Origin of the sequence: Klebsiella sp. CB_Kp196 (genome assembly GCF_040061575.1) — a bacterium.
Taxonomy (GTDB): Bacteria; Pseudomonadota; Gammaproteobacteria; order Enterobacterales; family Enterobacteriaceae; genus Klebsiella; species Klebsiella michiganensis.
Window position 1 is genome coordinate 1 of the sequence record NZ_JBEAFH010000054.1, and the last position, 56119, is coordinate 56119.

Annotated in this window: 59 protein-coding genes, 1 tRNA gene and 2 pseudogenes (1 of these 62 cut by a window edge); 14 read left to right on the forward strand and 48 right to left on the reverse strand. The window is 52.1% G+C overall.

The features are described from left to right. From ABLU87_RS18655 to ABLU87_RS18765, 23 genes and pseudogenes are all read right to left on the reverse strand, one after another. A partial coding sequence (locus tag ABLU87_RS18655; RefSeq protein WP_348866000.1) for an EAL domain-containing protein occupies positions 1-670 on the reverse strand: 670 nt, incomplete at its 3' end. A 141-nt stretch (positions 671-811) separates the two neighbouring features. Then, positions 812-1396, reverse strand: a complete 585-nt coding sequence (locus tag ABLU87_RS18660; protein WP_000799244.1) for a helix-turn-helix transcriptional regulator — start codon at positions 1394-1396, stop codon at positions 812-814. 117 nt (positions 1397-1513) lie between these two features. Further along, positions 1514-2224, reverse strand: coding sequence for a PilZ domain-containing protein (locus ABLU87_RS18665; RefSeq protein ID WP_075207213.1), 711 nt, complete (start codon positions 2222-2224; stop codon positions 1514-1516). 205 nt (positions 2225-2429) lie between these two features. After that, positions 2430-3631, reverse strand: a protein-coding gene (locus tag ABLU87_RS18670; protein WP_348866001.1) for an IS3 family transposase whose coding sequence is annotated in 2 segments (ribosomal slippage) — positions 2430-3316 and positions 3316-3631 — 1203 coding nt in all. Because the reading frame shifts where the segments join, the coding sequence is not laid out codon by codon here. Positions 3632-3721: 90 nt separating this feature from the next. Next, a pseudogene (locus ABLU87_RS18675) lies at positions 3722-3892 on the reverse strand (restriction endonuclease subunit M); the annotation flags it as partial. A gap of 128 nt (positions 3893-4020) precedes the next feature. Further along, positions 4021-4512, reverse strand: coding sequence for a DUF5983 family protein (locus ABLU87_RS18680; RefSeq protein WP_004856810.1), 492 nt, complete (start codon positions 4510-4512; stop codon positions 4021-4023). Next, entirely contained in the window at positions 4509-4886 is a 378-nt protein-coding gene (locus tag ABLU87_RS18685) for a TA system toxin CbtA family protein (RefSeq protein ID WP_004856815.1), read from the reverse strand. The genes ABLU87_RS18680 and ABLU87_RS18685 overlap by 4 nt, the downstream gene beginning before the upstream one ends. Positions 4887-4980: 94 nt before the next feature. Further along, positions 4981-5211: a hypothetical protein gene (locus tag ABLU87_RS18690; RefSeq protein ID WP_004856818.1), complete on the reverse strand. Its 231-nt coding sequence runs from the start codon at positions 5209-5211 to the stop codon at positions 4981-4983. A gap of 2 nt (positions 5212-5213) precedes the next feature. Beyond that, on the reverse strand, positions 5214-5585 hold the full coding sequence (locus tag ABLU87_RS18695) for a type IV toxin-antitoxin system YeeU family antitoxin (protein WP_004856821.1): 372 nt from the start codon (positions 5583-5585) through the stop codon (positions 5214-5216). Positions 5586-5607: 22 nt separating this feature from the next. Further along, positions 5608-5829 (reverse strand): DUF987 domain-containing protein, encoded by a 222-nt coding sequence (locus ABLU87_RS18700; protein WP_004856822.1) that lies wholly within the window; start codon positions 5827-5829, stop codon positions 5608-5610. An 11-nt stretch (positions 5830-5840) separates the two neighbouring features. Continuing rightward, positions 5841-6320, reverse strand: a complete 480-nt coding sequence (gene radC / locus ABLU87_RS18705; RefSeq protein ID WP_021314683.1) for a DNA repair protein RadC — start codon at positions 6318-6320, stop codon at positions 5841-5843. A 10-nt stretch (positions 6321-6330) separates the two neighbouring features. Beyond that, positions 6331-6795, reverse strand: coding sequence for an antirestriction protein (locus ABLU87_RS18710; RefSeq protein WP_004856826.1), 465 nt, complete (start codon positions 6793-6795; stop codon positions 6331-6333). 96 nt (positions 6796-6891) lie between these two features. After that, complete coding sequence (locus ABLU87_RS18715; protein WP_049287279.1) at positions 6892-7152, reverse strand: hypothetical protein; 261 nt, start codon at positions 7150-7152, stop codon at positions 6892-6894. After that, on the reverse strand, positions 7152-7970 hold the full coding sequence (locus ABLU87_RS18720; protein WP_004856830.1) for a DUF932 domain-containing protein: 819 nt from the start codon (positions 7968-7970) through the stop codon (positions 7152-7154). The genes ABLU87_RS18715 and ABLU87_RS18720 overlap by 1 nt, the downstream gene beginning before the upstream one ends. Before the next feature lie 89 nt (positions 7971-8059). Continuing rightward, positions 8060-8602, reverse strand: a complete 543-nt coding sequence (locus ABLU87_RS18725) for a DUF4234 domain-containing protein (protein ID WP_004856832.1) — start codon at positions 8600-8602, stop codon at positions 8060-8062. 46 nt (positions 8603-8648) lie between these two features. Further along, a complete protein-coding gene (locus ABLU87_RS18730; RefSeq protein ID WP_004856835.1) occupies positions 8649-9116 on the reverse strand; it encodes a hypothetical protein in 468 nt (155 codons plus the stop codon). A 58-nt stretch (positions 9117-9174) separates the two neighbouring features. After that, entirely contained in the window at positions 9175-9486 is a 312-nt protein-coding gene (locus tag ABLU87_RS18735) for a hypothetical protein (protein WP_004856838.1), read from the reverse strand. A 12-nt stretch (positions 9487-9498) separates the two neighbouring features. After that, complete coding sequence (locus ABLU87_RS18740) at positions 9499-9765, reverse strand: hypothetical protein (RefSeq protein ID WP_021314684.1); 267 nt, start codon at positions 9763-9765, stop codon at positions 9499-9501. Between the two features lie 54 nt (positions 9766-9819). Beyond that, entirely contained in the window at positions 9820-10323 is a 504-nt protein-coding gene (locus tag ABLU87_RS18745; protein WP_004856844.1) for a hypothetical protein, read from the reverse strand. Then, a complete protein-coding gene (locus tag ABLU87_RS18750) occupies positions 10320-11048 on the reverse strand; it encodes a WYL domain-containing protein (protein ID WP_032738397.1) in 729 nt (242 codons plus the stop codon). The genes ABLU87_RS18745 and ABLU87_RS18750 overlap by 4 nt, the downstream gene beginning before the upstream one ends. A 448-nt stretch (positions 11049-11496) precedes the next feature. After that, positions 11497-12381 carry a GTPase gene (locus ABLU87_RS18755; protein ID WP_021314685.1) on the reverse strand — a complete coding sequence of 295 codons (885 nt, stop codon included), beginning with the start codon at positions 12379-12381 and terminating at the stop codon, positions 11497-11499. A 142-nt stretch (positions 12382-12523) separates the two neighbouring features. Beyond that, positions 12524-13492: a hypothetical protein gene (locus tag ABLU87_RS18760; RefSeq protein WP_154978731.1), complete on the reverse strand. Its 969-nt coding sequence runs from the start codon at positions 13490-13492 to the stop codon at positions 12524-12526. A gap of 1607 nt (positions 13493-15099) precedes the next feature. Further along, positions 15100-15384 (reverse strand): hypothetical protein, encoded by a 285-nt coding sequence (locus ABLU87_RS18765; protein WP_224267737.1) that lies wholly within the window; start codon positions 15382-15384, stop codon positions 15100-15102. An 85-nt stretch (positions 15385-15469) separates the two neighbouring features. Here ABLU87_RS18765 and ABLU87_RS18770 point away from each other — a divergent pair, with 85 nt between their 5' ends. Next, positions 15470-16438, forward strand: a complete 969-nt coding sequence (locus ABLU87_RS18770) for an IS5 family transposase (protein WP_348866002.1) — start codon at positions 15470-15472, stop codon at positions 16436-16438. Positions 16439-16482: 44 nt separating this feature from the next. Here the strand turns inward: ABLU87_RS18770 and ABLU87_RS18775 are convergent, their stop codons facing one another. Next, entirely contained in the window at positions 16483-16836 is a 354-nt protein-coding gene (locus ABLU87_RS18775; protein ID WP_021312540.1) for a hypothetical protein, read from the reverse strand. Between the two features lie 449 nt (positions 16837-17285). On the opposite strand from ABLU87_RS18775, the gene ABLU87_RS18780 reads away from it, so the two are divergent. The 8 genes and pseudogenes from ABLU87_RS18780 to tssB form a co-directional block, all read left to right on the forward strand. After that, on the forward strand, positions 17286-17855 hold the full coding sequence (locus tag ABLU87_RS18780; protein WP_028016383.1) for an inovirus Gp2 family protein: 570 nt from the start codon (positions 17286-17288) through the stop codon (positions 17853-17855). 152 nt (positions 17856-18007) lie between these two features. Next, positions 18008-18247, forward strand: coding sequence for an AlpA family transcriptional regulator (locus ABLU87_RS18785; protein ID WP_028016384.1), 240 nt, complete (start codon positions 18008-18010; stop codon positions 18245-18247). A gap of 288 nt (positions 18248-18535) precedes the next feature. Continuing rightward, positions 18536-18958 carry a putative zinc ribbon protein gene (locus tag ABLU87_RS18790; RefSeq protein WP_049287231.1) on the forward strand — a complete coding sequence of 141 codons (423 nt, stop codon included), beginning with the start codon at positions 18536-18538 and terminating at the stop codon, positions 18956-18958. Further along, positions 18946-19362 carry a putative zinc ribbon protein gene (locus ABLU87_RS18795; protein ID WP_032747550.1) on the forward strand — a complete coding sequence of 139 codons (417 nt, stop codon included), beginning with the start codon at positions 18946-18948 and terminating at the stop codon, positions 19360-19362. The genes ABLU87_RS18790 and ABLU87_RS18795 overlap by 13 nt, the downstream gene beginning before the upstream one ends. Positions 19363-19440: 78 nt before the next feature. After that, positions 19441-19989: an inovirus-type Gp2 protein gene (locus tag ABLU87_RS18800; protein ID WP_032747553.1), complete on the forward strand. Its 549-nt coding sequence runs from the start codon at positions 19441-19443 to the stop codon at positions 19987-19989. Between the two features lie 225 nt (positions 19990-20214). Beyond that, complete coding sequence (locus ABLU87_RS18805) at positions 20215-20688, forward strand: DUF2913 family protein (RefSeq protein ID WP_239661200.1); 474 nt, start codon at positions 20215-20217, stop codon at positions 20686-20688. A 758-nt stretch (positions 20689-21446) separates the two neighbouring features. Further along, positions 21447-22427, forward strand: coding sequence for an IS5-like element ISKpn26 family transposase (locus tag ABLU87_RS18810; RefSeq protein ID WP_032216024.1), 981 nt, complete (start codon positions 21447-21449; stop codon positions 22425-22427). Positions 22428-22561: 134 nt separating this feature from the next. After that, a pseudogene (tssB, locus tag ABLU87_RS18815) lies at positions 22562-22954 on the forward strand (type VI secretion system contractile sheath small subunit); the annotation flags it as partial. A gap of 68 nt (positions 22955-23022) precedes the next feature. Here tssB and istB read toward each other — a convergent pair. From istB to ABLU87_RS18830, 3 genes are all read right to left on the reverse strand, one after another. After that, the gene (gene istB / locus ABLU87_RS18820) at positions 23023-23805 is read right to left on the reverse strand and encodes an IS21-like element ISSen3 family helper ATPase IstB (RefSeq protein WP_032747561.1); all 783 of its coding nucleotides are present in this window, start codon (positions 23803-23805) and stop codon (positions 23023-23025) included. Then, positions 23802-24824: an IS21 family transposase gene (gene istA, locus ABLU87_RS18825; protein WP_032747563.1), complete on the reverse strand. Its 1023-nt coding sequence runs from the start codon at positions 24822-24824 to the stop codon at positions 23802-23804. The genes istB and istA overlap by 4 nt, the downstream gene beginning before the upstream one ends. A 149-nt stretch (positions 24825-24973) precedes the next feature. Next, positions 24974-25330, reverse strand: coding sequence for a hypothetical protein (locus ABLU87_RS18830; protein ID WP_031521479.1), 357 nt, complete (start codon positions 25328-25330; stop codon positions 24974-24976). A 552-nt stretch (positions 25331-25882) separates the two neighbouring features. On the opposite strand from ABLU87_RS18830, the gene ABLU87_RS18835 reads away from it, so the two are divergent. Beyond that, positions 25883-26338: an IrmA family protein gene (locus ABLU87_RS18835; RefSeq protein ID WP_032747566.1), complete on the forward strand. Its 456-nt coding sequence runs from the start codon at positions 25883-25885 to the stop codon at positions 26336-26338. A gap of 59 nt (positions 26339-26397) precedes the next feature. On the opposite strand, the gene ABLU87_RS18840 is transcribed toward ABLU87_RS18835, so the two are convergent. From ABLU87_RS18840 to ABLU87_RS18915, 16 genes are all read right to left on the reverse strand, one after another. Beyond that, positions 26398-26901 carry a hypothetical protein gene (locus ABLU87_RS18840; protein ID WP_017901263.1) on the reverse strand — a complete coding sequence of 168 codons (504 nt, stop codon included), beginning with the start codon at positions 26899-26901 and terminating at the stop codon, positions 26398-26400. 35 nt (positions 26902-26936) lie between these two features. Next, entirely contained in the window at positions 26937-28505 is a 1569-nt protein-coding gene (locus ABLU87_RS18845; RefSeq protein ID WP_032747569.1) for an SUMF1/EgtB/PvdO family nonheme iron enzyme, read from the reverse strand. Positions 28506-28555: 50 nt separating this feature from the next. After that, the gene (locus ABLU87_RS18850) at positions 28556-29770 is read right to left on the reverse strand and encodes an ABC transporter permease (protein WP_025999345.1); all 1215 of its coding nucleotides are present in this window, start codon (positions 29768-29770) and stop codon (positions 28556-28558) included. Beyond that, entirely contained in the window at positions 29760-30485 is a 726-nt protein-coding gene (locus ABLU87_RS18855) for an ABC transporter ATP-binding protein (protein WP_023288357.1), read from the reverse strand. Before ABLU87_RS18855 ends, ABLU87_RS18850 begins: the two co-directional genes overlap by 11 nt. Further along, positions 30485-32452: a vWA domain-containing protein gene (locus tag ABLU87_RS18860; RefSeq protein ID WP_017901259.1), complete on the reverse strand. Its 1968-nt coding sequence runs from the start codon at positions 32450-32452 to the stop codon at positions 30485-30487. The genes ABLU87_RS18855 and ABLU87_RS18860 overlap by 1 nt, the downstream gene beginning before the upstream one ends. Continuing rightward, positions 32449-33468, reverse strand: coding sequence for a hypothetical protein (locus ABLU87_RS18865; RefSeq protein WP_017901258.1), 1020 nt, complete (start codon positions 33466-33468; stop codon positions 32449-32451). Before ABLU87_RS18865 ends, ABLU87_RS18860 begins: the two co-directional genes overlap by 4 nt. Next, positions 33462-36176: a virulence factor SrfC family protein gene (locus ABLU87_RS18870; RefSeq protein ID WP_017901257.1), complete on the reverse strand. Its 2715-nt coding sequence runs from the start codon at positions 36174-36176 to the stop codon at positions 33462-33464. Before ABLU87_RS18870 ends, ABLU87_RS18865 begins: the two co-directional genes overlap by 7 nt. Continuing rightward, entirely contained in the window at positions 36176-39244 is a 3069-nt protein-coding gene (locus ABLU87_RS18875) for a virulence factor SrfB (protein ID WP_154978734.1), read from the reverse strand. The genes ABLU87_RS18870 and ABLU87_RS18875 overlap by 1 nt, the downstream gene beginning before the upstream one ends. A gap of 17 nt (positions 39245-39261) precedes the next feature. Then, positions 39262-40710: an SrfA family protein gene (locus ABLU87_RS18880; protein WP_023288354.1), complete on the reverse strand. Its 1449-nt coding sequence runs from the start codon at positions 40708-40710 to the stop codon at positions 39262-39264. Between the two features lie 49 nt (positions 40711-40759). Then, positions 40760-41872: a tellurite resistance domain protein gene (locus ABLU87_RS18885; RefSeq protein WP_072096726.1), complete on the reverse strand. Its 1113-nt coding sequence runs from the start codon at positions 41870-41872 to the stop codon at positions 40760-40762. 81 nt (positions 41873-41953) lie between these two features. Continuing rightward, on the reverse strand, positions 41954-42436 hold the full coding sequence (locus ABLU87_RS18890; protein WP_023288353.1) for a hypothetical protein: 483 nt from the start codon (positions 42434-42436) through the stop codon (positions 41954-41956). A 79-nt stretch (positions 42437-42515) separates the two neighbouring features. Further along, positions 42516-43253 (reverse strand): glycine zipper domain-containing protein, encoded by a 738-nt coding sequence (locus ABLU87_RS18895; protein ID WP_032747578.1) that lies wholly within the window; start codon positions 43251-43253, stop codon positions 42516-42518. A 420-nt stretch (positions 43254-43673) separates the two neighbouring features. Next, positions 43674-44371 (reverse strand): IS1 family transposase gene (locus tag ABLU87_RS18900; protein ID WP_224267724.1). Its coding sequence is split into 2 segments (ribosomal slippage): positions 43674-44122 and positions 44122-44371, totalling 699 coding nucleotides; the frame shifts between segments, so codons are not numbered across the junction. 183 nt (positions 44372-44554) lie between these two features. Further along, on the reverse strand, positions 44555-45808 hold the full coding sequence (locus ABLU87_RS18905; RefSeq protein ID WP_032747583.1) for an integrase arm-type DNA-binding domain-containing protein: 1254 nt from the start codon (positions 45806-45808) through the stop codon (positions 44555-44557). A 195-nt stretch (positions 45809-46003) separates the two neighbouring features. Beyond that, positions 46004-46079: transfer RNA gene (locus ABLU87_RS18910), tRNA-Phe, on the reverse strand. Between the two features lie 105 nt (positions 46080-46184). Next, positions 46185-46901, reverse strand: coding sequence for a DUF554 domain-containing protein (locus tag ABLU87_RS18915; protein WP_004135818.1), 717 nt, complete (start codon positions 46899-46901; stop codon positions 46185-46187). Positions 46902-47327: 426 nt separating this feature from the next. On the opposite strand from ABLU87_RS18915, the gene ABLU87_RS18920 reads away from it, so the two are divergent. Further along, a complete protein-coding gene (locus ABLU87_RS18920) occupies positions 47328-49466 on the forward strand; it encodes an ornithine decarboxylase (protein ID WP_122117605.1) in 2139 nt (712 codons plus the stop codon). Between the two features lie 67 nt (positions 49467-49533). Here ABLU87_RS18920 and ABLU87_RS18925 read toward each other — a convergent pair whose 3' ends face one another. From ABLU87_RS18925 to mutY, 4 genes are all read right to left on the reverse strand, one after another. Then, on the reverse strand, positions 49534-50790 hold the full coding sequence (locus ABLU87_RS18925) for a nucleoside permease (RefSeq protein ID WP_009651814.1): 1257 nt from the start codon (positions 50788-50790) through the stop codon (positions 49534-49536). Between the two features lie 193 nt (positions 50791-50983). After that, entirely contained in the window at positions 50984-52066 is a 1083-nt protein-coding gene (gene mltC / locus ABLU87_RS18930) for a membrane-bound lytic murein transglycosylase MltC (RefSeq protein WP_014226844.1), read from the reverse strand. 50 nt (positions 52067-52116) lie between these two features. Further along, positions 52117-52392, reverse strand: a complete 276-nt coding sequence (locus ABLU87_RS18935) for an oxidative damage protection protein (protein ID WP_004854175.1) — start codon at positions 52390-52392, stop codon at positions 52117-52119. Positions 52393-52419: 27 nt separating this feature from the next. Next, positions 52420-53478 carry an A/G-specific adenine glycosylase gene (gene mutY / locus ABLU87_RS18940; RefSeq protein ID WP_009651815.1) on the reverse strand — a complete coding sequence of 353 codons (1059 nt, stop codon included), beginning with the start codon at positions 53476-53478 and terminating at the stop codon, positions 52420-52422. A gap of 136 nt (positions 53479-53614) precedes the next feature. Here mutY and trmB point away from each other — a divergent pair, with 136 nt between their 5' ends. The 3 genes from trmB to ABLU87_RS18955 are packed head-to-tail and all read left to right on the forward strand — an operon-like array spanning position 53615 to position 55430. Continuing rightward, positions 53615-54334 carry a tRNA (guanosine(46)-N7)-methyltransferase TrmB gene (gene trmB / locus ABLU87_RS18945; protein ID WP_004854170.1) on the forward strand — a complete coding sequence of 240 codons (720 nt, stop codon included), beginning with the start codon at positions 53615-53617 and terminating at the stop codon, positions 54332-54334. Beyond that, positions 54334-54660 carry a YggL family protein gene (locus tag ABLU87_RS18950; protein ID WP_004854168.1) on the forward strand — a complete coding sequence of 109 codons (327 nt, stop codon included), beginning with the start codon at positions 54334-54336 and terminating at the stop codon, positions 54658-54660. The genes trmB and ABLU87_RS18950 overlap by 1 nt, the downstream gene beginning before the upstream one ends. Before the next feature lie 50 nt (positions 54661-54710). Beyond that, positions 54711-55430: a DUF2884 domain-containing protein gene (locus tag ABLU87_RS18955; protein ID WP_009651812.1), complete on the forward strand. Its 720-nt coding sequence runs from the start codon at positions 54711-54713 to the stop codon at positions 55428-55430. 48 nt (positions 55431-55478) lie between these two features. Here the strand turns inward: ABLU87_RS18955 and ABLU87_RS18960 are convergent, their stop codons facing one another. Next, positions 55479-56119: the 3' portion of a TRAP transporter large permease subunit gene (locus ABLU87_RS18960; protein WP_004105725.1), read on the reverse strand. It continues 661 nt past the right edge of the window; only the last 641 of its 1302 coding nucleotides appear in the window; its start codon lies beyond the right edge, outside the window; it ends in the stop codon at positions 55479-55481.

Genomic DNA, 56119 nt, shown 5'->3' on the forward strand with positions numbered 1-56119 from the left:
TCCAGTAGTGTCCCTGAATAGCAAACCATTCCATGCCCTGCAACCAGGCCTTATGGGCTTCGCTTTCTACACCTTCAATAATCACATTATGGTGGTTGCGGGAAAGGAAAGTGACGAGGGCATCCATTAACGGACGACCGGAATCTTTTTGCATTAAAAGCCAGAAGAAGTCTTTATCGATTTTGACATAATCGAAATGATAGTCGCGAATAGCGTGAATGCCGGCGTTGCCAGAGCCAAAATCATCGAGCCAGAGCGTAGTGCTTTGCGGGTTATTCCAGGTTGCGAGAGCATTATTCAAAAGATTATGGGAATTCTCGGTCACTTCAAAATGGACGCAGCCGATTTGGTCGACGAGCGCTTTAATCTCCGGGCGTTGCAATACGTTAAGTATATGGTCATCAACATTAATCGTCGCCGAGATAGCATTTTGCCTAAACCACTGTTTATGTTTTTCAATAAGTGCCAGCTGTTCCATAAAAATGCTTTCGCGTAGTCCCGTATTGGCGTAGCGAAAGAAATTTTCCGGCGATATAGACAGGCGGTCAAAGCGGCTCAGGCACTCCACGGCGACGAGCGTACCTTTTGGGGAAAACATCTTTTGAAAGACATAACGAACGGATATATCGCTACGTGATAAATTATGCCTGGAAAAAAGAGTTGCGTTCATTATCTCTCGTCAAAAATCAGGTCGGAGGTAAAGAGAAGATAACTTTATTATAGGTCAGGTTTATGTCTATGGGAATGATTATTAAAGGCAGATTACCAATGAATTATCGGTTTTTGATTGGTCACCCACATATTTTTGGCTTTAGCACCGATACATATTGACTATCCTTTTATTCATTATCCGTGAGTTATTCATCCCCAGTTTCTTCATAATATGTACCTTATGACTGTGTACCGTTTTGTGATCAATATCGAGGAGTAATGCGATTCTTTTATTGTTGTTACAGGCAATGATTAGCTCCAGAACCTGAAGCTCCCTGGCGGTTAGCTTACGCCGGGTACATAACCGCTGGCAGCCATCGGCGGTCAAAGGTCTGTTGATGATGGCTGAGAAATCTGATAAAGAAGATTTTTCATTCAAAATCAATATATTATCAATATAAAGCAGCTCCCGGAACAGTCTGGAGAGGTCACTTTTTACAATTAAAACCAGCAAAGCGCAGTGCGTAAGACGCTTGCGCAGGGTATTAAGCAATGCGACCGTTGTGGCTGCAGAGATATCCTTATGGATAGTGTTGACAATAATGGTAGTGGTTGATGGCGCGCTGGTCCCCTTAACAATATCCTGGAAGTTAAGAGTGGTGATGTTTTTTTTGTTATCAATCATATAATCATGGATTGAGTGCCCGATGATATTGTCGTCAGTATAAAGTAATGTGTTTTTCAATGTGTTAAATTTTCCTGTTGACTATCGTTATCAAAAAATGTCTTGTGTGCTATTGAATTAATAGTGTTTTAGATTAAAGTGGTTGTGTTTTATTGAAATTATATTTCATCAAATGAATTAAACTAGGCTTCGCCTGTTTTTTATTTTTCTATCAATTATCAATTTGACAATTATTTTTTCTATCTTCTCTTTTTTTTCTTCACTTTCGTAATAAAACATGCAAGATACTCTGAAGCTTGTTGCATCACATTGTTTGCGATTATTTTTCTCGGATATATGTTTTATCTTTAAATTAACAAGGATTTGTCCGTACTCCCCAAGATTTAACACTGAATTTTCAAGTTTATTTCCATTTCTAATAAAACTATGCAAAGGTTCCAGGGATATAAACGAGCAACCACCTTCAGATATATCATTCAAGTGATATTTATAAATAGTGCCACTTCTGTATCTTCCAGAGCAATAAAACTGGCTTTCGTACCTAACGTTAATTCTTGGTGATGTCCTTCGTTGTAGTATTGATAATGATTCAGGGATAATGAAGCATAGAAGATTGTTTGAATTGCTTTTGTCAGTGATTCGATTGTTGGTTGTGAATTCTATTTTTCCTAATGGGCTGTGGATGATAAAATAAAAAATGCTCTCTTTAGGAAGGCCTGGATGAGAGGTAGATGGTTTTATATAGAAAAAATTTCCTTCTATTTTTTTTAGGGTTGACTGGTGTTTTATATCATTACAATAGAAGTACAATTTAGATTGAATCCTGAGTTCATCTCTCAGAATTGCAATGATTTCATATCTGGAATTTTTAGAAACTCCTTCAGACATATTGACTCCCTAATCCAAAAATAGACAGAATTTTAATTTATTATCCCATGTTTGAATCGTATTTTTCTTAAAAAAATGCCATTACAGCCTATTGTTTGATGTAAAAAAATAGGCTAATCCTATTGATCGATAGTTGACACTGTCGAATTTTCTTTATAGGTATTTGGTGGATTGGCCCCTATATTTCCAGACACTTTTTATCGCTTTACCCATTACTGGTTCGCCGCCGCAGATATTCCCGTGGCGAACGATATCCCAGTGCACTGTGCGGATGCCATTCGTTGTAATGTTCGAAGGCCTCCGCAAGGTTCTTTGCCGCTGTTAACCCGTCAGGTTTTGGCATGATGCTGATGTAGTCGCGCTTCATCGTTTTCACGAAGCTCTCCGCCATTCCGTTGCTTTCTGGACTACGTACCGCCGTATGTTTTGGCTCCAGTCCTACCATTCTGGCGAACTGACGCGTCTGATGAGAACGGTAGGCTGAACCGTTGTCTGTCAGCCACTCAACGGGGGATGTCGGCAGCCTGTTACCGAAGCGACGCTCTACTGCACCCAGCATGACGTCCTGCACGGTTTCACTGTCATATCCACCGGTAATTGCCGCCCAGTGAAGTGCCTCGCGATCGCAACAGTCCAGTGCGAACGTGACCCGCAGTTTTTCACCGTTATCACAGCTGAACTCGAAGCCGTCGGAGCACCACCGCTGGTTACTTTCTCCAACGGCCACTTTCCCTCTATGCGCCCGCTTCGAGGGCGGTATTGCCGGTTTACGCTCAAGCAGCAGCGCATTCTGACGCATGATGCGGTATACGCGTTTGGCATTGATCACCGCCATGTCGTCAGTTTCTGATTGTCTGCGCAGCAGTGCCCATGCACGACGATAACCATAGGTGGGCAGATCGTCGATAACGGTATGGATACGAGCCAGCGCTTCAGTATCATCAGGCTTGCGCTTGCACCGACGATCCTGCCAGCCCTTCGACCGACGGGCCATGGCATGCAGATGCGCACGTGAGACCCGGAGGCAACGACTGACAAGGCTTATTCGCCATCCTCCGGCAACAAGGGCACGTGCGCTATCCACTTTTTTTGTCGGCCATATTCAACGGCTTCTTTCAGCAGCTCGTTTTCCATGGTTTTTTTGCCCAGCAGGCGCTGTAACTCTTTAATTTGCTTCATTGCAGATGCCAGCTCCGACGCGGGTACAACCTGTTCACCCGCGGCAACCGCAGTGAGACTGCCTTCCTGATATTGCTTACGCCACAGGAACAGCTGACTGGCAGCAACGCCATGCTGACGGGCGACCAGCGACACGGTCATTCCGGGCTCAAAGCTCTGCTGAACAATGGCGATTTTTTCCTGAACGCTGCGCCGTCTGCGCTTCTCTGGACCTAGAACATCAATCATTCGGACTCCAACGACTAGTCTAAAACTAGTATTAAGACTATCACTAATTTAAGTGATACCAACTGTCTGGAGATTCATGGGGCCAGTCTAACCGCCGATGTTGCTAGTCAGTGTCGAGATATCGTCGAGTTGCTGTATCAGCGTTTCAATTTGAGCCAGCGCCGCGTTGCGTCCGGTGACGATACGTTCAATGCTGGTCGAGCAAATTACATCGGTATTGTCGGTTAACACTTCGGATTCGGTGAGAGTAAGTTCTGACATAGTTTATGTCCTTTATATAAAGCAAAACGCCAGTCGGTGAGGGCTGGCGTTTATGCGTGTGGTGAATACAGGGCTGTGATTATTCTGAGCGGATGTGTTGCAGAGACTGAGCATGTCGGAAGGAGAGACTACCAGTTGAAGGTGCTAAAACCCGGCAACAGGTCACCCGCTGCATCCAGATGTAGCATATCGATCCCGTAACGTCGTATCAGTGTGGTCACTAACCGACGGCAGCCCTTTGAAAGCCCCAATCTCTTTAGTTCCAGCACTGGGTATAAGCGAGCATTAAGTCTGAGCAGGTAACCGTAGCCGGTGCACAGTATCCAGTCACTGTTGCCGCCGTCGTGGCGTTGAAGAGTGACCTGGTCGAGAATAGCGTTATCCTCACACGTGATATGAGCGGTACTGCACTGGATCCCATTCAGACGGGCGGTACGTGGTAGCTGATCTTCAACAACCAACCTCCCTGGGGTATCAGCAACACGAAGCGAATACCCGTTATCACTGACCACATCAATCAGCGCAGCCAGCTCAATACCATCGATATCGACGGCGATCCGGCCCCCATTAAGGGCCAGTACATTAACGGTATCGGCTTCCACCGTCAGGGACAGCTTCATTGCTGCCCCCTGGATGACTGCCCACTGATGGCGCAAGTCACCGCCTTATAGCCGGTACGTTGCATCAGGCCGGTGGCCTTTCTGGCCCGGAGTATGTCAATAGCGCTGATGAACGGAGACTGATGCTGAATGGAGAAACCGGGGCGATCAATTCGTACCAGTTCAGATTTTTCAACGAGAAAATTGAGTGCATCTGCCAGTGAAATCCCGGCGTCAATATGCTGCTGGATCACATTGCCATCACCAAACTGTGTGTCGTTAAGCGAAAGGCCGTAATGCCTTTCCAGCAGATAAGTAAGAAGTTGCTGCCAGATTTCTACCGGCGACGGGTGTGACGATACCTTCCTCGTCGGGATGGTGGGTAAGGTTTGCATAAAGTTGATCTCTGTTAAATAAATAAGATGTTGATGGTCGGGGGGATTACGGTGAAGGGGGATGGTGAATTACGGTGTTTTTCAGGTAATCCACTTACTGTCTGATGGCGTCAAGTGCGGCCTCCAGTGTGAACCAGTTAATGCCCTGTTCTGCGTCGTGATGGCTGGCTGCATGGCATAATGCCGCTCTGGCCTCTTCTGTCGTAACAGACTCATCCACATTGTGTACATCGTCTTCGTACCAGAGTGAACACAATACGAAGTCGTCATTTTGATGTTGTTTCAGCAGTTCAATGACCTCGCTGATTTTACAGGCGTGTTGCATGGCTATTCTCCTCCGGGTTGTGCCGCAGGTGGCGTCGCATAAATCGCAAGATAAACGTACCCGCAGGAGCCGAGGGTGTCTGCCTCGCAGGTCAGTCCTTTTGCGTAGAGCGTGACGCCGTGCTGATGTCGGGGAGTGAGTTCACCGCTGGTGAGCATTAACTCAAGTTGTTTCAACAGCAGTGGAAATACCAGATTCAGATGGCGCAGGTCTGATTCGCTGAAGGTGCCGGTGATGCTGGCGCGATCAGCCAGGTAATGCAGCCGGTTGCCCTCCTGTACCAGTCGTGCGCCAAAACACGGGATAGCTGCAGGCTTAAGTCCCCACCAGGAGGCGGCAATATCGTGGTTTGCTACATTTGTTGAGCTTTGCATTTAAGTAATCCTTAACTATGTGTTAATTCAGGGTAACGCTGCGCAGGACAACATACGGGCCGTTGCGGTCCTGGCGGCGTTCAGCGAATACGGCGAGCACACCGCTGATATCCTGCACCTCCCGTCCGGCATAGTGGCAGATGCTGCCGGACCACTGGTATTTCCCTGTGCAGAAGCGGAACAGCCGGGACTGCGGATGCTGGCGGTATATCGCCATCGCCTGGCGTTTGCTGATAATCTTCATCACCGGTCTCCTTAAAGCCAGCCTCGTTCGGCAAAAGACACTATATCCATCCCGCCAACCACCAGGTGGTCCAGCAGGCGAATATCGACCAGCTCCAGCGTCTGCTTAAGACGTTCTGTGATCCGTCTGTCTGAATCGCTGGGCTCTGCGTGCCCTGAAGGATGGCAGTGCGCCACGAGCATGGCAGCAGCGTTATATTTCAGTGCAGCCTTTACCACCTCCCGTGGATAGACCTGCGTATGGTTGATGGTGCCGGTGAAGAGAGTTTCGTGCGCAATCAGCCGGTGCTGGTTATCGAGGAAGAGCGCGGTAAACTCTTCGCGCTCCAGTGTGGCAAGCTGCAGGCGCAGCCAGTCACGTACTGAGCTACTGGAGGTAAATGACGCACCGGGTTCGCGTAACTGACGCTCCAGCAGGGTTAGTGCCTCACGGATGGTGTGTTGTGCGGATGCCGGTAATTCGGCGGCAAACAGTGGTAACTGTGTTTCCATAGCGGGATCCTCAGTCAATGATGTGCATGATGGCGCTGCATTCCGCGTGGTTGAGCGCGTAGTCCCGCAGACGGTAATAGTGCTCCGTCATGGCGTCGCATTCGGTGCGCATGGCGTGGTGGCTGTAAGCCATCAGGCAGGCTGCTATGCCCGCGGCCTCTGCGCTCATTTCCACATCGTTGCCATTCATCGGGTTGAACAGCGTCCATTTTTCAACGTCATCACCATCGGGCTCCGGGGCTATAAAAGCACCGCCGTTGCTCAGCGTGTAAAACTGCCAGATACCCCCGCAATAGTCTGCACAGAAGAGGTCCATCCAGGCGAAGATATGCGGCTCAAGGGTCATCCACTGCGGGATGGAACCAAAGTGCTGTGGCCAGAAGCCGATACGCTGTTCATCGGGCAACAACGTGACGATGAGAGTGTTGGTATTTTCGAGGTCTGAAAGGGTTTGCAGATTTGTAGCGTTATTCATTGGTTATTCCTTTTGAAAGGTCATAAGTGCGACTCCGGTAAACGGGAGCCTGATGTGTGGAAAAGGTGATTTGAGGCGTGATGGTGAAGGAATGCGTTACTGGCAGGTAAGTTCAGCAGGTGATGTGGTCAGGAGTAGCTGTGGGCAGGACTGTGCATAGCCATCTGCATCGCATCGTGAGGGCCAGTGGCCCTCCGGGAGGATTAAGCGGCACAGGCTGAGTTCACCGGGACGATAAAGAAGGTGTGAGCACCAGGCGCACAGGTCGTCATCGGAGATGGAGCGGCTGCAGGGAGTGTTTTCCAGGGCGGTCGGATAAAGGGTTGCCTGGTGGGCGTTATCAGGTAGCGGTGGCATCAGCTCAGTGCCTGCTGTAGTTCTTCCGCCATTACCCAGAGGGCGCGGTTGAGCTTAACGTCTCCGTCTATGCTTTTAACCGCGCGGGTATGGCTGCGCTTGCCTTTGGCAGTACGTCCCGGCAGACCCCCTTTCAGCAGGTTCTCCTGACAACGATTGAAAACTGACCACAGATCGTCCTGACGGTCTTCATAGCGGCGGGGCGTCAGTATCTGGGATGCCGTCACCGGCTGGTGATCTTCACCAAAGCGGTACGTCAGCGCGGCTTTTGCAAAAGCCTGCTGTGCCGGTGGCGTGAGTAACAGTGACTGCATCGCATCCCGATTTTCTTCGACCCGGTCAAATATCCCCAGTACCTCATAAGCCCCTTCAATGACTTTCTCCACCACATTACCCTTATGCGGCACGCGCACCTCCCCAAAGGTTTCGCCACAGACAAGTCCGTTCTGGCAGACTGCACGAAACAACCCCGGCAGCATCTGGTATGAGCTGGAGCCGTCGTGACTGTTAAGCAGAATGATTTCGGGGACCTGTTTACCGGTAATCTGGCCTTCACGCCTGAGGCGCAGCATGTGCTTTGTGTGGTCGCGTTTATTCAGGTCACGCACGCGTGTCTGGCAGGCAAAGAACGGCTGGAAGCCTTCCCGCTGCAGGTTATCCAGCAGGGTGATGGTCGGGATGTACGTGTAACGTTCGCTGCGGGATTCATGTTTTTCTTCGCTGAAGACGCTGGGCACGTAGTGCGCCAGTTCATCGCGGGTTAATGGGCGGTCGCGGCGCACGAGGCTGGCAGCGCCAAAACGGCTGGCTAAGCGCATGGAAATTTCCTTTCTGAGAAATAAAAGAAAACGCCCCGCTCGGATGAGCAGGGCGTTGGTGGTGTGTAATACCTGTGTTGTGGCAGTTGTCAGGGCTGGTTCGTCTGTTCTGCCGCCTGGGCCGGAGCATGTTCACCCGGTGTTGTGGTGTTCCTGTGAATAATCTGGTGTTTCGCCAGCGCCTGCTGCATGTCATTGATGCAGTACGTGATGTAGAAGACGTTAAACAGCACGGTATAAAAGACGTTCATCTTCAGGTCAAAGCGAAACGTGTTCAGCGCAAAGTGACGCAGTGCGGTTCTGGCCTTGAAAGCCCAGACCACATACATCACACCACTGGCTATTGAGAGCAGCCCGCTGATGGCCAGCAGGATATCGCCGGTTGAGTCGTAACCGTACGGGTCAGGTGCTGCCATGGCACCCAACTGACGACTGAGCCCGAAACAGACGGTGAGCCAGATAATAAACAGATTGCCGTAAAGCGGGTAGCCCGTGGTCTCGCTGATGATATCCTGCTTTTTGTAGAGCCAGAGCAGGGGCCAGACGCCGCAGGTGACCATGCTGAGCAGGACAAAATGCAGCGTACGGGTATTCAGCCGCTGGCTGAGGGTATTAATCGTGATATCTGTCATGAACTAAATTCCTGTATTAAACGAGTGGGGGGAGTGTTTCCGTGAATTAACCGGCCGTATTTTCACAGTCGCTGATATTTTTCAGCTCCTGCTGTGTATTCCTGATCCCCGGGTTAAAACTGCCGGCTTTCCTGTCATTCACATACACATCAAAATGTGCAGCCTGTCCCAGAGCCGTAATAAACTGCGACCAGGCATTGTCCGCATTACGCCATCCCAGAGACGAAGGGAGCGGGAATTGTCGATCGTTTATTACCAGCGTGATGGCGGTATGGTCGTCATGTGAGTCTGCCCCGGAACCATCGGGAAAGGTGAGCATGACGTGATGCTGCAGGATGTTCTGCTCATCGGGGTTGCCTGTGCAATTGAGGTTAAACATCACATTTTCGGGGCTGGTGATGATGTATTCGGTCACTCCCATGCCGAAGCCGCTGGTCCACATATTGGGGATAGCGTGAGCGACGCCAGTGAATGCCAGTGTTGTTACCAGCAGAACGGCAGATAGTTTACGCATGAACGTTTCCTTAAATTATCTAAGAGGCGGGCAACTGTTGATGAATCCGCCGTGGGTGTTACATAAGCTGTTTGCCAACCGTTATCAGACCGGCCAGCCAGCCGATGCACTGAGGCCCCACAAGCCAGAACAAGCGGGCTTTGAGCAGCCCGGTCATACCTTCGCTGGTGTATACCGCATCCGGCATCAGCCACTGGCGCAGGAACGCGCCGATAGTCATACCGGCACCGGGGCCGAGCGTCATCCAGAACAGATACCCCATCCCCTGCCCGAAACTGCGGATTTCGCCCGTATTTCCGAACACGTTAAACAGGACAACCACAAGCGCGATGCCAAAGGCAATTGCGAAATACTTAATAACAAGCCCCATTCTGGTAAGTCCTTATTTTCTGCACTGCTGAGCGGCACTCAGCATGTTGTCCATAAAACGCGGGGGGACATAGCCGTACTGCTGGTTCATTTTCTCCAGTTCCCCGTGGGTATATTTCGTCTTCAGCTCATCCCAGATACAGCCGCAGACCGCGGTGGTTCCGCCACCGGACTTACAGCCCCGGATAAACTCTTGTTCGTTTTTGTCACCACAGCCGCTCACGGCCAGAGCTGACAGCAGAGTGACGGCCAGTAACGCGCCCCGGGAAGCCGTCGTCATTTTTAATTGCCTGTGAATCATTGTGTTAATATCCATTCGTTAAAACGCCTCTGCTCAGAGGCTGTCCGATTGCACCACGCCTTCCTGTGCAAGGGCATGGCTGATGTTGTTCACCACCGTGTTCGGGTCGAGCCGGATTTCCGCCAGATGCTGGCCCGACTCAGGTGTTCCCTTGTAAACGTCCAGGGACGCGAACGGTCTGCCTTCATCGTTTGTCCCGGCAGATACCTGGTATGAGGTGTCTCCGTTTCTGACTGTGAATTCCTGCAGACTGATTACCTGATTGCTCTGGTAAGCGTACGTGGTGGTGTTTGCCGGTACGGTGAGGTCCATTTCCTTATGTTCTGCGCCGGTCCTGCCGAATGAGTACGATACCGACGGGGTGATGATGCAAATCTCGACTTCCTTTTTGTGGTTAACGGTCTGCGCATAGAAGACGGGCTTTCCGCAACGCTGGTGGTATGCCTGTATAAGGGCATCGGGCGTAGCGGCATTTACGGCTGACAGCGATGCCAGCATCATTCCTGCGCTCAGCAGCAGGGCTGTACCGTGTTTCATGTTTTAACTCCTTTTGGTCTGGTGTGAGGTTCGGGAGAAAGCTCCCGGAAGGTATGAATGACGTTGCTGATAAAGTGAAAATGCGGAAGGGCATTGATGAAATCCGCGTCTACAATGAGTGCGCTGGTTTCACTGCGCCGGTGAAAAGAGCGTTCAGACAAGGAGACCGACGTTACCTCCTCAACCCTGAATACCCGTATCGCACCATACTGGCTGGCCACCAGATACCAGTCTGCATGTGAGAAAATTAGCCGGTAGGGCTCAAGGTGGTCGTGACGAATCCCCTTAACCAACAGGCTGACCAGACGGTGGTGGTAAATGCCTTCAGCAAGTCGCTCAAAGCAGTCCGGGAGGATCCCCGCGGGCTGCTGTGCATGGCCTATCAGGCATGGAGATGTGCCGTTTTCATCCATCAACAGCTGCATCAGATGGCGGCTCTGTGAGGGAATGAGACGGGCTATTCCGGTGTTGCGGGCAAACGCCAGCGCACCAGGAGTATGGTCGCGCATCGGGTTTGTTCGTAACCGCCAGCAGCCGTTATCGCCAGTCAGATCCAGATGCAGCAGACGCTGAGAGAAATCCCGGCGCAGGGTGCGTTCAGATACGCCAAATTCACCGGACAGCGCTTTTAGTGAAAGGGATTCACCAGCAAAAAGCCGGCTAATAATAACTGACAGCCTGAGTGCCAGCCTGTCGTGTCGGGGCGCAGGGTTCGTGGCGCGCATATGCCCTCCGTGAATGAAAAATACCGAGATAACTCATGCGGTTATTATGCAGGACGGTGTGGACAGGATATGACCAGCGATAAGACAGCGCGGCAGAAAAGATGCAATATTTTTCCCACGATAACTGTCTGAATTTACGATGATAATTTCACATCGCTTAGCTGGTGAGCGTTACGCGGTCATACTCTGTCATAAAGCCGGTCAGCAGGAGGCGTTGTCAGGGCTGAAGGTGGCTGTAGTATTGCGTTTTATTAATCTCGCCCTCAGTAAACGCAGTAAGAGGCGAAACAGAAGGATGAGAGCCCAACGGACGCTGTGGATCTCTTTCTCCGGCCAGCCTGCGCGCCGGCAGTAATCCAGGATCCTGTTAACCACCCGTCTTCGGATATAGCGCAGCAGCATGCGTAACAGGGACCATGTCAGTGTCCTGAGTATCATTTCCACCACCTCAAAAAAGTAAGTGCCACAGCGCAGAAGCGGCATTCACAATGCCGTCGCGGATCGTTCCCAGCGCTTCACGGACCGCCTTTGGCAGCGGAATGGCGTCCACTATCCGGCTGAATAACTCACCCAGCAGATCGCCGAAATCCTGTCGGGCGGTACTCTCTGCCTCCGTAGTCCGGTGCTCTTCCCTGACCTGACGAAAAACGCCGCTGCTGGCCTCCGGGGGCAGGGCAAATATCATGGTTTCGACCAGACGGGCCAGGTTGTAGCCTGTTTTGGCTGACACCGCATGAACCGGATAAGGACAGGAGAACTGCCGTGAGATGGCTGCGCTTCGGGTGGTCAGCGTCAGCAACTGGCCAGTGGAGGGCAGACACGCTTCCCTGTCCCATTCCAGCGAGGGTTCCGCCTTGTCGGCCTGGTTAATGACGAAGACAATGCTGCCCGGTGAGACGCCACAATTGAGCAGGAACCGGTGAAACGCTTCGTCGGTCGCACAGGCCCGGTCATCCGCTTTCATCACCCAGAGGATAAGATCCAGCGTCGGTAACTGATCTTTATATAGCTGCCGGTATTCACGGTCATAGTCCAGAGATTCACCGGCACCGGGTAAATCGACCAGCGTCATGCGACGCCCGCCAATATCGAGCGTGAAGCGAAGCGGTTCACGGGTACAGCCCTGCACATCGCTGACCGGGCTTAGGGGCTGCTGAAAGAGCGCATTACATAGAGAACTTTTCCCACTCCCTGTTTTACCCATAATGCCAACGACCGGCTCGTAATGGATGTGCTGGCGGATGCGATTTAGTATCGTACGGGAGAGTGTTTCGGGCAGGAGAGACAGCTGTTGCTTCAGGCCATCAAGACCCTGTTCAGTTTTATCTGACACATTAACCTCCGTGAGTGAAATAACAAAATGGCAGCATTTCTGCTGCCCTTCTCACACAGGTAATATAGGTCTGAAATTTTTTTGAATGTCATGTATGGGCTGTATTACTGCCTCCGCTCACCTTGTTTTTAGCTCAAAGTCCTCACTCACCACCACAGGTTTTTCGGTAATGGTCATTAATCAGAGTTTCCAGCATATCGCTGATGCGAACTCCGCTGCGTTCAGCCATAAAGTCGAGTCGCATTTTAGTTTCGTTCTTAAGGTACGTATTGAGTGCTTTTTTATCTGTGCGGGACTGACGTAGCTTCTGCTGATTCCAGGCTTTATTCAGATTAAGCAGGAATAGCCGTTTGGTATCCGGTGCGTCATCCCATAAATCAAGTGCGGCACGTAGCGCTAAATTTCGTTCAGCATGGCTCAGAGGGGTAAACCAGGTGCTCAGCCCCGGCGAAGAAAGCGTAAATGAAAGTCCGCCGGTGGGGGCGTTTCTTTCTTCCTGTAGCGATTTAAGACTGTTCCATGCCCACAGTACCGCCTCTTCCTCATCAGGTAACCATTTCAGCGGAGCAGGTTTGCTGTAAATATTTTTCCACTGGTCTTTGAGCCTGTCCATTACCTGGCTCTTAAGGTGATTAACTGGTGGGGCAGGAATAATTATCCAGTCAAAGAAATTGAAGAGAAGTTGCATTCTTTCCCGGTGGCTTGCCGGGGATTTATTGAGTTGAAGGAACTGATACCAGTTCTGACCTAAAGGGGCATCTCCTGAACGGAGAATACCAAGCTGATAGTCACTCGCTTCACAGAGATAACCCCACATCCAGAATGCGGCCCGCTCGTCGTTTTCAATCCAGTCAAATTTTTCTGCAGGTAAGATATTCTCGTCGCAGGCGGTATGCATATCTGCCAGGAGTCTGTCTTGCTGTTCTTTATCAGGATAGTACTTATTGAGGAGATGATTAACTGCCTGATGGCAGCTGCCTGCTTCCTGACGGTTAACCCCTTCTGCTCTGATGTTTTTGTTTATTTCTAACCAGGTAATATAAAAATTGCAGATTCGTATGTCACGATTTTTAACGGGTATTTGTCTGCCATTAATGTAATTTATTGCCATTATAAAAGGCTCCATAAAACAAACTACATAGTAGTGGTTTGTGTAGTGATTGTTGTGGGGATAAAGTAGCATGACAATGGTTTTATCGTCACTAAAAAACATATCTGGTAGTCATCGTGAAGTAAGATTGTGGTTTTATGTTGGTTTGATCACGGTTTTACCATGGTTTTAATGTTGCTGTTTTTAATGATTTATTTCTTTCTGTGCTCTGTTTTTAGGGATTCTTGTTCGCTTACCCACTACTCTTTAACTTTATCTTATTCCTCCGTTTGTTCTTCTGCATGCTCTCGTCTTCACCCCGTCATGATACCGGGTTCGCTTCAGAGGGAATTTCTGGCAGCAGGCAGGTTTACCCTAGTATATTTTCATTTCATTGCTCAGAATCAGGGAGATGGCTTCTGTGAGTTGTGTAAATTTGGGCGTTATAGTGGTTGAGGTTATTTGAGGCGGCAAAGTGTTTTTTTGGGGGGTGTTGGTAAAGATAATTCCAGAGTGAACGTGCATGGCTTTTATCGCGTATAGACCAGGCCTGACGTAACCTGCTCTGGTATTGCAGTCAGGCCCGATGTGTTGGATTGGTATTAATATAATAAAGATAGCCCTTTCTTTATGGTTAAACAACAGTTAGTACAAGAACATTACTCAGAGGGATGAATGACAGCCTGGAAGAGAGTATCACTTGAAAGGCAATATTACAGTTGAAAAGGTAGTTGCCGATGATATCAACCGGCAGGTGAGGCTACTCGTCAGACAGTGCTTTCTCTCAGTCATTTCCCTTTATAAAGAGACAAGACGAGGCCATTACTTTGAGATAAGACTGCGTAAATGAGTAAATACGTTAGATATTAAACTTAGTGATATTATCTTTGGTGTGTAAATCTTCAGGGAGGGTAGTGCGGTCGATAATATTGCCGGAGGATGGACTGAGCGTATGGCAGCGTTGTGCGAAGTGTAAATACACGGTGGGTGCTACTGGTGTTAGCCTGTCTGTTTAACGTGTTATTACGAGGGTTGACTATAACAGGTAATGTGATAACCAATGGAAGCTGAAAGGATCGTGTTAATACGCTAAGTATGTGCAAGGGTATTGATTACATCAACGAACCATAAATCCGGGTATGTAGATTTTGTCGGGAGTAATAGTTCGGGCATGTACCGCAGGCCGGATAATGCAGGTAACATCGCGTATTGTTATGGCCAAATCTTTCAGTGTCTGAGAAACAATTAACGCATTATCGTAAGTTATCTGATAAACGGTTTGATGTTATAAACCTGAATGTTACTGAAGCTTTCTGTAAGCCCCTGTAATCGCATAAAAGATAACGCTAATGGAAATCTGTGGATGGTATGAATACGTTGAGCGTGATGCGTTACAGAGCGTTTTAACAGTAGTCCCGATAACGATTATTTATCGGGTTTATTGAACGAGGTAGTAATATCATGATGGCAGCGGGGGCTGGTACAGGGGCTCTTACCCCGGGTATATACATCCCGCCGGAGTCATATTCGCTTTTCAGGGTAACCACAGACCCTTTTTAAACCTGGTCAATACAAAACATCAAACGCTTAAGTAAATCTGGCAATGACTATCACATGGGCTGGTGGCTTCACCATATCGCGCTAAAATCCTGTGTTTTCAGACGATGACGGGTACGCTTGACATAAGCGGCGTCAACGAGTTCATCGGGTGGCAAACTACGGGTGATATTACAAATTGTCGCCAGCGCTGCATCTGAGAGTTTAAACGTTCGTGGTAAGGCGTAGTAATCCCCTGTTTTTTGCATACCGATGTTATCGAATAACGCTCTGAAGAAATCCGTCAGCGAAGGGCGGCGTGCATTAATTATCGCCTCCGTCGCTTCATCAGCAAATGTAACCTCAACCTCCTCCATATCCAGCGAATGAATAATCCCGGCAATGTCAGGCCAGTACTTAAGATCGAAACGGCTTTGTTGAATAAATCGAACTTTTGCTGAGTTGAAGGATCAGATCACGCATCCTCCCGACAACACAGACCATTCCGTGGCAAAGCAAAAGTTCAGAATCACCAACTGGTCCACCTACAACAAAGCTCTCATCAACCGTGGCTCCCTCACTTTCTGGCTGGATGATGAGGCGATTCAGGCCTGGTATGAGTCGGCAACGCCTTCATCACGAGGAAGGCCCCAGCGCTATTCTGATCTCGCCATCACCACCGTTCTGGTGATTAAACGCGTATTCCGGCTGACCCTGCGGGCTGCGCAGGGTTTTATTGATTCCATTTTTGCCCTGATGAACGTTCCGTTGCGCTGCCCGGATTACACCAGTGTCAGTAAGCGGGCAAAGTCGGTTAATGTCAGTTTCAAAACGTCCCCCCGGGGTGAAATCGCACACCTGGTGATTGATTCCACCGGGCTGAAGGTCTTTGGTGAAGGCGAATGGAAAGTCAGAAAGCACGGCAAAGAGAGCCGTCGTATCTGGCGAAAGTTGCATCTTGCTGTTGACAGCAACACACATGAAGTTGTCTGTGCAGACCTGTCGCTGAATAACGTCACGGACTCAGAAGCCTTCCCGGGCCTTATCCGGCAGACTCACAGAAAAATCAGGGCAGCCGCGGCAGACGGGGCTTACGATACCCGGCTCTGTCACGATGAACTGCGCCGCAAAAAAATCAGCGCGCTTATTCCTCCCCGAAAAGGAGCAGGTTACTGGCCCGGTGAGTACGCAGACCGCAACCGTGCCGTTGCTATTCAGCGGCTGAGCGGAAGCAATGCACGGTGGAAATGGACAACGGAATATAACCGTCGCTCGATAGCGGAAACGGCAATGTACAGAATGAAGCAGTTGTTGGGAGATTCACTGACGCTGCGTGACTACGATGGTCAGGTAGCGGAAGCTATGGCCATGGTGCGTGCGTTGAACAGGATGACAAAGGCTGGGATGCCAGAAAGCGTGCGTATTGCCTGAAAATCCAGCCAGCTACAGGGTCGTTCGCACGAAATCTTATTTATTCAACAAAGCCGATCGAAACTATTAAGCCGCTGCAGTTCTGGTTTAAGGTGAAGCTGATAATGATCGTTCTTCTCTCCGGCATCATCGATAAATTCGGTGAGTTTACGCATACGCTCGCAATGAAAGTGACCGTTCCCACTAAGCTCTGTACGTCGCTCCAGCATTTCAGCCAGTTTCTGGCTCATGGCGCTGATACTGTCATTCAGGGCCGTAAGCTCCTGATGATCAGCCCGTAGTTGTGCAAAGCGCTCATCGGTTCCAAAGCTACCGGCATGGATAATCTGCTCAAGCAGCACCCAGAGCTGTTGTCTGGAGAGACTGCTGGACGCTATCTCCCTGTATACCACCACCATCTCGTCATGACGTTCAACCAGCCGGTTAAATACAGGCCAGGTTGAGGGCCAGGATGGTGGAACGGTCTTTTACCAGTCGTGAAGTATTTCTTTCAACAGTGCCAGCGCGATCGCCGGGGTTTCCTCAACGTCAACAATCATCGTTATTTCCTCTGGTTATCTTCTTTCCATGTCCATTGTTCACTGTAGCCCTGGAGATGTCGGTAACGGGAAGACTGTTTTTTCGCAGTATTCGGGTCACCCTGCGCCAGAATCGTTGTTAATTCGTATTGACCTCATGGCTTCAGTCACTGTGCTGCTACCCGTTGCATATATCTCCCTGCCACCCCCGATATTTTATCGAATCCTGCCATCTCTGGGGACCTGCTTAGGGACCCGCTGAAGGCAAAAAGTTATTTTTTACGGCGCTGGTAATGGTTATGAACGATAACCCACCGGAGTCCATTTTAATGAGTTACACATACGACCCTTTCTGGCAGCAACGCATCGCCGATACCTTCAGTTGTGCGCTTAACGCTTACACCCGCTTACTGGCCCTGCGTGTTGACCTCCGTCTGCCGGATACGCCAGCGGCAAGCGATACAGCCGTTATCTCCCGTTTCACCGATTCCCTGAAAGCCCGAATTACAGCCCTTCAGGCGCGTCAACGTCGCGAGGGCAAACGCGTCTGGCCGACCACGCTGCGTTTTGTCTGGGCGCGGGAGTTTGGTGAAATCAAAGGGAAGAAGCATTACCACGCGGTGCTGTTGCTGAACCGCGATACGTGGTGCGGACCGGGGGATTACCAGGACCCGGATTCGCTCGCAGGTATGATTAAACAGGCGTGGTGCAGTGCTCTGAAGGTGGATGCACAGGCGCATGCCGTTCTGGCCCGCTTCCCGAAGAGCCCGGTGTCCTGGCTGACGCGCGGTAATACCACAGAGCTTCAACAGGCGCTGGCGCAGGCCGCTTATCTTGCCAAACGCGAAACCAAAGTCACCGGCGATGGTGAACGTAACTTCGGTTGCAGCCGCGGTTGAGCCAGGCATATATCGATTCACCAGGCCTGAACGTACGGGCCGGGTAATTTTTTACAACGTTTCCCTATCCTCTGAGGCGAACCGGTAACCCCATGATTCAACCACTACCGGACGTCTCCCGACAGCCATATCCTCAGAGGGAGAAAAATACCATGACCACGACGAATTCGAACATTAATGCCAGTCCTGACACACTGCTTTCAGCTCAGGACCCGCTTATCGACATGACTTTTATCACCACGTACACCGGTATGACGGACAAGTGGTTTTATAAACTGATTGGCGACGGTCTGTTTCCCAAACCCATTAAGCTGGGCCGCAGTTCGCGCTGGCGCAGAAGCGAGGTGGAAACCTGGATGCAGCAGCGTATCGCAGATTCCCGTGGCGCCTGAGCAGACGAGGTTTGTTGATGGAAAAACAACGCCGTACTAAACCACAGAACATCCCGGCGCGCTGTAAGTGTCCCCGTTGCCGCAGGCAGTATTGTGGTGCCAGACCCTGCCCCGTTTGTTTTCGCACCTCTGTAGCATCTGCACAACCGTAATCCCGGTGGGCTGCAGAGACTGAATACCAAGAATCATCTTCCGCTAACGCATAACTGACCCGCCATTCACGCAGCCATGCAGCCCATATCGGGACGGCTTACGCCTGCGTGTCGTCTGGCGGTAAGGAGTACCACGATGTACGCCAAATCTTTCATCGCCCTTGACGGTAATGGTCGTCTCACCGGAGCCAGAACAGCACAACGGTATCCGTATGACCGCTACACCTGCCACCTGTGCGGCAGTGCGCTGCGATACCATCCTGAATACAACACTGAGCGACCGTTCTTTGAACACCGGTCCGACATGTTGACAGATAACGGGCGACAGCATTGTCCGTATGTCAACCTGGAAGCGAAAGGGACCCGCCATATCCGGCAGCTGCAATGGTATGTACCGGATGCCCGTCCGCTGGTTTACCGCGCCGTCTGTCACTGCAGTGGTTGCGACAGTAATTATCACGGTGAGCGCTATTGCCTGACCTGCCGAACCGGTGAGTTCAGCAGGACGCTCTCTGATGCTGAAATCCGGACTGCAGAGGTAACGGCATGCGCGTACTGAAATGTTACCTGGCAAATGACCGTGAAGGTCACTTTGTGACGGCCGGTGAAGCCATGAGCGCACCGGGGCAGGTATGGAGCTGTGCTTCCTGTGGCTGTCGTCTGGTGCTGCATGCTGGCACCTTCAGCGACCCTGCGTGGTTTGAACACGATACGCGGACCGTGGCCCGGGATGTGCTGATGAACTGTGCCCATCTCGACCCGGAAGTGAAAGCCGGGGCCCGGCACAGGAAGCTGCGCAATATGCTCAACGGACTGGATGCTACGGTGATGACGCTGTCCTGGTACTGTGTGTGGTGCGGCGACCATTATCAGGGCGTGAAGCACTGTTACCGATGCCAGACCGGTATCTACAGCATCGAAGAAGTGAACTGGCAGAGAAACTACTGCTACAGTACCGGATAGTCCTCCCTCGCCTTTATGAACCAGATACCGCCGCACTGGCGGGGTCTTCCCTGATTTAACCCAAAGAGAGTCTGCATTGTGAATCATTCTTACACACGGGCTTCTGATGCTGTCAGCGCGTATGCCGTCAGTACGCGTGCATTTCTGCAACAGGCCGTTGACCATTACCCGCGACTGGCGGCATTCAGCTTTACGCTGAAATTGCCGTATCGAGAAACCATGAGCGAATACCGGTCATTGATTCTGCGTTTTCATACTGAAGTCTGGCAGCGCACCGGCGAATATTCGCGCCAGCGTCAGCAGGCGCGGCAGAGTTCACCGCCAACGATCCTGCGATGGATGTGGGAGTCTGCCAGTGCACCAGAGCGCAAAATACTGCTGCTGATTAATCTTGATACGCTGGGGGCCTTGCGCGATGGGGTCGTACAGCAGGACATGAGCAGGATACTCAGAGAGGCATGGTGTGCGGTGATACACACTGATAATAACGTTACCAGCATGTCATCTTTCATCATTAGTCGTTCAGATAAGAACGCTTTTACCGTGCCGTTTGGCCGGTTGAAGGCCGGAATGGATAACATGGTACCTCCCGTGATTACGGCCAGAACGGGTGTTATTTGCCCGTGAGCGTACTGGTTACCGTGATGATGTTCCGTCTGACCCCACACGATCACTTTTTGGTCTTTTCCGGTACCCTCAGCACCGATATAATTCCCTGATGAAAAGAACTCACGATACTCTACCTCCGGAACAAACCGTCGCTGAACTTGCACATTTTGCCTGGTGCGCCCTTGTCGCATTACGTACCGTGCAGCAGGATGGTCAGGCGCTGTCGCCACTCAGCATGCATTTTTGCTGCGCTGGCTGACTGTGGCGTATAAGCAAAAGCGGTTTCCGCATGCTATCGCATCCGATATTGAGAGTCTGATGACACTTGGGCGCCAGAAGGGCTTTGCTGCCAGCTTATTCACTCGTCTGGAATATCTCTGGTCTTCGTGCTCGGGGCCGGTGTCTGCTCAGTCGGATTTGTACCGGCTGACGTATGCAATTGAACAACTTAAATCGCAGGACTGGGTCAATGCAGTGGTGAGTGACGAGGACTGGGACAATGAAGCGCTTCTGGTCCAGGAATTCAGCGATACGGATGCATTGCTGGTAAGGAAGTCGGCACTGACCGGTGGATTTTCGGATGAGGGTAAACTGATTGCGCTGGTGGAATTTCTGGTGACGGGCAACCTGTCAACATGTGCAGAGGTTTTTCAGGCCCATGCCCTCCCGCCAGTCATGATGGCGTTGAACCGGATCGCATTACAACCTGAGCAATAGAACAAACATTCTCAACGCATTAGTCAGTCTGATCACAACCCATTCCCTGAATGGCAGATATCCGGGTCGTGCTTACTTTCTGGTATTGAGGCATGTGTAAAGGGCAGTCATGACATTTATTTTCTTCTGACGAAAACAAATAAGCACCGTTTAAGTGAATAATCAGAAATGATGAAAACCTGAAAATGTCGTCAATTTTTCACATGCTCAGTCACGTCCGGCTTCACATTTTTCGATAAAAATACAAAACCAGAGATTTCATGCGATTGGTGGTATTTCGCACAGATATGCACCCTAAGATAAACTGATCATTTGCCGCACATCCTTATCCCACAAGGCCTGAAGGGGTTATGCAAGAAAATTCTTATAAATCAGAAAGATGATCTTTAATTGTTAAAGCTTAGAAATGTAAAATATTATTACATTTTTTCATTTCCGATCTGGCAGGGAACGTTCCTATACTCCGGCTATTGGGTCTTATCCGAAATTTTCCATTTCAGGCAAATGCTCAAAAATACAGTGTCGGCATGCTGGTGGATGGAATGCGCCCGCTTTTTAGTTCCGGGGTTTTTATTTACGTCGGATGACGCGAACCGAAAAGTTGTTCTGGCAGGGTAATTTTTTCTTATTTATTTCTCACTGGCATTGACCGTTTCTATTACTTCATAGAACAGGGACAGCCATGTCTAAGGAAGGTGCGAACAAGTTCCTGATATGAGATCATCATATTCATCCGGAGCGCATCCCAGAGGGACATCATGAGCCATCAACTCACCTTCGCCGATAGTGAATTCAGCACTAAGCGCCGTCAGACCCGAAAAGAGATTTTCCTCTCCCGCATGGAGCATATTCTGCCATGGCAGAATATGACCGCTGTCATCGAGCCGTTTTATCCCAAGGCGGGCAATGGCCGACGGCCCTATCCGCTGGAGACCATGCTGCGTATTCACTGCATGCAGCATTGGTACAACCTGAGCGACGGTGCCATGGAAGATGCCCTGTACGAAATCGCCTCCATGCGCCTGTTTGCCCGATTATCCCTGGATAGCGCCCTGCCGGATCGCACCACCATCATGAATTTCCGCCACCTGCTCGAGCAGCATCAACTGGCCCGTCAATTGTTCAAGACCATCAATCGCTGGCTGGCCGAAGCAGGCGTCATGATGACCCAAGGCACTTTGGTGGATGCCACCATCATTGAGGCACCCAGCTCTACCAAGAACAAAGAGCAGCAACGCGATCCGGAGATGCATCAGACCAAGAAAGGCAATCAGTGGCACTTTGGCATGAAGGCCCACATTGGTGTCGATGCCAAGAGTGGCCTGACCCACAGCCTAGTCACCACCGCGGCCAACGAGCATGACCTCAATCAGCTGGGTAATCTGCTTCATGGAGAGGAGCAATTTGTCTCAGCCGATGCCGGCTACCAAGGAGCGCCACAGCGCGAGGAGCTGGCCGAGGTGGATGTGGACTGGCTGATCGCCGAGCGTCCCGGCAAGGTAAAAACCTTGAAGCAGCATCCGCGCAAGAACAAAACGGCCATCAACATCGAATACATGAAAGCCAGCATCCGTGCCAGGGTGGAGCACCCGTTTCGCATCATCAAGCGGCAGTTCGGCTTCGTGAAAGCCAGATACAAGGGGCTGCTGAAAAACGATAACCAACTGGCGATGTTATTCACCCTGGCCAACCTGTTTCGGGTGGACCAAATGATACGTCAGTGGGAGAGATCTCAGTAAAAACCGGAAATAACGCCAGAAATGGTGGAAAAAATAGCCTAAATAGGCTGATTCGATGTGTTTGCGGGAAAAAAATCGGCCCAGATCCGCGAAATTTTAATCAGCGAGTCAGCTTGGGAAGAAATGACCTGCTTATTCGCACCTTCCCTAACTCTTCCTTTCAGTCCGAAATCCCTAAAGTGCGTATTAATTTAAAACTTGATTTGCACACTGGTGGCGCGAGCAAGAAAACGGAGCTCCCCCTGAAATTGCTCGTGGCGGGCGACTTCAGTAATAGTCAGGAGTCTGCCCCCCTGTCTGAGCGCAAAAAAGTTGATTTGAATAAAAATAATTTCGACTCAGTGTTGTCCGAATATTCCCCAAACGTCAATCTGACCGTTAAAAACACGCTGGCTGATGACGGCAGCGAAGACAACATCAGCCTGACCTTCCGGAGCATGAAAGATTTCACCCCGGAGCAGGTTTCCCGGCAAATCCCTCAGTTGAAGGCCATGCTTTCCATGCGCAATTTACTCCGTGATCTCAAGTGTCAACAACGGGTAAAAAGTGATCCACTTACCGTCACCACCAACGGTCTAATATTGATCCACCTTGTTTACTCAGGATTAGCTTCCGCTATAACCCCGGCCTTTCGTTTCTGCTTCAGTCGATAGCTCTCTCCTTTTATCTGGACTACGTGTGAGTGATGTAAGATCCGGTCCAGCATTGCCGATGTCAGCGCTGCATCCCCGGCGAACGTCTGGTCCCATTGCCCGAACGGCAGGTTAGAGGTCAGGATCATCGCGCTCTTTTCGTAACGTTTGGCAATGACCTGGAAGAACAGCTTGGCTTCCTCCTGGCTGAACGGCAGATAGCCTATTTCGTCGATGATGAGCAGTTTGGGGGCCATGACACCACGATTGAGTGTCGCTTTGTAACGCCCCTGACGCTGGGAAGCCGATAGCTGTAACAGCAGGTCTGCTGCTGTTGTGAAGCGAACCTTGATGCCAGCCCGTACTGCCTCGTAGCCCATGGCTATCGCTAGGTGTGTTTTCCCCACGCCCGAGGGGCCCAGCAACACGATGTTTTCGTTACGTTCGATGAAGCTCAGGGAACGCAGCGACTGGATTTGCTTCTGAGGTGCGCCGGTGGCGAAGGTGAAGTCGTACTCCTCGAACGTCTTCACCGCCGGGAAGGCTGCCATCCGCGTGTACATCGCCTGTTTACGCTGATGCCGGGCCAGTTTCTCCTCATGTAGCAGGTGCTCCAGGAAGTCCATGTAGCTCCATTCCTGAACCACTGCCTGTTGCGACAGTGCCGGCGCCGCGCCGATAAGGCTGTCCAGCTGGAGCTGTTCAGCAAGCACCATCAGCCGTTGATGTTGTAGTTCGACCATCATGCGGCTCCTCTGCAGAACGTGTCATAGATGGACAGCGGATGATGCAACGGCTGCCTGTCGAAGGTCACCAGGCTTTCGTCAACCTGCACGTCATACTGTTTTTTCTCCGGTGGCAGTGCCAGCATGGATTGCTGTTCCTCCACCCAGCGATCACAGGGGCGGGTCTGGATAGTTTCATGCTTCCGCTGATTAGCCACATCGTACAGCCAGCGCAGACCGTAACGGTTTGCGGTCTCAACATCGACGGTTATCCCCATCGGGCGAAGACGCGTCATTAACGGGATGTAGAAGCTGTTGCGGGTGTACTGCACCATTCGCTCCACCTTACCTTTAGTCTGTGCCCTGAAGGGGCGACACAGCCGCGGAGAGAAGCCCATCTCTTTGCCGAACTGCCACAGGGAAGGATGGAACCGGTGCTGTCCGGCCTGGTAAGCATCTCGCTGGAGCACTACCGTTTTCATCTTGTCGTACAGAACTTCCCGCGGTACGCCGCCGAAGAAGCTGAACGCATTGCGGTGACAGGATTCCAGCGTGTCGTAGCGCATGTTGTCGGTGAACTCGATGTAAAGCATTCTGCTGTACCCCAGAACAGCAACGAACACATGCAGGGGAGACTTACCGTTTCGCATGGTCCCCCAGTCAACCTGCATCTGCCGTCCGGGCTCGGTTTCGAAGCGAACAACCGGCTCTGCCTGTACGGGGAGTGTCTGCGAACGGATGAACTCCCTCAGGATAGTCAGACCTCCACGATAGCCCAGCTCCATGATTTCCCTGGCAATAACGGTAGCCGGGATTTTGTAGGGATGCGCGTCGCTGATCCGCTTACAGATATAATCGCGGTATTCATCGAGCAGTGATGATGATGCCGGGCGTGGTGAATACTGCGGCTTTTCAGGATTGGCATTCAGGTGGCTGCGGACAGTATTGCGCGAAATACCCAGTTCTCTGGCGATGGCCCGGATACTCATTCCCCGCTTGTGCAGGACTTTAATTTTCATACGAATCTCAAAAGTGATCATAAGCTCCCCTGTATTCAGAGGAGCAGATTAACCCCTGGATCAATTTTCAACCGCTGGGGTGGATCAGTTTTGCACCGTTGGTAACAACTGAGTTCGTACCTGAAGAATAATGAATACTTGAGCCACTCATTGGTGGCTCAATTGGATGCTTAATTACCAATTCTGTATGTGAGGCAGTTATCAGCATTTAAGTGGAGATTAAGCTTACCTGATGCAAGCTCATTCTCTGTGTTGGTTCCTGCAAAAGCAAAACCCTTCTTAATAAGATTAGTTGTATAGTACTTATTATACATGAATGCCCAAATAATCATGCCAATCATCGAGCCAATACCCATGGTGAGAAAAGCAAGGATAATCAGCACGATAAAAGTACCGATGAAGGTTATGAAGTCCTTTCTGAAAAGAGCTGGAAACGCTCCGAAAAACAATGTAGTCCAGGAAAAACCATAAAATCCTGTTACTGTCTCGCCAGTACGTGGATTCTCCATGCGAATTTTAGTAGCCATTACTTTTTACACCTATTTGTTAATTGATATTATGTTATTCATGGAATCATTCATTAACTTTTTAAAAACATCCATGCAATAACTACTCATTAATTATTCTTCACCAATATCTTTATAGAATGCTATTTCCTTATATTCCGCATTAGGTATACGTAGGAAAACAAAACAACGTTTTACATAATAACGATTAATGACGTTAGCAAAACCGTTCATATACTCAAATGATCCATCTCAATGAATTTTGCATAGGGTCTATTGATTAGGCTGTTTTTTCTACAAGCAACAAGAAAGAATAGACATTACTAATTTTGTAATGTTATTATTTTTAACGAACTAATTATCGCTCTAATTTTTTCGTGAGTAACGCTTTTAAATTGAAGTGCTAGTTTGTTTAGTGTATTACTATTTTTTAACCATATAGCTCATTACAATATGCTTAGAAAGCAATAGAACAGATTGAGTTGGCACTGAAATAGGCTAAAACCGACATACGTATCGGGGAAGAGAACAGAATTTTGTGAGGCGGCGTGAGGAATGAGGGCGTAGAAGATTATGATTAAGAAAACATTATGCAGCTTATTGCTGGCCGTACTTTGTGGCGGCATGGTTGGCCCCGCAGTGAGTACGGAGAATGACCATCGGTATATTAGTATTCGTAATACGGATAGCAGTTGGGTGCAGGGCGTGTGTTCTTTGGTATTCCGGCTGGATAACGGCGGTGATGGGACATTCAATAACCTGACAGTCAGCTTACAATTAACTGATAAATCGGGAGCCGTTCTGGAAAAAGGAACTCTTGATGTTCAGCCGTTTGGCGATAGCAGTGCAACTCGCTCAACCCTTTCGGCAACTGAATTCAGCTGTGATGCGGTTGAAAATACAGCCAACATCGTGATTACCGACGTTGAGGAAACGTCTTCGGATGGTTCAGTCCATGCTCTGCCACTGTCGATGTTTGATCCGCAATATTATCAACCATTAAAAATGAGCGTACAAAAAAGCGGATAGCTTTAGCTGCCTTCTATGGGGATGATAGATATACATCCCCATTACGACGAAATAAGCGTTTATGCTTTGTTGATTAAATCGATAATACGATCGCCTTCTGTATCTTCTTGCGCAAATCGGCTAAAGATGCTGCCATCGTTTTGTGTACCCACCTTGATAGGTTCCTTGCAATCTTTGTGGAAGATTCTTTTCCCTTTTTTTGTGACAACCACACCTGACATATCGCCGTGCTGCTCTTTATCGTAAACAATATATTCATAGGGGCCTTTGACGACACGTATCCAGTAAAGCGAGCCACCGGCGATCATCTGAGAATTATAGTAGGCGTTAACCCCCGGTTGATTAGTGACAAGATTCAGCTCAGCAGTCGGAGCAGACTGGGTTCCCAGGGCATATCCCGCGCTATCCTGCGCAATAAAGGCGCTGGCGTATTTATTATTGGTGAGCAGGCATTCCAGCGTTAATTGTTCCTGATCCTCCGCACTGTAAGACGCAGCTAAAGCTGTCTGGCTGAGTGACATACAGACAATGGTCAACGCCGCAATTCGTAGAGTTAATTTCACGCTCCTTACTCCTTTATAAACTGACATGTTTAAGATTAGTGGCCGTTCTTTACTTGTTTGCAGGTATCCAGCCAGCCAGCTGTATCAATTTTGCCGTTCGCTAGGTATTTTTGCTGATTCTGCCAATGAGCAGCGAGGAACGGCTTAAGACCGGAAAGACGTTTATTCAGCATCAGCATCTGATTGAACACGTTCACTTCGCCTTTTAGCCCTGCTTGCCCATACAGGGTGCCGGAATCCACCAGACTGCTGGCGTAGTAGCTCGTTAGCTGCTGTAGACGATCGGTTTGTTCCGCCAGCTTATTTTTGCGGATGGCACAGTTGGCATCGCTGCTGTCTTTATCTTTGCACAGCAGCTCATAATTGTGATTGAGGAAGTCAAGGAAACGACCATCGTCCTGTAATTTGGTACAGAGAAAAGAGCCCAGATTCAGGCTGGCGCGGATAGACTGTGCTCTTTCTTCTTGCTGCTGCTGGTTGCTGGCACGAAGTTGGTTTTCCAGATCTTTCAGCTTTTTCTTCAGCTCGCCGTCTTCAACGCCAGAAGCCAGGCTACCTAACGCTTTCGCCGTATCATTGGACCCGGATTTGCTGCTCTCTGCGCCCGTTTTATCATCACCGAGAGTCGACCAGTTTTTCTCAAGAAGTTTGACCCGGTCCGTTGAGGTAATTGCCTGGGAAACCAGCACCAACCGCAGGCCCATTGTTTTACTGGTAAAAGGCTGGGCATTATCGTAATAGTTAATTTCTTTACGGCTAGCGCTGCGGATATCCGACTCACTGGACATCACGCTGCCGCCACGCACCACAAAACCGCCAGCCTGGCCATGCAATCGATTAATTTTATTGAGGTAGAAGGGGGTAAACATCATCTCAGAGACGTTGCCTAACATATCGTACAGGCCGAGCGGGTTAGGATTTAACAGACCGATGAGCTGAAGTTTCCCGTTTGAGGACTGCGAACCGGAATACCACTCATAATTTTTGATGTCGTCCATCGGATAACGGGAATCACGAAACTGTGCGGTATCCACTTTCAGACCGCCGCGCGCGGCAAACTCCCACTCTACTTCGGTGGGCAGTCGTAAAAAACCTGGCTTGTTATCTTCTTTCGGCAGCTTGTCGAGCGCGTTTGCGCGTAACCACTGGTTATATTTATCGGAGAAATTAACGGCCTCAAACCAACTGATGCTGGTTTGAGGGAGGCTAAGTTTACGCGATGGTGTCGGGCAAGTATCGGAAGTTAATGCCTGATATTGCAATGCCGACAGCTCATATTTCGCCATTAAATAATAACGGCCTTTATTTTGGGGCGTTTCAGTAAAGCTACCGGCGATAAACGTGGGATAACTGTGTTCCACAAAGCCCCATTCACCGCCATCTTCCCCTAAGGTGATGGGAATATCATCCAGAGGACCGGCTACTGGAATTTCTACCCGACGAAATACCATCGAACCTTCGCAGGGCATAGGCAAAATCACGTCATCGCTATCTGGCTTCGGATTATAGGTTTTCTCTGCCCACGGTTCTGCCAGCGCGGGGGAGATCTTCACCAGCAGGGCTAGCGCCAGGCAGCGCGATAATGTGGAAGGAGTAAAGGCCATGAACGATCTCCGCTAAAATAGATGCTTAGGGCAAATTAAAAAAATAAGGGTTATGCCTCGCGCAGGCTCTGCGCAGGTTCAATATGGATCGCGCGCCAGGCACCGATACCGGCAACCAGCGTCGCCACAACCAGCGTCAGTAAGAGGGCGATAAGGCCGTGTAAGGGCGTTATCTTGCAAATCATCTGACCGGTGGCCTGGCTTGTGGACAGCGCCCGGTTAAATATCTGGCTGGCTAAAAAATAGATGCCAAAACCGCCGATATAGGCCATCAGGCTGAGCAAAGCGCCCTGACTAATGACGTAAACGCCTACGGCTGGTCGCGTGAAGCCCAGCAGACGAAGTACAGCAATATGCTTACGTTTACGATCGACATTGGCGATAAACGAGCCGATTAACGAGGCGATACAGCCAATGAGCGCGGTGATGGCGATCGTGTTAAAGATGATGCCCAACACACGGTTAATGCTTTTTACATTCTCAATATCCGCCAGCCGACTGGTGGTTTCGATGCGTTGGGCGCGCAAATCGCGTTCAAGGCTGGCGACATGGTCAATATCGCGTGCGTACAACCTTGCGCGGGCGTAGCGCGGCGCGTTACCGTTAAGCTGAGCGCCGCTGGCGACCCCTAACGCTGTTACCGCATAGCCATCGCGAAAATGTTCAAGAGCCATTAATAACGCGGGGCGGGTAAAGATAGCGGGGCGATTAAAATAGGTGGCTGGCAAAATCCCCACCACGGTCACGCGCTTACGTCCCCATTCGCGGCGTTCATCGAGCATACGACTCACGCGTAGCGTGAGCGTATCACCGGTTTTCACCGCCAGCTTGCGTGCCGCTTCCTGAGTAATAACAACTTCATGGTCATGATGGAGCACCTGCGTGCCGAGCAAAGGATCGCCAGCCTCTGTCGGAATGACTTCCGCATTTTCAATAAAATGTGTGCTGTCCGTCTGCAAGTCAGTCAGCGTATTGAGCGAGCGCGTTTGCCCGATGGCGAAGCCGACATCAGGCCGCTGCCGTAGCTGCGTGATCCAGTGCTGATCGTAGCTTCCGCTGCTCAACATGCGGATCTCCAGATTGCGGGGATCGTTGGCCAGATCGTTTTGTAACTGGTTCACAATGCCAAAGCGCAGGCCAAAAAGGAGCAGTAAAGGGGCGATGACCGCAACAAGAGAGGAGACGATGCAAAAAGAGATGATGCGATCGTGCCACAGGTCTTGCATTGCAAGGCGACCGAGCAGTCTTGCACGATTAAAGGACAAAGTAAGTACCTCCCCGTTCGCTCTGTGATGACGCCGTCAGCGATTCTGGCTGCGCAGCTAAACAGGGTAAATTGAAGTGTTTGACCAGAGGCCAGTCATGGCAAACGACCAGCGCCATCATGTCTTCCTGACGGACTAGTTCGATAAACAGGCTAAATAATTTCTGGGCATTGTAGGGATCGAGCGCCGCCGTCGGTTCATCTGCCAGTACCAGCGCCGGGCGATGTAATATCGCGCGCGCAAAAGCGGTGCGCTGCCGTTCGCCAAAGGAGAGCTGGGTAGGATATTTTGCCAGTAGTGGCGACAGTTTTAGCGTTTCGATGACCCTATCCAGCATGGTGCTGTCAGGGCGGGCTCCCAGCAGCTGGCACGGCAAGAGAATATTATCTTTGACGTTCAGGTAGGGAAGGAGGCCACCGTTTTGTAATACAAAGCCAAGTTCGCGTGCCCGAATCGCAGCGAGTGTATTATGTCGCTCGCCCAGAAGCAACGCGGCAATATCCTGCTGCTGTGTCCCTTTGCTGAGCGTGTAACGCCCAATTTTGCTGGGATGCAACACTAAACCAATGGCTTCCAGAAGCGTGCTTTTACCGCAGCCGCTTTCACCCGTTACCGCCACCACCTCGCCTGGCCGCAGCGAAAGCTGCGGCAGGTAAACACGGTGAGCCTGATGATCCTGACCACGAACCACGCACAAGTCTTCAATGTGCAGCATCAGGGCATCATTTCCAGTGGGATGGGATACACGCGATCGCGCGGATCGCTACCTTGCGCCAGCTCGACCCAGCGGTCGACATCTGCATTATATTTTTGATAGTGACGCAGCTTGGATGACAGTGTGCGGATAAATTTCTCCTGTGACAGCCCATCCCAGCTTTTCCACGTTTCTTCATCGAGATTCAGCACATCGCTTTTGTAGGGAAGATCGGCCAGATACTCGCCCAGCACGCCAAGATCGCCGATGCTCGCGCTGTCTTGCTGTTTCAACTGGTTAGGATCGGTCCCCATTGTTGCCGCAACGGTGCGCAGTTGTTCAAACATCTTAGTGGGCGAGATCATCCCTTCATTAGCGGCTTTCAGAATCTGGCTGACGGCATCGCTTAAATCGCTCAGCTGTCCCTTGGTTAAGAGCACGCGAACATCTGTTGTGGGGATGTTCTGCTTAATCAGATCGCGATCGCTAATCCAGGCCTGGAACACCAGCGGGGCCTGGGTGCTGTTGCGTTTGCCCAAATAGGCTAACTGCATCGCATGCCCGATTAACGCCGTATCCTGGAGCAATTTCTGCTCCGCCGTGAGCTTTTGCCCCTCATCTTTGGCATACAGCGCGCTGCCAATGGCGGCATCCCCCATATAGGCGGCTTTCACCTGTTCCGTAATGGCTGACGCCAGGGCATCAACCTGCTGACCGAACATTTTGATATCGCCTGCATTCACCGCCTGATAAAGGTTAGATTGCGTGCTATCAAAATTGGAGAGATCGCGGTACTGGCTCTCGGCTTTGGTATGGTTTGCTTTGCCGCTGGCGGTTTTCAGGTGCAACGTATAAATAGCAATGCCGCGGTTACCGGCTTCCAGACGGAGCTGGCTGGCATCAAGGCCGGTTCCTGAAAGTTTATTGCTGCCCTCAATCGCGCCAGCATCGGTAATCAGCACCATATAGCGGGCGCCGAATGGACTCCAGTCAATGTCATCAATAGCTGATAACACGCCGGAATAGGCATCCTCGTCGTATAAAGAGCTTGAGACCTTCGCTTCTTTAAGATCGGCGACTTTCTGCAGAAAATCCGCGCCGTCCTTGACCTGGTTAGGGTCGGCGAAAATGCGGGTGTTATATTCAAGTCCCGGTACGGCTTTGGTATTTGAACGATAAGAGACCAAACCAAACTTGACCTGCCCATCCAGATGCTCTTGTTTAATTTTGTCGTAGATCTTATTGACCGCCTCTTTAGTGCGCTCAATATACGGCCCCATTGAAATGGTTGAATCGATAACGAACACCACCGAAGCGTTAAAGCCTTTCAACTGGTTTACGTCGTTATCTTGTTTTGCCGCTGCGTTATCATCCGCCTTGCTGACGGAGGCCACGTTGAGCAGGCGCGTATAGAAGCCATCTTCGGTCATGACCTCTTCGCCGCTCAGGATTGGCAGCAGATAAAATTGCTTTTGCAGATCGACAAAATATTCCGGCTCCTGGGCCTGAATACCTTCAGCGTGGCCGTCACGCTTCAATTTGGCGCGCAGCGGCGCCACCAGAGAGACAGGATCGGGGGCAGAAAGAATGTTATCCAGACTTTCTTTCTCTTTGAAAAAGAGTAACCGATCGCGGTTGGCCGGGTTGGTAAACGCCAGCGTCAGCTGCATTTTCCAGTCTACGGTACAGGATTTCGGCAACCAGCCAAGGGTTTTGCCATAGCTATCCGGCCCGACTTTAAGCCAGCTTTGCCCCTTAGCCTCTTCCTTTTGATAAACATAAAGGCTGCTAAAGGCAGGCTGAAGCTGCCCATTTTCATCCCCGGCGTTGTCGCTAAGCTTACAGCCTGGCGTCGTCAGGATGCGCTGGTATAGCGTTTTCTTCCCTTCCTGAAGCAGCGGTTTATCGCCCTCGGCGGCAAAGAGGTGCCCGCTGAACAACAGGCCGCATAAGGGCAGCGCCAGACGGCAAAAAAAAGTCCGGGTCATTTTGCTAGCTCCTCAAGGCGCTGCTTAGCCGTTTGGTTCTCGGGTTCTGATTGCAGTACCGTTTCGTACCAATAGGCCGCGGTATCTTTATCCGCCTCTTTGAAACATTCGCTTGCCTGATGGTATTTCGGATCGTACTCACCGGCGTAAATCAGGGCGATTTTGGTATCGCCGCCCTGCGCGCGATTTGCGTACAGGCGCTGGGCGACGCCGCATTTCTTCGCCTCTTTCGCTGACTGGATAATGGCCAGCAGTTTATCGCTATCGAGTTTTTCCTGAACGCACGTCTGCACGAATTCAAGCTCGCTCAGCGTGTCTAAACTCTGTGCGGAACAGCCAGCCGGGGCTTTAGGCTCGGTGTTCGTCGCTTCAGGGGCGGCGGCTGCGGGGGCTTGCTGAGCTTGTACCGCCGGGACCACCTCCTGACCTTTGTCCCGGCCCATGAACCACCAAAGCGCGCCAGCAATCACCACTAAAAGCAGGATGGCGGCGATGATGAGCGGGAGGCGGGAAGCCGCAGGTTTTTGTTGCGGCTGCGGCTCGGCATGAATGGTCGGCGCAATGGTTTCAGATTCTGCGACGGGCGCTTCTACGATGGCCGCTGGTGCGGAGTCGGTTTCTGGGGTTGCCAGCATACTGCTGCTGCTGTAATTACCCGTCGCGCCCCTGGCTTCAGAAGAGAGCAACTCATCACGCACCAATTGGAGGGTGGTATTGCGCACTTCTCCTGAAGCCAGCTTGATCTGAATCTGGACCTGGCTTGCGTTTGCCAGCAAAGGGTCAAGTAGAGTAGGGCCGATACGAAAGCCGCTGCCGTTGGCCAGGGAGTAACCGCCGTTGACTGTAAACCAGTGCTGTGCAGGGCTCCAGCTGCCATCGGGCTGCAGATAGTTCTGCTCGTTATTACAAAGCGTAAAGGTCAGATCGGGCAGCACCGCAGTTTCGCCGCGCAGGCGAACCATCAATTGTGCGGTACCCGGCTCTGCCGGTTGGCAGGCGATGATTTTAGCTAGCATGGCATGTTCTCTTGTTTCAATTGGCTGATAATTTGACCAAGTTGGCGATTATGTTCGACGGAAATATCGCGCGTGGCGCTATGACCAGCGTTATCAAGTACGACGCTCATCAGGGCGGATAGCCAGTCTCCCAGATAAGAGACACCCGGCTGCGGCGCAACGGCGGCGAGCTGCGGCAGCTCGTCGTTCATCAGCGGTTTCTGGCGCAGGAAGACTTTATTTTTCTCGCCAACATAGCTGTTGGGCACCTTTTCAGGCGGTAGAGTGAGATAACCAAACCAGGCGATAAAATCACGCATAGTCAGTTGGGCGCGCAGAACCTGGCGTGCCATAAGATGTTCACGCCGCGTACCCGCTTGCTCCTGACCCGCCAGCGCGCGTTTCAGCGTGCCTTCCAGATCTAGGCGCGTGGCTGCGGTGATCAATTCTTCGCTGAGATGATTAATCAGTTCGCTGTTCATCCCCAACTGACGCCACTGCGGCGCTTGCTGCGGCAGTTCACGCAAATGCGCGACCCAGGCTTTAAACGCCTGATGGGCGAAATCATCGTCCTGGCCGACTCTTTCCTGGGCAGTTGACGCTGGCGCGTCAACCACGGCGATTTCAGCCGGTGCGTCGGCGAAGGGATCGCTGCCAAACGGGTTATCACCGAAGGGGTTGTTGCCAAATGGGCTGGCGGTAAACGCGTTTGCCGCCAGGCTGTCGCCATCGTTTGACGGTTCCGGGTTGCGGTCGCGAATGCTTAAATAGATGTTATTAAGCTCCTGCGTCGGCAGATCCAGACGATTAATTAGCTCTCCCATACTGTGGGAGCAGGCGGACAGCCCCTGCCATAGCTCTTTCGCGATGGCCTGTTTTTTCACGAGCTGCCCGTCGCCGTCTTTTTCGTACCAGCGGCCCAGGCGGCGATTGCCGGTCTCCTCGCGACACTGCTCAAGTTGTTGCTGCAAACGTGCCAGCTTGAATTCCAGATGCGCGACGCCGCGCAGCGCTTTGGTTAAGCGTCCCATGCCGCCATCGTTGAGCTCGAGCATCGCGTGCCAGGCTTTGCTCGGCTCGGTGACGTGTTGCAGCACGTTTTTAGCGCTAATGAAGGTGCTGCCCATTTCGTCGAGCTTCTGGCGATAGCGCTCGGTGATGCACGCTTCCTTGTTTCGCTCCTGTTCTGTACCGTCTTTTAGGTCGATGAACGGATTATCCAGCCCCGGTTTTCGCACCAGGAAACAGTTATTAAACGCCTGGCCGGGCGCCCATTGCTGCAGCCAATCATATTGGGCGAAACGCTCCAGCAAGGTCATGTGCAGCATACCTTCCCAGCCTTCTTTTAACTGTTCGGTGGTGAGTTGCAGACTGCTGTTGATGCGCATATCGCACATGGTGATGGCCCAGAACAGCCCAGGGTTACGGCCCTGACGTTCTTCGGCGCTTTTACCCTGCGTTTTTTCTACCCAGCGGTTTAATACCGGACCAACGTCAGCAACATCGCTCTGTTTGGCGGAGCTGGCGCACACGACCAGCGCGTTCATCTCCTGATTATCGGTGTAACGTTCAAACAGATAGGCGACTTTACCGCGCAGCAGAAGCTGGCAAATGGGATTAAGCCCCTCTCTACCGGCCTCTTCCAGTGCGGTAATTTTAAGACGCCCGCGATACCCAGGGAAGTCAAGCAGATCGACCTGCTCCACGACGCTGTCGGCCTCGACTTCCGCTAACGGGAAGATAAGCTCGGTGGTTAACGCTGCCAGTTCCGCCTGGGTTAAGCTGGCGCTGCCGATTTGCTGCTCCTCTTTCCAGTAGCGGATCTCCACGTGGCGATCCTGGCTGGAGCCTAGCCGGTTAAGGCTGTCGACGTTCATAATGCTGCCATTACTGTGATCGATAAGCGTCTCCAGCGGGGCGAACACCGTCCGGGCATGATTGAGTTTGGTCAGCACATTGGCTAATGAACGATAGGTCTCGGTGAGGGCCGGCAGTTCTCCCCACAATAAAGAAAATAGCTCTGCGCGTTCACCAGGACTCAGCGCAGGGGCAATTTTCAACACCTGCGGCCAATAGGCGTGTTCAAGTTTTTCAACCGATTTTCTGAACGAGGCGTTCAGGTAATCCCATAAGGCAACCACATCTTCCTGGCTCACGCCGTTATAGCTTTTTGCTTGTGTGGCGCGTTGCAGGAAGGGGCGCAGTCGCTCTTCAACCCTGGCTTCATCAAGTTGAAAGCTCAGCTGCTCGTGGTTGAAATCATTAAACCAGGCGTTTGCCAGAATTTTGGCCAGATCGATTTCACTGAACAGGCGCAGAGGCACAGGATAGCCCGCAGGCGCGGCGGGGGCCTGGCGGGTGAAGCGGGTGACCAGGCCGGTGGCCTCTTTACCGCCGCCGACGGGATTCACTTCTTTGATAAAGTCGACGCGCCGTTCGCCATAAAGGGCTTCCAGTGAACCATTGCTGCCAGCTGCCAATGCGGAGATGAGATAGGATTTCCCGGCCTGAGAAATGCCGAAAAAACCGAAGGTCATTGGCGTTCTGGCGACCAGTGTCAGGCTATTGGCCTGGTTACGCGTGCGGAGCAAGCTAAGGTTGAGTTTATCCGCCTCGTTGTCGAGGCGACGTGAACCGGAACGCACTGCATCAACCCAGCCAAGTGCGTCCTGACAGCCCTGAGCGATAGCTGCCCAGCCCTGAGTGAGAGATTTTTGATCGCTATTCATTATTTTTTAACACTCCCGCTATCGAGCCAGTGTCGGCTATCAATGAGCCCCGTATCGGGCATAGTATTGAGTTCCAGATCTACATCACGCTTGCTGAATGACTTATCGGTGTTGCTGGTGATATCCGCAATCATCAGCCGATCGCTGATTAAGCCCAGTTGGCGCGCCCGTTTGCCTTTGTCGATAGCCAGTCTCACTTTCAGGTACGGTGAACCGTTATCCACGGAGAAGGCGGCGGAAAACTTCTTACGGCCTTCTTCGCTAAAACGTAAGGTATAAAGCGGTGCGGCGGCCCAACGTTCGGCATCCAGTTGACGATAACCCAGCCGCAAATCGCCACGCATGATGATACTTTGCGTGGTGTTCTCGCCATTTTCGTCGGTGAATGTCGGCAATTTTATCTGCCCGTTCTCCGATTCGATATGGCGATAAACGATATCGGCACTGCGAATCAGGTTATCCATATCAATGGTGCCAATATGGCGAATCGTTGAGTAAGGCTTCAGCGCCGAGGTACGGAAATGGAAGTTAGGAATGCTGTGATTTGCGCACAGTTGCGTGAGCATCGCGCCAACGGAGGCGGTGCTCTTCGGATCGTCGATATGGCCATTTTTATGGAACGGATACCAGGTGCCGGTCTGATAACCGTGCAGAGGTAAAATACGCCCCGGCGGCAACGGCAGGTTGCGACGGATAATTGCCTGAATGCCCGGCAGCTGCGAAGGGCGGCCCGTCAGCAGTAGCAGGTCGCAATGATAATAGCTCAGCACTTCGCACAGCGCGGTTAGCACTTTATCAATGTTGAACTTACCCGAGCACAAATCGTTATGCACTCTGGCGAGCGGCAGAGTGAGCATTACCTCCGCTAGTTTGAAATCGGTCGGACCACCAGCTTTTTGTACTTCGCGGCGAACAAAGCTCTCGACTTCATCACGCAGAGAACCTACCGGCAGTAGATCGCCGACACGTTGGTTAATCACGATATGCGTTTGCTCGTCCAGCGGATCGAATTGCTCGTATTTACCCAGAATGTGCAACGCGAGGGGAACGAAGAGTTGGAGGGTGAGCTGCTGGCGCAGCACGGATTCCGCCGCGCTAATATTTTGCGAGCCGCACAGTTGAGACATCAGCGTCTCAACGGATATGACCCCCGTTTCACGCAGCGCCTGCTCAAAGGCTGGAAGCACATAGGACTGGATGACATCCAGCAGAATATCGTCGCCGGCAATTTTAAAACTGTCGCGAAAACGCTGCTGCGGGATGATATGGACGTTAGCGCCGCCCCCACTATGACCATTGCGATCGAGATGATAATCGGTGATGACCAGATCGGTGGTGCCGCCGCCGATATCGATAGATGCGATGGATATTCTTTCACGTTGCGTGCTGTCGGGTCGGCTAAGGGCGTCGAAAAACGACTCCGGGTGACCGGCAAAGTTTTGGTTTATCTCGGTGTAGAGATAAACCAACTGCGCGCAGGACGCTTCATCCCACTCGACCCTGATTTTCGGCAGCGGAATTTTAATGTTTGTCTGACTATGATCTTCTTGCTCATCCTCATAAGGATCGTTTTCGCCGTTGTGCCAGCGTAGCGCTTTCCAGACTAAACCGACCGCCTGACGCATACGGTCATCCAGTACGCAACGTTCAGCCATCGGCATACCGGGCGGCACGGTCAGAATAATATGGCGTAGCTGACGCGGAATACCTGCGTGTCCCTGACGTATGCGTTGTTCCGGGCTATTAATCTGACTAATCGCCTGGGTTAATACTTCCGCGAGCATAAAGGTCATCAGCGAGCTGCGGGAATAGCGTGGCGTAAAGACCGGGATGCGATCCATCTCATCTTCGACGGTGTGTAACGCCTCGCCCCGTTCATCGATCAGATTCGCGAACGGCGCAGCGGTGGCGAGTGGATTACTGTCCTGCACGTAGCTACCGTTGAATCGCCAGCCCTGACCGTAATATTTTTCATCCCAAAGATAACGTTTAGGGCTGGAGAGGCCGGTTGAACCTTCGCTGCCTTTTCGGCGCGCCGCTAAACGACCCGCTTCTCCGCCGATACGAGCGATCGTCGGCCACTGGAAGGCATCGTGGCGGCCGCTACGCACCGAGCAGTGATCTTTGCCGAAGAAGGCCTGTGAAAATTCGACCCGGCTTTCAAAGGGTTCGGTATAAACATGTTCCGGCGCGCTAAGATCGCGCAATTTGAGCACATAGTTGTGCTGCATACCTGAACCTGATTGCCCATGATCTTCAATGAGAATACCGCAGGTGCGTGAGTTACCGACATCGAGGATCAAATCAACGGGAATAGGCTTGATAGCGTTAGTTTCCCGATTGGCGATGACCCTGAACTGCGGCAATTCAATGATGGGGGCGGTCTGACTTTGCAAACCTTCGACGGGAATCGCCATCAGTGAAAGAAGGTTAAGGTAGTGCGCCAGCGGATACTGCTGGTTAAGCTCCTGCTCGCGTTCGTCGATATCCCGGCCTTTGCTCGCCTCTTTAAATACCTCTTTCAGCCAGTCGACAATCCACTCTTGCGTGAGATACCAGTTGAGGGCATAGGTGGCTGTCGCCACCGCAAAGGTTGCCCCGGCATTGACATCTTCCTGGTTCGGGCTGAGGTCGGCGGCGGCCTGCTGTTTGGCCATTACGCGAGTATCGATAGCCAACGTCATTCGATGGCTATGCCCATCCATATCAGGCTTGTCCAGCTTGACGATACGAAAACGCGCCCAGTTTAGCGGCCCTTCCTGATAGACGTCAGGCGGGCTGAAACGGAGTAGGGGAAGCGGCAACCATGTCCCGTCAAACAGCTTAAGACTCTGCTCAACGGGAATATCGTACTGGCTTTTAGCCTTCTCGATATTTGCCGGGCTGGGCTGATAAAAATAGTAATCACGCTGTTCGTTGTAGATTAAACGGGTCAATACGCCATTGGCTAATTTAACAAATTCACCGGCGGGCAAACGTCCTGGAGACAAACCAAAATCCATAAACTGGATCCCGGAGTCGCCTACCAGGGTTACTTGACGATCAAAAGATACAATCTCGGGCAACATAGTTATCTCGTCCCTGTTCAGGAATTAGGTTGAAGCATACGAATCGGGAAGGTTTTTTCCCCATCGTTGCTGCCAATACAATCGGCATGACCCGCGGAAGGTGATTTGCACTCGATGGTCGGCACAATAAAGTTTGAGCCATCGCTGCAGGTCATTTGCTCAGGGTTGGTAATGTTGAGCGCCCCCTGCTGCACGTTACCGTTGGCTGGGCCACGGCACGTTACGCCGCTGGACTGGCGGATGCTGACGGTGCCGTTGCCCTGGTCAAAATTATATTGCAGCTGGAGCGGGCGTCCGGTGTGCTTGTCCTGAATACCGCCATTCACGCGCCATTCGCCGTTAAGAAACTTCGCCGGGCCGTCCGGCAGGGTGGCCGGGAGGGTTAACGGTTCGCCCTGCGGCGCAACGAGCGGCGGGGCGGTTACCGGAGTCACGCCCGGAGGCGTCTGCTCGTCGTGGGTATCCTGTACGCCGGGCGGCAGTGGCGGTTCTACGCTGGCTTCATTTGCGTTAGCCGGCGGCGGCGTCGCATCGCCGTCTACCGCTCTGTCAGATGTGTCGGCAGGCATCGCGGGCACCGTTGAATCCAGCGCAGGATGCGCGTCCGCGGTTGACCCTTCCACAATGCCGGGTACGGCGCGAGCGCCAACGGCGGTTTCTGACCCCCTGATCGCCACGTCATGGGTGCTGGTGGCCGGGTGCGTAGCCACAGGTTCAGCGGTGACCGTGGTTTTATCCGCAGAAAGACCAGGGAGGCCCGGCAGGGAAAGAGAAGGAGCGCAGCCGCGGAGCAGCCCTAACAGCAGCGCCAGCAGCAGTAACGCCAAAAGTAGCCATAGCAACCAACGCCAGCGCCAGCGGCGCGTTCGAACATCAACAAAGGGCGCGGGAGCGGGTTCGACGGTTTTTTCCGTGGCGCTGGCCTGCGGCGGAACGGCCGCGAGGGCGGCGGCGGGAACGGACGATGAACTCAGCCAATGCATCGGGTGACGTTGTTCCCCTTCCGGGTGGACAAACCCCCAAAAGGTGATCACCAGCGTTCCATTAACGAGATAGACAAACTCATAATCGGGGAAATGGGTTACAGATTTTAGCAACTGGGCAAAGACCCGACGATCGCCGCCGGTTCCGCTTTGCTCCGCGTTGAGCAACTGTTCGCTTAGTGACTGCACTGCCATTCGAAACGCATTAAATTGCTGGCGCGCCGATTCTCGCTCCGCTTCGCTTGCGCCGCTCCACGGGATAACATCGCCGGGAAAACTGCTGTACCAGTCGGTTCTGTCACCGCCCTGATCGTTTTGCGGGATAGCCAGATGACGGGCCAGATCGCGCCCTGCATCAAGACGATAGATGGCTTCGCGTAGCTGGAAGGCCATCTTGAAAACAGGATAGCCCGTTTCACCCAGCGCCTTGAATGAAGAGTTATTTCCGGTACGAAGTAGTGGTCCCTGAATCGAATTTCGCATTATCTAACCCTTAAAGGCTGTAATTTGACTAAAGCCACAGTGGTGCAGGCTAATTTTTGGTCGCGCCGGGCGTCCATTTGAAACCCCAGCCATAGTGCTTATCCATCGACTCGCGGTCGGGGAAGAAACGGTCAAGGCGTTCAACCTGAATATTGCCATCGACATTTTTGAGCCTGGCGATGGCGGCGACATTATTACGCTGGTCGCTATCCGTGAGCATGGATGTAATCGGCTGCTGTTCGGGGACATAGAGGGTGACGGAGGCGTTTGTCCCTTGCCAGTTATCGGTGCCAGCGTAAATGAAGCTATAAATCAGCACCTCATCAATGTCCTGCCAGTGGCTGCCGTTGACGAAAAGCCATTCGCCATCCACGTCATTGCCTTCACGCAGATCTTCCTGCAGCAGCAGATACGGTGGCTGGTCATAGTTGCCGGGCAAATGACTCAGCGCCTCAGCGCCGCTGATTTCACCGTTTTTTAAGCGCACAAAGGCGGCAATATCGAGATCGACAGGCTCTTTGTGGTCCCCCTGCTTCCACTGCAGATTGATTTTTATCCGGCCAAAATCCTGACGTTTCTCAAGCTTCACGCTGGGATTGGTGTCAGTTAATTCGGTATGGGTTGGTGTAACAACGGGGAGCGTCACGGCCGGGCGATGTGTAAACCACCACCAGACACCGACGAGTAGGAGCAGCAGTAGCAATAATGCCAGCCAAGGAAGAAAACCGCGGCACCAGGGGATAACCACTACCGTATGGAGGGGCGCCGCTGTGCTGGCTGTGGCCCAATTGACCAACACCGGTTCGCCGCCGACGCTATAGCCGTCGAGGTGGTGTGATTGGGTGAGTAGCGTTTGCAACGCATGTGCTGACTTATCTTCGCCGCGCGCGGCCAGCTGGCTGATTAACCCCGCCAGAATGTCCTGATATTGCTGACGTTTATTCTCAACAGTCAGCCGTTCGGCGTCATTCAGTGCGGAAAAAGGTTTAGCCAGCCCCTGACGTGCTGTCCACCACTCCAGGCGTCCTTCGGCATTGCGACGCGCGGTGGCATACAGCAGCGCCAGTGAAGGGGGAAGATGACGATGTATGATACCGACCGTCTCTTCATAGGTTGTCAGCGTTGCTTCATGAATCGGCGCGGCAGTTGTTAATCGTTGCATAAGCAAATCATTATTGTTGTGGGTGATATGCATGAGATGTGTATCATTGCATCTCAGACAGCCGGAACGTTTTCTGCGCTTTTAGCGGAGCGTATTTGCTTCTTCGAGAACTTTTATTTTGTGCTTGGCTTCGGCGACCTTTTTCTCAATCGCTGAAATTTCGCTGGCGCTCGTTGCCGTTTGTGACTGGCGCTGCAGCTCCTGCAATTTGGCAATTTCCTGCTGGCGTTCGCGGCTTTGAATCTTGCTTGATTTCAGTTTTGCGAGAGTCTGCGACAGATCCGAACGCACGGCATTTAGCCTTGCTTGTTCATCTGCCAGCTTTTGATTTAAGGTCTGCTGTCTGTTTTGGGTATAATCCTGCTGTTGCCTGGCCGATTCATTTTGATATTGGCTCAGGCGAACCTGCTGTTCTTTTTGATCAACCTGCTGACGATAACCACCCGACGTGGCGCAGCTCAGTTTGGTAATAAAGCTTGGATCTTGTGCGTGTAAATCACAGTCCTGGGGAGACGTAGTACAACCCGTAAGGACAAGGGCGGCAAGAAGTGCGTATTTTCTCATCAAATAATCCATCATTAGCGTCGAATAACGCTGCTTTAAGCAGTCTTAAACCGGCCGATAATGCTATCGGCCGAAAGGGTTAACCAAGGGAGATCGCCTGGCGCTGTTCATACAGCTCGTTGGTTTCTTGTTCCAGAGCAGCAATCTTGCTATTGAGATTGGCATATTCTTTGTTCAAATTTGCCAGCTTGCTTTTCTCTGCACTTGTGGTGGTCGTTTGACCTTGTAAAGCGACCTTATAGGCAGATTCTTTATCCTTCATGCCTTTCATGGTCTCTTTCATCTTGCTGATGTTGGCATCAATTTGCGCCAGCTGGGTTTTCGCACCGGCTTTATCAAATCCAGCTTTATCTTTTTGGATGCTGATTTTGGTTAAGGTGGCCTGGTTTTCGCTAATAACTTGTTTCATCGCCAGCGTCGATTTTTCAACCGCTGCGGTATCTTTGCTGATGTCGTTATCCATTGCCTGCAGACGATCGGCGGTGGAGGCATAATCTTTTTTCAGTCTGTCAAGATAGTAGTTAGCGGTCATACCTGCAGCACAGCCAGCAGCGCCACCAATTGCAGCGCCGGCAAGCGCTTTCTTCGAGTCACCTGCTAGCGCCCCTACTAACGCGCCGAGAGCTGCGCCGGATACGGCGCCTACGCCACAACCTTGTGCACCAGAAGCGCTAAAGAACTGTGATTGTTCTGTGGTGGTAAGGCGAGGATCCGGCTTTGTCCCAGACAGGAGAGAGCTTCCGGTATTGGCACAGCCTCCAAGTAACAATGCTGCGGAAATCACGATGCATGTGGTAGTTCGGTTAAATGTATTCACAATCTTTTTCCTTAAAAATAATTAAGTAACGACAAGCAAGCTGTATCAACTAAAAATTTAGAATTAGTAATGATTTTGTCCGACATTACTGATTATTGTATTAGTTATAAGATGTCAAAAGAGCTATTCAAAGAGTATTTAAATAATAAGCAATGAATTAATTGCAATGAGTTATTATGTGTTCGTAGGTATCCCGCACTGACAGCTTATGCAATTTTGATCTTGACCCTCCATCTCCGAACAGCTTATGCAATTCTGTGTTTTCGTATCACTTTATGTTGGCCTTGCTGCTGAAACACATCTTTTTCAAAAATAATCGACATTTTCGAATTCGTAGGCCTTACCATGAAACATGGGAGGATATCTCCACATAAAATATACATTCCGTGAATATATCTCAACGTCGGTAATGACTTCAACTTACTGATAGTGTTTTATGTTTAGATAATGCCCGATGACTTTGTCATGCAGCTCCACCGATTTTGAGAACGACAGTGACTTCCGTCCCAGCCTTGCCAGATACTGCCTCAGATTCAGGTTATACCTCTCAATTCGCTGCGTATATCGCTTGCTGATAACGTGCAGCTTTCCCTTCAGGCGGGATTCATAAAGCGGCCATCCGTCCGTCATCCATACCACCACGTCAAAGGCCGATAGCAGGCTCAGAAGACGCTCCAGCGTGGACATTGTGCGTTCACCAAAAACGTGGGCCACGACCGTCCTGCGTACCCTGTCATACGCGTAAAACAGCCAGCGCTGGCGTGATTTAGCCCCGACGTAGCCCCACTGTTCGTCCATTTCCGCGCAGACGATGACGTCACTGCCCGGCTGTATGCGCGAGGTTACCGACTGCGGCCTGAGTTTTTTAAATGGCGGAAAATCGTGTTGAGGCCAACGCCCATAATGCGGGCGGTTGCCCGGCATCCAACGCCATTCATGGCCATATCAATGATTTTCTGGTGTGTACCGGGTTGAGAGGCGGTGTAAGTGAACTGTAGCTGCCATGTTTTACGGCAGTGAGAGCAGAGATAGCGCTGATGTCCGGCAGTACTTTTACCGTTACGCACCACGCCGTCAGTAGCTGAACAGGAGGGACAGCTGATAGAAACAGAAGCCACGCAAGCACCTTAAAATCACCATCATACACTAAATCAGTAAGTTGGCAGCATTACCCCCTGTACCTACGTAAAATAGTTCATCACAAGGACAGGCGGCAGCTTGCCATCACCCCCTCTGTGAATAAATGTATACAGGGAAAGAATAAGTAAACATTCTCCCGGCATTTCTGCCGGGAGAATAGATTATAATTGTTGTCTGGCGTAATCGAAAGGTGAGACCGGATTTTCACTATTCGCATCGAGAAAATCTGCCCACCATTGCAGCATCAATTTGCGTTCGTCTAAGAACTCAGCTTTATGAATGTAGGCCGCACGTACGCCATTACGCTCCTGATGGCTCATCTGACGTTCAACAGCATCCCTGGACCATAGACCAGATTCAATCAATGAACTGCATGCCATTGCCCTGAAGCCGTGGCCACAAACGTCAACTTTTGTATTGTAGCCGATCAGGCGTAACGCGTTATTCACCGTATTTTCACTCATAGGTTTCCATGGATTGTGGTCGCCAGTGAAAATTAGCTCGTGCTCACCGCTGATGACCTGGATTTGTTTGAGAATATCCAGTGCCTGAGTTGAGAGTGGAACCAGATGCTCTGTACGCATTTTGGAGCCACGATGCGAGTACTTGACCCCTTCAATAGGTTTTCGTTCAGGAGGAATGGTCCACATGGCTTTCTCGAAGTCGATCTCAGACCATCTTGCAAAGCGAAGCTCACTGGAACGAATGAAGATAAGCAGGGTAAGTTTAGTTGCCAGTCGGGTAAGAGGTTGTCCCCTGTAGGTATCCAGTCGTTCAAGGAGCTCTGAAATGCGATTTAAGGCGAGGGCAGGACGGTGCTGGCGTTTCACCGTCGTTAAAGCACCAGCCATATCCACGGCAGGGTTATAGCTGATAATGCCGGACTGGGCAGCATAGCGCATGATTGCAGTGATACGTTGCTGAAGGCGGGCAGCAATCTCATATATCTCTTTTGCTTCGGCTGCTTTAACGGGGATAAGTAAATCAGGAGTTCGGAGGGCGGTAATATCACGTGAGCCGATAAAGGGGAAAACATGAGTCTCAAGGCTTTTCAGTATCTTCTCACTATGTGCTTCGGACCATTTTTTGTTGCTCTTGTGCCACTGACGCGCAACAAGCTCGAACGTATTACTGGCCTCCGGTACTGCTTTCTTTACTCGCTTCTGTTCGCAAGGGTCGACACCATCAGAAATGAGTTTTCTCGCTGCATCGCGCTTTTCCCTTGCTTCTGATAATGAGACTTCAGGATAGACGCCCAGAGCGAGCGTTTTCTCTTTGCCCAGAAACCGATAGCGGAGCCGCCAGTAACGCGAGCCGTTAGGGTGAACGAGCAAAAACATGTTGCCGCTGTCAGCAAGTTTATAAGGTTTTTCATCCGGTTTAGCTGCACGGATTTTAGCGTCAGTGAGCGCCATTGGTGGGGTCTCCTGATAGTAAAAGGGGTATAAATTTTATCGAATCAGACTATACCCTCAGTTGTACCCTCGCAAGGCACTTGATGCGGGTTGAATTTGATTGAGTGGGGTGGAGTTAACGTGTTGTGGATGTGTTGATTTTAGCGGGATTAGAATGCAAAAACGGACCTCCGTAGAGGTCCGTTGATATGAATTTGGTGCCCGGACTCGGAATCGAACCAAGGACACGGGGATTTTCAATCCCCTGCTCTACCGACTGAGCTATCCGGGCAACGGGGCGCATTAAACCTGATTCACCGCACCTCGTCAACGAAATTTATCTGTTTCGCAGCAGACTGAACAATCTATCACCACATTGCGTCAAAAGCACGCATCTTCAGGCGAAAAACGCCGTCCAGGCCACTGAAATCGGCATCGCCAGCACCAGGGCCGGCAGCATATTCACCACGGCGAACATTTTAATTCCGCAGATGCGCAGACCGGTCGCGACCAGCAGCATACCGCCGACGGCGGTGAAATCCGCCATCATCATCGGCGTGGTTAACGGCATAATCAGCGACGCGCAGGCCGCCAGCGCCAGCTGGATGGCCAGCATCGGTACGCAAATGGCCGAGACGGCCAGCCCCAGGGTGCAGGCGAAGATAGTGGCGGTAAAGAAGTCGAGAAACGCTTTGGCAATGAGAATGCTGGCGTCGCCGGTCATTCCTTCGCGCATCGCGCCGAAAATCCCGGTTCCGCTGGCGCAGAACAGCACGATTATCGCGACGTAGCTTTGAATATAGGACTCATGCGCTGAGACCTTTTTCTGCCCCTTTTTGGGCGAAAGCAGCTGCTGGAGCTTACTGACCAGCGTATTAATGCCTTTCTCCATGTTGCACACTTCGCCGAGCAGCGCGCCCACCAGCGTTGAAAGCACCATCACCGGCAGGTTGGCGCATTTGATCACCAGCAGAATGCCGATGCCCAGCGACGCGAGGCCAAAAATAGAGGTCATTGATGTACGAATCCGTTCCGGCAATCTTTGACTTAAGAGTGCGCCGAGTACGCCGCCCAAAAGGACCGCGCCGGCGTTAATAAATGGCCCTGTAACCACAGCATGACTCCTGTTAATTATCCCTAATGACTGCATTATTATGACGCTAAACGGGCCAAAAGGCTTGCGCATCCGTGGTATGGCTGCATACGTAATTCATCTTGCGCGGTAGATTTAAAGGTGACATGATTGCGCGAATTTTCTCCTCTCCTGAATGAGGCCGCCGTGATGACGACATCGCCGCTACATCGCCGTTGCCGCTGCGTACAGATGCGCAGGCAGTACCCTTACACTGCAACTTCTGCCCACCATGCGGTGAGCGTAACGCAGGCTCACTGCAGGACAACAGTAAGATCGGACGCGGTCTGCTTTTACTGATGTCTGGCGGTCGGAGCTGGGATCCAGCCAGACCCTGACATTTCGTTGGCCAGAGCCCAGACGCCCTGGCCGAAGCCTTTTACTCTCCGGAAACGGGTATTCGCGCTCATGAAATCAATGCACATTGCCGCCAGCCGCGAGCTGGTATCCCGCCTGTCCACCCACCGTCGCGTGGTGGCCCTGGACAGTACAGATTTTACCGATGTGGCGGCAGTCGTCATTACCGTAGCGGACAGCCGCAGCGGCATCCTTGCGTTACTGAAACGCACCGGGTTCAACCTGCCGGTTTATCTGTTCAGTGACGCTGACCACGAAAAACCAGAAGGCGTGACGGCCATCGTTAGCGGCAAAGAGCAGGAGTGGCTCGAACTGGAAGCCGCCGCCTGCGGCTATGAAGAGAACCTGCTGCCGCCGTTCTTCGATACGCTGACCCAATACGTTGAGATGGATAACAGCACCTTCGCGTGCCCGGGCCATCAGCACGGCGCCTTCTTTAAGAAGCATCCGGCGGGACGGCAGTTTTTCGACTTCTTTGGTGAAAACGTCTTTCGCGCCGACATGTGCAACGCCGACGTTAAGCTTGGCGATCTGCTGATTCATGAAGGGTCTGCCAAACACGCGCAGAAGTTTGCGGCGAAGGTCTTTAACGCCGATAAAACCTACTTCGTCCTTAACGGCACCTCTGCGGCGAACAAAGTGGTGACCAACGCGCTGCTGACGCGCGGCGATCTGGTACTGTTTGACCGTAACAACCATAAATCCAATCATCATGGCGCGCTGATTCAGGCCGGGGCAACGCCGGTTTATCTCGAAGCGTCGCGCAATCCGTTTGGTTTTATTGGCGGTATCGACGATCGCTGCTTCGATGAGAAATACCTGCGCGAACTGATACGCGAGACGGCGCCGGAAAAAGCCGATGTGCCGCGCCCGTTCCGCCTGGCGGTGATTCAGCTCGGTACTTATGATGGGACGGTGTACAACGCCCGCCAGGTGGTCGATAAAATCGGCGGTCTGTGCGACTACATCCTGTTTGACTCGGCCTGGGTCGGCTACGAGCAGTTTATCCCTATGATGGCCGACTGTTCGCCGCTGCTGCTGGACCTGACGCCGGACGACCCGGGCATTTTTGTCACTCAGTCGGTGCACAAACAGCAGGCCGGTTTTTCGCAAACGTCGCAGATCCATAAAAAAGATAACCACCTGCGCGGACAGGAACGTTTTTGCCCGCATAAGCGGCTCAACAACGCCTTTATGCTGCACGCCTCGACCAGCCCGTTTTATCCGCTGTTCGCCGCTCTGGACGTGAATGCCAAAATTCACGAAGGAGAGAGCGGGCGCCGCCTGTGGGCGGAGTGCGTGGCGCTGGGTATTGAAGCGCGCAAGGCGATTATCGCCAACTGCAAAATGATCCAGCCGTTTATTCCACCGGTGGTGGCGGGGCGTCCGTGGCAGGATCATCCCACTGAAGCCATCGCCCGCGAACGGCGCTTCTTTAGCTTTGAGCCGGGCGCGCGCTGGCACGGCTTCGAAGGCTATGCCAGCGATCAGTATTTCGTTGACCCCTGTAAACTGCTGCTGACGACGCCGGGGATCGATGCGGAGAGCGGAAAATATACCGATTTTGGTATCCCGGCGACCATTCTGGCCCACTACCTGCGCGAAAACGGCATCGTGCCGGAGAAGTGCGATCTGAACTCCATTCTGTTCCTGCTGACGCCCGCAGAGAGCGCCGAGAAGCTGGCGCAGCTGGTGGCGATGCTCGCCCAGTTTGAGCAGCATATTGAATCCGACACCCCGCTGGCCGACGTTCTGCCGACCATCTTTAATAAATATCCGGTGCGCTATCGGGATTACACCATCCGCGAGCTGTGCCAGGAGATGCATAACCTGTACGTCAGCTTTGACGTTAAGGATTTGCAAAAAGAGATGTTCCGCAAGAGGAGCTTCCCGCGCGCGGTGATGAACCCGCAGGACGCCAACCGCGAGTTTATTCGCGGTAACGTTGAGCTGGTGCGCTTAAGCGAAGCCGAAGGGCGCATTGCGGCGGAGGGCGCGCTGCCGTATCCACCGGGCGTGCTGTGCGTCGTGCCTGGCGAAATCTGGGGCGGGGCGGTGCTGCGCTATTTTCTGGCGCTGGAGGAAGGCGTCAATATGCTGCCGGGCTTCTCGCCGGAGCTCCAGGGGGTCTACAGCGAAACGGACCCTGACGGCATTAAGCGGCTATATGGCTATGTGCTGAAAGCATAAAAAACGCGCCCCGTTGATAACACCGGGGCGCGTTTTTTTATTCGTAAATCTGGGGTAAGCCGTTTATTTAATGTGCGACGGTCTGCGCCCCGGTTGGTACGCGGACGTGCTTGTACTTAAACAGCGCCACAAAGGCAAAAGCCAGAACCAGCGAATAGCCGGCGAAAATCAGCCATACGGTTTGCCAGTCGGTAATCCCTTCGACGGTAAAGTGCTCCACCACTTTGCCGCTCACCATCCCGCCAAGTATGCAGCCGAAGCCGTTAGTCATCATCAGGAACATCCCCTGCGCGCTGGCGCGGATTTCCGGACGAACCTCTTTTTCCACAAACACCGAACCCGAGATGTTGAAGAAGTCGAAGGCGCAGCCATAAACGATCATCGACAGCACCAGCAGCACGGTGCCGAACGGGGTCGGGTCGCCGTAAGCGAACAGGCCGAAGCGCAGCATCCACGCCACGATACTAATCAGCATCACGTTTTTGATGCCGTAGCGGCTGAGGAAGAACGGGATGGTCAGGATGAACAGGGTTTCCGAGATCTGCGAAATCGACATCATCACCGAGGCGTGCTGCACGATAAAGCTGCTGGCGAACAGCGGATCTTTATCAAAGCTGTGCAGGAAGGTGTTGCCGAACATATTGGTGATTTGCAGTTCGGCGCCCAGCATCATCGAGAAAATAAAGAAGATCGCCATACGTTTGTTTTTAAACAGCGCGAAGGCATCAAGGCCCAGCATGGCGGTCCAGCTCTGGTTTTTCTGCTGATTGGCCACCGGAATATGCGGCAGCGTCAGGGTGAAGAGCACCAGCAGCAAGGAGAGCGCCGCGCCGATATAGAGCTGCATATGGCTCAGTTCAAAGCCGGAGAAGCTGACGCCCCACATGGCGAGGATAAAACCAATGGTGCCCCAGATACGAATCGGCGGGAAATCGGTCACGATATCCATATCCGCAGACTGTAGGCGGTAGTACGAAATGGTGTTAATCAGCCCCAGCGTTGGCATATAGGCCAGCGAGTTGAGCAGGATGACGAGGAACATTTCCCCCGGCGTGGTGACCTGGGCGGCGAGCCACAGCGTCAGCGCGCCGACCAGATGGCAAATGGCATAAACCCACTTGGCGCTGATCCATTTATCGGCAACGATACCGAGCAGCGTCGGCATAAACACTGCGGCGATACCGAGTGAGCTATAGACCGCTCCGATGGCCGCACCGTCGAACTTGAGGGTGACGAACATATACGAGCCGAGCGTGGTCAGCCAGCTTCCCCAGAGGCAGAACTGCAGGAACGACAGTACTTTGAGCTGCAGCTTAAGATTCATGTTTTGATCCTCACGGATATAGAATTGTTTTGTGTTTTAAATAACATTTATGGCGTTATTTTGGTTGGATTCTATCATTTATGCGATGGATGCTTTTGTTAACTGCCGCAGAAAATCGCAAAACAGTTGCGCAACTCTATTGTGTATAGCAAAAGGAATACGCCCTTGAGGAAACAAGGGCGCTGGAGGGAGATTACCTGCGGCGGTAGCCTTTCTGCGCCGAGTTAACCTTATACAGATAACGACGCGACTCGGCGGAGGGGTGACGGCTGGTGATGGTCTGATAAACATCTCCCGGCGTCATGTTGTTGATGATATTCGCCGCCTGAACCTTATCGCTGGAGAAGACCCGCAGTACGCTGCCCGCGCCGCCGTTATAGGCGGTGATGACCGCATAGCGACGCGAGGTCGGGTTGGTGATGCCGGACAAATAGACGTTGTTCAGCATCGCCAGATAGGCGGTGCCGGTGTCGATGTTATTGACCGGATCGAACAGATAGCTGCGGCTCGGCAGGCCTGATTTGCCCTGCGAACGGAATACGTCCTTCCCGGCGCTGTGCTGCACCACCTGCATCAGCCCCAGCGCGTCGGCGTGGCTGACCGCATAGGGGTTAAAGGAAGATTCGGTTTGCATAATTGCCAGGATCAGCGATTCATCAACGCCGTATTTGCGCGATGCCTGACGGACCATGCCAATGTATTTATGCGCGCGTTTGTCGAGGTGGTTCGGCACCAGGTTGATGGTGATGCTGTAGATCATGCGCGGGCCGTTGCTGCGGCTTTTCAGGCGCGTTTGCAGCAGATAGTCGGCGAAGCGCGAGGCGCGCCACTCCCAGCGAATCGACTCGCCGGTGTTATCCACCACCTGACCGTACAGGAACGGCTCTTTTGAAATCTGAATATCATCGACGTCGGAATAGAGGTCGATGGAGTTCGGGTCGTCGCCCATCAGCAGGGTTTTAATAATCGCCTGGCGCAGGCGCCCGGCCGGGTCGGTGCCGGCGATGGTTTCGACGGTAATCGTCCCCGCATCAAAGTTGATATGGCTACGGGTCTGATACTGGTCGGTGTATTTGACGTAGTCCTTCGGCCCGGCGAGCAGAACTTCGTTATAACCCCAAATATTCTCGATGTTATGGGCGAACTGGCCCATCAGAATGTCAAAGCCGTTGGTGTCCTTTACCCACGCCTCGTTGTACTCGGCGCCTTTTTTGGTTGAGCTGGAACACGAAACGAGCAAAGGCGCAATCAGCGCTAGCGCTAAGTATTTTTTCATCATTCCGGGAGTGCGTGTTGTGTTTATTGTTGTAAAGGGCCGTCAGGCCCTTACTGTTTTTCTGGCGGCGTGTAGCCTTCGATGTGCACGTCTTTACCTTCAAACAGGAACTGAACCATCTCCTGCTCCAGCAGTTTGCGATGCTCCGGGTTCATCATGCTGAGTTTTTTCTCGTTGATCAGCATCGTCTGCTTATGCTGCCACTGGGCCCAGGCTTCTTTGGAGATTTCGTTATAGATGCGTTTGCCCAGCTCGCCCGGGTACAGCTGAAAATCCTGGCCCTCGGCTTCACGCTGCAGGAAAGTACAAAAAATCGTTCTGCTCATTCTTAATCCTCTTTAATCGCCAGAAAGCTAAACCGGTGCTCCGGCTTTTAACTGTTGCAACAAGCGCTCCACGGGAGCCGCCAGACCGACGGACGGCGGCTGCGCTAAGTTATACCAGAGTGCGCCCCCTTCATCCATGCATGCGCCGGATGAGTGCACTGTAAGCCACATCGGCACAATATCCAGATGGAAATGGCTGAAAGTGTGGCGGAACGCGGTTAATTGCGTCAGATTATCGGTCTTAATCTGACGCTGGGCCAGCCACGCCCGCAGCGCATCTTCATCCTCAAACTGCGGGAAGCAGAACAAACCGCCCCATAAGCCCACCGGCGGGCGCTGGGAGAGGAACACCTCGTCGCCGTGCTGCATCAGCAGGAAATAGCCGGTACGCTCGGGGATCGTCTGTTTCGGTTTTTTGCCTGGGTATTGAGCCCATGAATGATTTGCGTAGGCCACGCAGCCGTTATTCAGCGGACAGAGCTCGCATTTTGGCTTAGAGCGGGTACACACCATCGCCCCGAGGTCCATCATGGCCTGGTTAAAACGCTCGACGCCTTTGGCCGGCGTGACGTCCTCGGCGATCTCCCACAGGCGTTTCTCAACCTCTTTTTTCCCCGGCCAACCGCTGACAGCATAGCAGCGCGCGAGCACGCGCTTCACGTTACCGTCGAGAATCGGATAATGCTGACCGAGAGAAAGGGATAAAATCGCGCCGGCGGTAGAGCGGCCCACGCCCGGCAGCGCGGCGACTTCATCGAAGGTCTGCGGGAATTTGCCGTCGTGCAGGGTGGCCACCTGCTGCGCCGCTTTATGTAAATTGCGCGCGCGGGCGTAATAGCCCAGGCCGGTCCACAGATGCAGGACTTCATCGAGGGGCGCGTTCGCCAGGTCGGTAATCGTTGGGAAACGCGCCATAAAGCGTTCAAAATAGGGGATGACTGTCGCCACTTGTGTTTGTTGCAACATCACCTCGGAGAGCCATACTTTGTAGGGCGTCTTGCCGATTTGCCAGGGCAGGGTTTTACGCCCGTATTTGTCGTACCAGTCCAGCACCTGGGCTGAAAATTGCGCGGCGGGAAAAGTCAAAGCTACGGCTCCGGGATAGCGATTATAAGGTGGCAGATTGCAGCACAAGGGCGAGAGGCTGTAAACCCTTGCATCCGCCGGGTAACTTTGGATAATGCCCGTTTTCCGAACACTCTCACAAGCAGACTTAACTTTTATGAAAAACGACGTCATATCTCCGGAATTCGATGAAAACGGCCGTCCGCTGCGCCGTATTCGCAGCTTCGTCCGTCGTCAGGGCCGCCTGACCAAAGGTCAGCAGCACGCGCTGGACAATATTTGGCCGGTGATGGGCGTTGAATTTAACGATGCGCCGCTCGATTTCGCCGCGCTGTTTGGCCGTGAGGCGCCGGTCACGCTGGAGATCGGTTTCGGTATGGGCGCTTCGCTGGTGGCGATGGCGAAAGAGAAGCCGCAGCAGAATTTCCTCGGCATTGAAGTGCACTCGCCGGGCGTCGGCGCCTGCCTGGCGTCCGCCGAAGAAGAGGGGGTGCAGAACCTGCGCGTCATGTGCCACGATGCGGTGGAAGTGCTGCATACGATGATTCCGGATAACTCTCTGAGCATGGTGCAGCTGTTTTTCCCTGACCCGTGGCACAAAGCGCGTCATAATAAGCGCCGTATCGTTCAGCCGCCTTTTGCCGAACTGGTGAAAAGTAAACTGAAGCTGGGCGGCGTCTTCCATATGGCGACCGACTGGGAGCAATATGCCGAGCATATGTTGGAAGTGATGTCCTCGCTTGAAGGGTATCGTAACCGGTCTGAAAGCAACGACTATGTGCCGCGCCCGGAATCGCGCCCGGTAACCAAATTTGAACAGCGTGGCCATCGTCTTGGCCACGGCGTATGGGACTTAATGTTCGAGAGGGTGAAATAATGGCAACGAATCGTAGCCGTCGTCTGCGTAAAAAAATGCATATCGACGAGTTTCAGGAAGTGGGTTTTTCCGTCGCGTGGCGTTTCGCGGATGGAACCAGCGAAGAGCAGATCGACCAGACCGTTAACGATCTGATTGATGAAGTGATTGAGCCTAATAAGCTGGCCTTTGACGGCAGCGGTTATCTTTCCTGGGAAGGCCTGATCTGCCTGCAGGAAATCGGCAAATGCACCGAGGAACACCAGGCCATCGTACGTAAATGGCTGGAAGACCGCGGGCTTGCCGATGTACGCACCAGCGAACTTTTTGATATCTGGTGGGACTAAGTTTGACAAGGGTCGGCAACTGCCGGCCCGTTTTGTCTGAAGGGAGTTAAATGATGCGCAAAACGCTGTTGGCATTGGCGCTTTCCGTCACCGCTTTGTCCGCGCATGCGGACTACCAGTGTAGCGTCACGCCGCGTGACGATGTCATCCTCAGCCCGCAGCAGGTGCAGGTAAAAGGCGAAAACGGCGATCTGGTGATTAAGCCGGACGGCAACCTGACCTTTAACGGTAAAGCGTATTCCCTGAACGCCGCTCAGCGCGAGCAGGCTCAGGACTATCAGGCTGGCCTGCGCAGCAGCCTGCCGTGGATTGATGAAGGCGCCCGCACGCGGGTAGAAAAAGGCCGCGCCGCGCTGGATAAAATTATTACCGAACAGGTGGGGGCCAGCAGCAGCATGCATAGCCGCCTGACCAAGCTTGATGCGCAGCTGAAAGCGCAAATGAGCCGCATAATTGAACATCGTAACGATGGCCTGACCTTCCACTATAAAGCCATCGATCAGGTGCGCGCCGACGGCCAGCAGCTGGTAAATCAGGCGATGGGCGGCATTCTGCAGGATAGCATCAACGAGATGGGGGCGAAGGCGGTTCTTAAAGGCGGCGGTAACCCGCTGCAGGGGATCCTCGGCAGCCTTGGCGGCCTGCAAACGGCCATTCAGGATGAATGGAAAAACCAGGAAGCCGATTTCCAGCAGTTTGGTAAGGATGTCTGCAGCCGCGTGGTCTCCCTTGAGGAGAGCCGCAAAGCGCTGGTGGGGTCGTTAAAGTAAGTTTTATTTCGCTACCTGCGCCCGCAGGTAGCGATTATGGTCAGTCGATCACATCAGCCCCAGCAGCTGCGGAATAAACAGCGAGATCTGCGGGATATAGACAATCATCATCAGCGCGATCAGCAGGGCGGCGTAGAACGGTAGCAGCGGTTTGATGAGCTGCTGAATTTTAACGCCGGAAATGGAGCAGCCAACGAACAGCGCGCTGCCTACCGGCGGCGTCAGCAGACCGATGCACAGGTTGGCGACCATCATGATGCCGAAATGCACCGGGTCCATCCCTAAATCCTGCGCGATGGGCAGGAATATCGGCGTGAAAATCAGCACCGCCGGGGTCATGTCCATAAAGATCCCAACGATTAACAGCACGATATTAATCAGCAGCAGTATCACCACCGGGTTTTCTGACACCCCCATTAGCGCATCGCTTATCATGTAGGGAATGTCGGCGTTGGTCATCGCCCACGACATGCCGACGGAAAAGCCGATCAGCAGCAGCACGATAGAGGTCATCACCACCGATTCAAGGATCAGCTTCGGCAGATCGCGCCATTTCACTTCCCGATAAATGAGCACCGACAGGATAAAGGTGTAGACCACGGCGATAGCCGACGCTTCGGTAGCGGTAAAAATGCCGCCGAGGATCCCGCCCATCACAATAATCACCAGCAGCAGGCTGGGCAGGGCGT

Excerpts from the sequence above, each read along its gene's own strand:
- ABLU87_RS18885 (WP_072096726.1), bottom strand. The coding sequence starts at position 41,872 with ATGCAACGATTAACAACTGCCGCGCCGATTCATGAAGCAACGCTGACA.
- ABLU87_RS18870 (WP_017901257.1), bottom strand. The coding sequence starts at position 36,176 with ATGAATAGCGATCAAAAATCTCTCACTCAGGGCTGGGCAGCTATCGCT.
- ABLU87_RS18680 (WP_004856810.1), bottom strand. The coding sequence starts at position 4,512 with ATGAAGCTGTCCCTGACGGTGGAAGCCGATACCGTTAATGTACTGGCC.
- ABLU87_RS18880 (WP_023288354.1), bottom strand. The coding sequence starts at position 40,710 with ATGCGAAATTCGATTCAGGGACCACTACTTCGTACCGGAAATAACTCT.
- ABLU87_RS18830 (WP_031521479.1), bottom strand. The coding sequence starts at position 25,330 with ATGGCTACTAAAATTCGCATGGAGAATCCACGTACTGGCGAGACAGTA.
- istB (WP_032747561.1), bottom strand. The coding sequence starts at position 23,805 with ATGATGGTCGAACTACAACATCAACGGCTGATGGTGCTTGCTGAACAG.
- ABLU87_RS18685 (WP_004856815.1), bottom strand. The coding sequence starts at position 4,886 with ATGCAAACCTTACCCACCATCCCGACGAGGAAGGTATCGTCACACCCG.
- ABLU87_RS18710 (WP_004856826.1), bottom strand. The coding sequence starts at position 6,795 with ATGAATAACGCTACAAATCTGCAAACCCTTTCAGACCTCGAAAATACC.
- ABLU87_RS18750 (WP_032738397.1), bottom strand. The coding sequence starts at position 11,048 with ATGCGCGCCACGAACCCTGCGCCCCGACACGACAGGCTGGCACTCAGG.
- ABLU87_RS18865 (WP_017901258.1), bottom strand. The coding sequence starts at position 33,468 with ATGCTAGCTAAAATCATCGCCTGCCAACCGGCAGAGCCGGGTACCGCA.
- ABLU87_RS18765 (WP_224267737.1), bottom strand. The coding sequence starts at position 15,384 with ATGGAGGAGGTTGAGGTTACATTTGCTGATGAAGCGACGGAGGCGATA.
- ABLU87_RS18890 (WP_023288353.1), bottom strand. The coding sequence starts at position 42,436 with ATGAGAAAATACGCACTTCTTGCCGCCCTTGTCCTTACGGGTTGTACT.
- ABLU87_RS18725 (WP_004856832.1), bottom strand. The coding sequence starts at position 8,602 with ATGACAGATATCACGATTAATACCCTCAGCCAGCGGCTGAATACCCGT.
- ABLU87_RS18790 (WP_049287231.1), top strand. The coding sequence starts at position 18,536 with ATGTACGCCAAATCTTTCATCGCCCTTGACGGTAATGGTCGTCTCACC.
- ABLU87_RS18950 (WP_004854168.1), top strand. The coding sequence starts at position 54,334 with ATGGCAACGAATCGTAGCCGTCGTCTGCGTAAAAAAATGCATATCGAC.
- ABLU87_RS18665 (WP_075207213.1), bottom strand. The coding sequence starts at position 2,224 with ATGTCTGAAGGAGTTTCTAAAAATTCCAGATATGAAATCATTGCAATT.
- mltC (WP_014226844.1), bottom strand. The coding sequence starts at position 52,066 with ATGAAAAAATACTTAGCGCTAGCGCTGATTGCGCCTTTGCTCGTTTCG.
- ABLU87_RS18795 (WP_032747550.1), top strand. The coding sequence starts at position 18,946 with ATGCGCGTACTGAAATGTTACCTGGCAAATGACCGTGAAGGTCACTTT.
- radC (WP_021314683.1), bottom strand. The coding sequence starts at position 6,320 with ATGGAAACACAGTTACCACTGTTTGCCGCCGAATTACCGGCATCCGCA.
- ABLU87_RS18700 (WP_004856822.1), bottom strand. The coding sequence starts at position 5,829 with ATGAAGATTATCAGCAAACGCCAGGCGATGGCGATATACCGCCAGCAT.
- ABLU87_RS18745 (WP_004856844.1), bottom strand. The coding sequence starts at position 10,323 with ATGAAACACGGTACAGCCCTGCTGCTGAGCGCAGGAATGATGCTGGCA.
- ABLU87_RS18935 (WP_004854175.1), bottom strand. The coding sequence starts at position 52,392 with ATGAGCAGAACGATTTTTTGTACTTTCCTGCAGCGTGAAGCCGAGGGC.
- ABLU87_RS18860 (WP_017901259.1), bottom strand. The coding sequence starts at position 32,452 with ATGACCCGGACTTTTTTTTGCCGTCTGGCGCTGCCCTTATGCGGCCTG.
- ABLU87_RS18780 (WP_028016383.1), top strand. The coding sequence starts at position 17,286 with ATGAGTTACACATACGACCCTTTCTGGCAGCAACGCATCGCCGATACC.
- istA (WP_032747563.1), bottom strand. The coding sequence starts at position 24,824 with ATGATCACTTTTGAGATTCGTATGAAAATTAAAGTCCTGCACAAGCGG.
- ABLU87_RS18875 (WP_154978734.1), bottom strand. The coding sequence starts at position 39,244 with ATGTTGCCCGAGATTGTATCTTTTGATCGTCAAGTAACCCTGGTAGGC.
- ABLU87_RS18955 (WP_009651812.1), top strand. The coding sequence starts at position 54,711 with ATGATGCGCAAAACGCTGTTGGCATTGGCGCTTTCCGTCACCGCTTTG.
- ABLU87_RS18690 (WP_004856818.1), bottom strand. The coding sequence starts at position 5,211 with ATGCAACACGCCTGTAAAATCAGCGAGGTCATTGAACTGCTGAAACAA.
- ABLU87_RS18715 (WP_049287279.1), bottom strand. The coding sequence starts at position 7,152 with ATGCCACCGCTACCTGATAACGCCCACCAGGCAACCCTTTATCCGACC.
- ABLU87_RS18730 (WP_004856835.1), bottom strand. The coding sequence starts at position 9,116 with ATGCGTAAACTATCTGCCGTTCTGCTGGTAACAACACTGGCATTCACT.
- ABLU87_RS18785 (WP_028016384.1), top strand. The coding sequence starts at position 18,008 with ATGACCACGACGAATTCGAACATTAATGCCAGTCCTGACACACTGCTT.
- ABLU87_RS18925 (WP_009651814.1), bottom strand. The coding sequence starts at position 50,790 with ATGAATCTTAAGCTGCAGCTCAAAGTACTGTCGTTCCTGCAGTTCTGC.
- ABLU87_RS18920 (WP_122117605.1), top strand. The coding sequence starts at position 47,328 with ATGAAATCAATGCACATTGCCGCCAGCCGCGAGCTGGTATCCCGCCTG.
- ABLU87_RS18810 (WP_032216024.1), top strand. The coding sequence starts at position 21,447 with ATGAGCCATCAACTCACCTTCGCCGATAGTGAATTCAGCACTAAGCGC.
- ABLU87_RS18760 (WP_154978731.1), bottom strand. The coding sequence starts at position 13,492 with ATGGCAATAAATTACATTAATGGCAGACAAATACCCGTTAAAAATCGT.
- ABLU87_RS18845 (WP_032747569.1), bottom strand. The coding sequence starts at position 28,505 with ATGGCCTTTACTCCTTCCACATTATCGCGCTGCCTGGCGCTAGCCCTG.
- ABLU87_RS18695 (WP_004856821.1), bottom strand. The coding sequence starts at position 5,585 with ATGCAAAGCTCAACAAATGTAGCAAACCACGATATTGCCGCCTCCTGG.
- ABLU87_RS18905 (WP_032747583.1), bottom strand. The coding sequence starts at position 45,808 with ATGGCGCTCACTGACGCTAAAATCCGTGCAGCTAAACCGGATGAAAAA.
- ABLU87_RS18835 (WP_032747566.1), top strand. The coding sequence starts at position 25,883 with ATGATTAAGAAAACATTATGCAGCTTATTGCTGGCCGTACTTTGTGGC.
- ABLU87_RS18735 (WP_004856838.1), bottom strand. The coding sequence starts at position 9,486 with ATGGGGCTTGTTATTAAGTATTTCGCAATTGCCTTTGGCATCGCGCTT.
- ABLU87_RS18740 (WP_021314684.1), bottom strand. The coding sequence starts at position 9,765 with ATGACGACGGCTTCCCGGGGCGCGTTACTGGCCGTCACTCTGCTGTCA.
- ABLU87_RS18720 (WP_004856830.1), bottom strand. The coding sequence starts at position 7,970 with ATGCGCTTAGCCAGCCGTTTTGGCGCTGCCAGCCTCGTGCGCCGCGAC.
- ABLU87_RS18855 (WP_023288357.1), bottom strand. The coding sequence starts at position 30,485 with ATGCTGCACATTGAAGACTTGTGCGTGGTTCGTGGTCAGGATCATCAG.
- trmB (WP_004854170.1), top strand. The coding sequence starts at position 53,615 with ATGAAAAACGACGTCATATCTCCGGAATTCGATGAAAACGGCCGTCCG.
- ABLU87_RS18775 (WP_021312540.1), bottom strand. The coding sequence starts at position 16,836 with ATGGTGGTGGTATACAGGGAGATAGCGTCCAGCAGTCTCTCCAGACAA.